Annotated in this window: 44 protein-coding genes (1 of these 44 cut by a window edge); 24 read left to right on the plus strand and 20 right to left on the minus strand. The window is 44.7% G+C overall.

The window, feature by feature from the left end; all coding sequences use genetic code 11:
- The 3 genes from norR to IQP38_RS06620 all read left to right on the plus strand — a co-directional run.
- Positions 1-974 carry the 3' portion of a nitric oxide reductase transcriptional regulator NorR gene (gene norR / locus IQP38_RS06610; RefSeq protein ID WP_193837445.1) on the plus strand. It extends 556 nt beyond the left edge of the window, so 974 of the gene's 1,530 nt are visible here — the last part of the coding sequence; the start codon falls outside the window, past its left edge; the stop codon is at positions 972-974.
- A 174-nt stretch (positions 975-1,148) separates the two neighbouring features.
- Positions 1,149-2,810: a hydroxylamine reductase gene (gene hcp / locus IQP38_RS06615; protein ID WP_042522020.1), complete on the plus strand. Its 1,662-nt coding sequence runs from the start codon at positions 1,149-1,151 to the stop codon at positions 2,808-2,810.
- An 80-nt stretch (positions 2,811-2,890) separates the two neighbouring features.
- Positions 2,891-3,946, plus strand: a complete 1,056-nt coding sequence (locus IQP38_RS06620; RefSeq protein ID WP_042522022.1) for a hybrid-cluster NAD(P)-dependent oxidoreductase — start codon at positions 2,891-2,893, stop codon at positions 3,944-3,946.
- Positions 3,947-4,159: 213 nt separating this feature from the next.
- Here IQP38_RS06620 and IQP38_RS06625 read toward each other — a convergent pair whose 3' ends face one another.
- The 3 genes from IQP38_RS06625 to IQP38_RS06635 form a co-directional block, all read right to left on the minus strand.
- Positions 4,160-5,101, minus strand: a complete 942-nt coding sequence (locus tag IQP38_RS06625) for a class I SAM-dependent methyltransferase (RefSeq protein WP_042522024.1) — start codon at positions 5,099-5,101, stop codon at positions 4,160-4,162.
- Between the two features lie 31 nt (positions 5,102-5,132).
- Complete coding sequence (locus IQP38_RS06630) at positions 5,133-5,825, minus strand: TIGR01621 family pseudouridine synthase (protein ID WP_025551686.1); 693 nt, start codon at positions 5,823-5,825, stop codon at positions 5,133-5,135.
- Between the two features lie 82 nt (positions 5,826-5,907).
- Complete coding sequence (locus IQP38_RS06635) at positions 5,908-7,278, minus strand: sodium-dependent transporter (protein ID WP_042522154.1); 1,371 nt, start codon at positions 7,276-7,278, stop codon at positions 5,908-5,910.
- 430 nt (positions 7,279-7,708) lie between these two features.
- Between IQP38_RS06635 and cls the strand changes: the two genes are divergently transcribed.
- The 4 genes from cls (at position 7,709) to IQP38_RS06655 (ending at position 12,607) form a co-directional block, all read left to right on the plus strand.
- The gene (gene cls, locus IQP38_RS06640; protein WP_005378105.1) at positions 7,709-9,163 is read left to right on the plus strand and encodes a cardiolipin synthase; all 1,455 of its coding nucleotides are present in this window, start codon (positions 7,709-7,711) and stop codon (positions 9,161-9,163) included.
- 211 nt (positions 9,164-9,374) lie between these two features.
- Positions 9,375-10,580 (plus strand): cystathionine beta-lyase, encoded by a 1,206-nt coding sequence (locus IQP38_RS06645; protein ID WP_042522027.1) that lies wholly within the window; start codon positions 9,375-9,377, stop codon positions 10,578-10,580.
- A 248-nt stretch (positions 10,581-10,828) separates the two neighbouring features.
- A complete protein-coding gene (locus IQP38_RS06650; RefSeq protein ID WP_005378107.1) occupies positions 10,829-11,734 on the plus strand; it encodes an esterase/lipase family protein in 906 nt (301 codons plus the stop codon).
- 12 nt (positions 11,735-11,746) lie between these two features.
- The gene (locus tag IQP38_RS06655) at positions 11,747-12,607 is read left to right on the plus strand and encodes a lipase secretion chaperone (protein ID WP_042522029.1); all 861 of its coding nucleotides are present in this window, start codon (positions 11,747-11,749) and stop codon (positions 12,605-12,607) included.
- A 24-nt stretch (positions 12,608-12,631) separates the two neighbouring features.
- Here IQP38_RS06655 and IQP38_RS06660 read toward each other — a convergent pair whose 3' ends face one another.
- From IQP38_RS06660 to pspA, 7 genes are all read right to left on the minus strand, one after another.
- On the minus strand, positions 12,632-13,198 hold the full coding sequence (locus tag IQP38_RS06660; protein ID WP_017634671.1) for a DNA-3-methyladenine glycosylase I: 567 nt from the start codon (positions 13,196-13,198) through the stop codon (positions 12,632-12,634).
- A gap of 72 nt (positions 13,199-13,270) precedes the next feature.
- Positions 13,271-16,381: an efflux RND transporter permease subunit VmeI gene (vmeI, locus tag IQP38_RS06665; protein ID WP_085569587.1), complete on the minus strand. Its 3,111-nt coding sequence runs from the start codon at positions 16,379-16,381 to the stop codon at positions 13,271-13,273.
- Positions 16,378-17,475 carry an efflux RND transporter periplasmic adaptor subunit gene (locus IQP38_RS06670; protein ID WP_005378112.1) on the minus strand — a complete coding sequence of 366 codons (1,098 nt, stop codon included), beginning with the start codon at positions 17,473-17,475 and terminating at the stop codon, positions 16,378-16,380. Before IQP38_RS06670 ends, vmeI begins: the two co-directional genes overlap by 4 nt.
- 1 nt (position 17,476) lies before the next feature.
- Positions 17,477-18,508: an efflux RND transporter periplasmic adaptor subunit gene (locus IQP38_RS06675; RefSeq protein ID WP_005378114.1), complete on the minus strand. Its 1,032-nt coding sequence runs from the start codon at positions 18,506-18,508 to the stop codon at positions 17,477-17,479.
- Positions 18,509-18,669: 161 nt separating this feature from the next.
- Positions 18,670-19,059: an envelope stress response membrane protein PspC gene (gene pspC / locus IQP38_RS06680; RefSeq protein WP_025766867.1), complete on the minus strand. Its 390-nt coding sequence runs from the start codon at positions 19,057-19,059 to the stop codon at positions 18,670-18,672.
- Positions 19,052-19,285, minus strand: a complete 234-nt coding sequence (gene pspB / locus IQP38_RS06685; protein ID WP_005378117.1) for an envelope stress response membrane protein PspB — start codon at positions 19,283-19,285, stop codon at positions 19,052-19,054. Before pspB ends, pspC begins: the two co-directional genes overlap by 8 nt.
- 14 nt (positions 19,286-19,299) lie before the next feature.
- Entirely contained in the window at positions 19,300-19,971 is a 672-nt protein-coding gene (pspA, locus tag IQP38_RS06690; RefSeq protein WP_005378119.1) for a phage shock protein PspA, read from the minus strand.
- A 232-nt stretch (positions 19,972-20,203) separates the two neighbouring features.
- On the opposite strand from pspA, the gene pspF reads away from it, so the two are divergent.
- From pspF to IQP38_RS06720, 6 genes are all read left to right on the plus strand, one after another.
- Positions 20,204-21,199: a phage shock protein operon transcriptional activator gene (pspF, locus tag IQP38_RS06695; protein WP_170890558.1), complete on the plus strand. Its 996-nt coding sequence runs from the start codon at positions 20,204-20,206 to the stop codon at positions 21,197-21,199.
- Positions 21,200-21,404: 205 nt separating this feature from the next.
- Positions 21,405-23,024, plus strand: coding sequence for an ABC transporter substrate-binding protein SapA (sapA, locus tag IQP38_RS06700; protein ID WP_170890557.1), 1,620 nt, complete (start codon positions 21,405-21,407; stop codon positions 23,022-23,024).
- The gene (locus IQP38_RS06705) at positions 23,024-23,986 is read left to right on the plus strand and encodes an ABC transporter permease (RefSeq protein ID WP_005378122.1); all 963 of its coding nucleotides are present in this window, start codon (positions 23,024-23,026) and stop codon (positions 23,984-23,986) included. The genes sapA and IQP38_RS06705 overlap by 1 nt, the downstream gene beginning before the upstream one ends.
- Positions 23,973-24,860: an ABC transporter permease subunit gene (locus tag IQP38_RS06710; RefSeq protein ID WP_005378123.1), complete on the plus strand. Its 888-nt coding sequence runs from the start codon at positions 23,973-23,975 to the stop codon at positions 24,858-24,860. The genes IQP38_RS06705 and IQP38_RS06710 overlap by 14 nt, the downstream gene beginning before the upstream one ends.
- Complete coding sequence (locus IQP38_RS06715) at positions 24,860-25,855, plus strand: oligopeptide/dipeptide ABC transporter ATP-binding protein (protein WP_005378126.1); 996 nt, start codon at positions 24,860-24,862, stop codon at positions 25,853-25,855. Before IQP38_RS06710 ends, IQP38_RS06715 begins: the two co-directional genes overlap by 1 nt.
- The gene (locus IQP38_RS06720) at positions 25,852-26,643 is read left to right on the plus strand and encodes an ATP-binding cassette domain-containing protein (protein WP_005393308.1); all 792 of its coding nucleotides are present in this window, start codon (positions 25,852-25,854) and stop codon (positions 26,641-26,643) included. Before IQP38_RS06715 ends, IQP38_RS06720 begins: the two co-directional genes overlap by 4 nt.
- 79 nt (positions 26,644-26,722) lie before the next feature.
- Here the strand turns inward: IQP38_RS06720 and IQP38_RS06725 are convergent, their stop codons facing one another.
- Together IQP38_RS06725 and IQP38_RS06730 are read right to left on the minus strand one after the other, a co-directional pair.
- On the minus strand, positions 26,723-27,112 hold the full coding sequence (locus IQP38_RS06725) for a DUF2750 domain-containing protein (protein ID WP_005378129.1): 390 nt from the start codon (positions 27,110-27,112) through the stop codon (positions 26,723-26,725).
- Between the two features lie 68 nt (positions 27,113-27,180).
- On the minus strand, positions 27,181-28,086 hold the full coding sequence (locus IQP38_RS06730) for a manganese-dependent inorganic pyrophosphatase (RefSeq protein ID WP_017634678.1): 906 nt from the start codon (positions 28,084-28,086) through the stop codon (positions 27,181-27,183).
- A 186-nt stretch (positions 28,087-28,272) separates the two neighbouring features.
- Between IQP38_RS06730 and IQP38_RS06735 the strand changes: the two genes are divergently transcribed.
- A complete protein-coding gene (locus IQP38_RS06735) occupies positions 28,273-29,487 on the plus strand; it encodes a putative manganese transporter (protein ID WP_193837446.1) in 1,215 nt (404 codons plus the stop codon).
- A 77-nt stretch (positions 29,488-29,564) separates the two neighbouring features.
- On the opposite strand, the gene IQP38_RS06740 is transcribed toward IQP38_RS06735, so the two are convergent.
- The 4 genes from IQP38_RS06740 to torE all read right to left on the minus strand — a co-directional run bounded on the left by IQP38_RS06740 (position 29,565) and on the right by torE (position 35,406).
- Positions 29,565-31,304, minus strand: coding sequence for a glycoside hydrolase family 36 protein (locus IQP38_RS06740; RefSeq protein WP_193837447.1), 1,740 nt, complete (start codon positions 31,302-31,304; stop codon positions 29,565-29,567).
- A gap of 198 nt (positions 31,305-31,502) precedes the next feature.
- On the minus strand, positions 31,503-33,965 hold the full coding sequence (gene torA, locus IQP38_RS06745) for a trimethylamine-N-oxide reductase TorA (protein ID WP_193837448.1): 2,463 nt from the start codon (positions 33,963-33,965) through the stop codon (positions 31,503-31,505).
- 26 nt (positions 33,966-33,991) lie between these two features.
- Positions 33,992-35,176 carry a pentaheme c-type cytochrome TorC gene (torC, locus tag IQP38_RS06750; protein WP_005378139.1) on the minus strand — a complete coding sequence of 395 codons (1,185 nt, stop codon included), beginning with the start codon at positions 35,174-35,176 and terminating at the stop codon, positions 33,992-33,994.
- Positions 35,177-35,226: 50 nt separating this feature from the next.
- A complete protein-coding gene (torE, locus tag IQP38_RS06755; RefSeq protein ID WP_005378141.1) occupies positions 35,227-35,406 on the minus strand; it encodes a trimethylamine N-oxide reductase system protein TorE in 180 nt (59 codons plus the stop codon).
- A gap of 462 nt (positions 35,407-35,868) precedes the next feature.
- Here torE and IQP38_RS06760 point away from each other — a divergent pair, with 462 nt between their 5' ends.
- Together IQP38_RS06760 and IQP38_RS26895 are read left to right on the plus strand one after the other, a co-directional pair.
- Positions 35,869-36,681, plus strand: coding sequence for an ABC transporter permease (locus IQP38_RS06760; RefSeq protein WP_047100766.1), 813 nt, complete (start codon positions 35,869-35,871; stop codon positions 36,679-36,681).
- A 366-nt stretch (positions 36,682-37,047) separates the two neighbouring features.
- Positions 37,048-37,173: a hypothetical protein gene (locus IQP38_RS26895; RefSeq protein WP_254903806.1), complete on the plus strand. Its 126-nt coding sequence runs from the start codon at positions 37,048-37,050 to the stop codon at positions 37,171-37,173.
- A gap of 85 nt (positions 37,174-37,258) precedes the next feature.
- On the opposite strand, the gene focA is transcribed toward IQP38_RS26895, so the two are convergent.
- Complete coding sequence (gene focA, locus IQP38_RS06765) at positions 37,259-38,119, minus strand: formate transporter FocA (RefSeq protein ID WP_054577945.1); 861 nt, start codon at positions 38,117-38,119, stop codon at positions 37,259-37,261.
- A 299-nt stretch (positions 38,120-38,418) separates the two neighbouring features.
- Here focA and IQP38_RS06770 point away from each other — a divergent pair, with 299 nt between their 5' ends.
- Positions 38,419-38,652, plus strand: a complete 234-nt coding sequence (locus IQP38_RS06770) for a TIGR02647 family protein (protein ID WP_005378148.1) — start codon at positions 38,419-38,421, stop codon at positions 38,650-38,652.
- Between the two features lie 43 nt (positions 38,653-38,695).
- Here IQP38_RS06770 and IQP38_RS06775 read toward each other — a convergent pair whose 3' ends face one another.
- A complete protein-coding gene (locus tag IQP38_RS06775) occupies positions 38,696-39,142 on the minus strand; it encodes a PACE efflux transporter (protein ID WP_005378150.1) in 447 nt (148 codons plus the stop codon).
- 89 nt (positions 39,143-39,231) lie between these two features.
- Between IQP38_RS06775 and IQP38_RS06780 the strand changes: the two genes are divergently transcribed.
- Genes IQP38_RS06780 through IQP38_RS06790 form a run of 3 tightly spaced genes read left to right on the plus strand, consistent with a single transcriptional unit; the run spans position 39,232 to position 41,591 of the window.
- The gene (locus IQP38_RS06780) at positions 39,232-40,110 is read left to right on the plus strand and encodes a LysR family transcriptional regulator (RefSeq protein ID WP_005378151.1); all 879 of its coding nucleotides are present in this window, start codon (positions 39,232-39,234) and stop codon (positions 40,108-40,110) included.
- Positions 40,111-40,128: 18 nt separating this feature from the next.
- Complete coding sequence (locus IQP38_RS06785) at positions 40,129-40,956, plus strand: NAD-dependent epimerase/dehydratase family protein (protein ID WP_025766873.1); 828 nt, start codon at positions 40,129-40,131, stop codon at positions 40,954-40,956.
- A complete protein-coding gene (locus IQP38_RS06790) occupies positions 40,953-41,591 on the plus strand; it encodes a YdcF family protein (protein ID WP_104978978.1) in 639 nt (212 codons plus the stop codon). Before IQP38_RS06785 ends, IQP38_RS06790 begins: the two co-directional genes overlap by 4 nt.
- A 60-nt stretch (positions 41,592-41,651) precedes the next feature.
- On the opposite strand, the gene IQP38_RS06795 is transcribed toward IQP38_RS06790, so the two are convergent.
- Together IQP38_RS06795 and cysS are read right to left on the minus strand one after the other, a co-directional pair.
- On the minus strand, positions 41,652-42,230 hold the full coding sequence (locus tag IQP38_RS06795; RefSeq protein ID WP_005378154.1) for a thymidine kinase: 579 nt from the start codon (positions 42,228-42,230) through the stop codon (positions 41,652-41,654).
- Between the two features lie 87 nt (positions 42,231-42,317).
- Positions 42,318-43,700, minus strand: a complete 1,383-nt coding sequence (gene cysS / locus IQP38_RS06800; RefSeq protein WP_017634684.1) for a cysteine--tRNA ligase — start codon at positions 43,698-43,700, stop codon at positions 42,318-42,320.
- A gap of 202 nt (positions 43,701-43,902) precedes the next feature.
- Between cysS and IQP38_RS06805 the strand changes: the two genes are divergently transcribed.
- The 4 genes from IQP38_RS06805 (at position 43,903) to IQP38_RS06820 (ending at position 47,104) form a co-directional block, all read left to right on the plus strand.
- A complete protein-coding gene (locus IQP38_RS06805; RefSeq protein WP_005378156.1) occupies positions 43,903-44,397 on the plus strand; it encodes a peptidylprolyl isomerase in 495 nt (164 codons plus the stop codon).
- A gap of 60 nt (positions 44,398-44,457) precedes the next feature.
- On the plus strand, positions 44,458-45,195 hold the full coding sequence (gene lpxH / locus IQP38_RS06810) for a UDP-2,3-diacylglucosamine diphosphatase (protein ID WP_005389817.1): 738 nt from the start codon (positions 44,458-44,460) through the stop codon (positions 45,193-45,195).
- A gap of 98 nt (positions 45,196-45,293) precedes the next feature.
- Entirely contained in the window at positions 45,294-46,508 is a 1,215-nt protein-coding gene (locus tag IQP38_RS06815) for an EAL and HDOD domain-containing protein (protein WP_017821720.1), read from the plus strand.
- 80 nt (positions 46,509-46,588) lie between these two features.
- Positions 46,589-47,104, plus strand: a complete 516-nt coding sequence (locus IQP38_RS06820; RefSeq protein WP_031812834.1) for a YchJ family protein — start codon at positions 46,589-46,591, stop codon at positions 47,102-47,104.
- Positions 47,105-47,162: the final 58 nt, after the last annotated feature.

Raw genomic sequence — 47,162 nt, forward strand, 5'->3', positions numbered from 1 at the left:
AAGCCCGTTCTCAACATGGCGAAATGGTGGGTTTGAGTCCGCAGATCAACCAGTTACGAAACAACATTGCGACTGTTGCTCAATCAGATTACGCGGTACTTATCACAGGAGAAACCGGAACTGGTAAAGAACTGGTCGCGCACTCGGTACACGCGCAATCTCATCGTAGCGATAAGCCGATGATTTACGTCAACTGTGCGGCTTTACCAGAAGGTCTGGCTGAGAGTGAACTGTTTGGCCATGTCAAAGGCGCATTTACAGGTGCTAATAGCCACCGTGCCGGTAAGTTTGAACTGGCAGACGGTGGAACGATTTTCCTTGATGAAGTGGGCGAACTGCCTTTGATTTTGCAAGCAAAATTGCTGCGCGTAATTCAGCAAGGCGAGCTGCAACGTGTAGGTAGCGATCAGCATTTGATGGTCAATGTGCGCATCATCGCCGCGACCAATCGACAATTAGAAAAAGAGGTCGAATCTGGCACGTTTCGAGCAGACCTTTTCCACCGTTTGAACGTGTTCCCAATCCAAGTCCCCCCACTGCGTGCCCGTGACGGGGATATTCCCGTTTTAGCAGGATATTTGTTGGAAAAAGTACGCCAACAATTCAATGCACCCAATCTGCACGTTCATCCTAAAGTGTTGACTCAATTGGAATCTTCACCTTGGTACGGAAACGTGCGCGAGCTCGAACATACTTTAACTCGCGCGGCTTTGCACGCCATTCAACAAGGCGCAAGCACGATCATGCTTAACCATTTCGACACCTCATTGGCTCTCGGTGATGTAAAAAACACATCGCATTATTTACCCAAAGAAAGCCAACCAATGCGAGAGCTAATAGAAAGCTATCAACGTGATTTAATTGAACATGCTTTGAGCCAAACTGGTGGCGTTTGGGCAAAAGCAGCGGAGTTTTTACAAATGGATCGCGGGAACTTATATCGGATGGGTAAAAAGCTGGGGATCAATAAATAACCGACCACAAGAAGTCGATGTGATTAAGACATCAACTGCGTTGTCTTAATTACATCAACCACTCTCCTAAATCTGATAAAATTCAATACAAATCAACGAGATAATAATTGGCACACATTCTGCTCTCTAGTGGTCAACATCACGACTATTAAAACAATCACTGGAGAACCCAATATGTTCTGTATTCAATGTGAACAGACAATTCAAACCCCTGCTGTTAAAGGTTGTTCTTTTGCACAAGGTATGTGTGGTAAAACTTCTGAAGTATCTGACCTTCAAGACGTGTTGGTTTACACACTGCAAGGGGTTTCTTTTTGGGCATCAAAAGCACTTGAATTCAACATCATTAACGATGAAATCAACCAATGGGCACCAAAGGCATTTTTCTCTACATTGACGAACGTAAACTTTGACCCTGAACGTGTCCTAGAGCTAACTTCTCAAGCGGCAACGTACAAAGCATTGCTAAAAGAGCAAGTAATGTCTGCTGCAACACTCGCCGATACCGAAGTTGCTGACATCCCTGTTGTTGCTCACTTTGAGCTACCAAATAGCGCAGAAGCAATCTTAGCTTTTGCTCCTCAAGTCGCGGTTAACCGTGGTAAGGACCAAGTACATGAAGATGTTATTGGCCTACGCTTACTTTGCCTATACGGCCTTAAGGGTGCCGCAGCATACATGGAGCACGCACGTGTTCTTGAGCAAACCAACAACGATATCTATGCCGAATACCATGAAATCATGGCGTGGTTGGGTACAGACCCTGAAGATCTTGGTGAACTACTTGATTGCTCAATGCGCATTGGCCTGATGAACTACAAAGTGATGGAAATGCTCGACCAAGGTGAAACAATGACCTTCGGCCATCCAGAACCAACCTCGGTGAACGTCAAGCCAGTAAAAGGCAAATGTATTCTTGTTTCTGGCCATGATTTGCATGACCTAGAAAAAATCCTGCAACAGACTGAAGGCAAAGGCATTAACGTTTATACCAACGGTGAAATGCTGCCTGCACACGGCTACCCTGAGCTGAAGAAATATCCTCATCTTGTCGGCAACTACGGCAGCGCATGGCAAAACCAACAGAAAGAATTCGCAAACTTCCCTGGCGCAATCGTAATGACGTCAAACTGCTTGTTGAATCCAAATGTGGGTCAATACGCAGACCGTTTATTCACTCGTAGTATTGTTGGCTGGCCTGGTGTGGCTCACATCGAAGGCGATGATTTTAGCCAAGTGATTGAATGTGCTCTAGCGCAAGACGGTTTCCAACACGATGAAATCGAACACCACATCACGGTTGGTTTTGGTCGCAATGCACTGATGAACGCCGCCCCTGCGGTTATCGACCAAGTGAAACAAGGCAACATCAAACACTTCTTCCTAGTCGGCGGTTGTGATGGCGATAAAGCGGAACGTAGCTACTACACCGATTTCACGGCTGAAGCGCCAGAAGACACGCTAATCCTGACCTTAGCGTGTGGTAAGTTCCGCTTCAACAAGAATACGTTTGGCGATATCAACGGCATCCCTCGCCTATTGGATGTCGGCCAATGTAACGATGCTTACTCTGCAATCCAGCTTGCACTTGCACTGGCGAAAGAGTTTGACTGTGACATCAATGAACTGCCACTCACGCTTGTGCTTTCTTGGTTCGAGCAAAAAGCGATCGTTATCTTGCTAACGCTATTTGCATTGGGCGTGAAAGGCATTTACACAGGCCCTACTGCACCAGCATTCCTAACGCCAAACCTAATCGCCATCATCCAAGAGAAGTTCGATATGCGCAGTATTGGCAATGTTCAGGATGATCTAAAAGCCATCCTAGCAGCTTAATAAACTTGCTTGTTACGCGCCTCCTTACGCGGAGGCGCTATCTATTTCGAACCAAAATAGCCACAACCAAAGAGATTGTTATGTTTTTTGAATGGCAAGGTAACCAACCCGTCACACTCCGTTGCATCGACAAATACTTCGAAACACACGACACCGTCAGCATCAAATTGTCTGAACTAACCGAGTCACTTCTGTTTCAGTTTAAGCCTGGCCAGTTTATTAACTTAGGCGTGGAAATTGATGGAAAAATGGAGTTTCGCGCCTATTCAATCAGCTCGATCAATGAAGACGATCACCTTCAACTCACCATCAAACGAGTATCTGGCGGTAAAGTATCGAACTACATCGTTGACTCGCTGCTGCTAGGTGATACCGTTCAAGCATTACCACCAGCAGGCGAATTTAACTGCATCGACCATCCACCCGTGTTACGTGATGGCGAAACAAAAGCCTTGCTTATCAGTGCAGGTTGCGGCGTCACGCCCGTATTTTCGATGGCAAAACACTGGCTGAGTAATCAAGATGAAAACGACAACGATGTGGACATCGCATTTCTTCATATCGCACGCAGCCCAGAAGAGACGATTTACTACGACCAGCTAGAAACGTTCGACGCTGTGTATCCCAACTTCCATTTAAAGCTGTTGCTGAAAAACCGAGAAGGAACATCGCACCCACAAGGTCGTTTGAATGCCGACTGGCTTAAAGAGCTTGTTCCTGATTTCAAGCAACGCACCGTTTACCTGTGTGGTCCAAGCCAGTTTATGCAAGATGTTCACGGCTATTTGAATGACCTTGGTTTTGACATGATGAACTTCTACCAAGAGAGTTTTACGCCAGCGACTGGCGCAGAATCATCGGTCTCCGATGAGACGGTTAACGTTTCTGTTCCTGATTTTGCTCAAAGCATCGATGCGCAAAAAGGTCAGGTACTGGCCGATGTGCTCGAAGGCGCAGGTTTACCATTAATCGTCGCTTGTCGAAGCGGGATTTGTGGCTCGTGTAAATGCAAGGTTCGTAAAGGCAACGTCTCTTCCACCAGCCTAGAAACATTGACACCAGAAGAAATTGAACAAGGCTATGTGCTCGCCTGCTCATCAACCATCGAAGCGGATCTTGAAGTGCAGATCGGTTAATGCTGCTGGTATCGATCTTTTATTGTTTCCCGTCATTCCGACGAGCCTAGGCGAGATCAGGAATCTAATATCAGCGTGTTAGGAATAACTCACTCTGATAATAGACTCTGAATCACACTCGCGTCTCGCTATTCAGATTAACGGGGTATCGTGGAAATGCCAGCCGTACTCAAACGGCTGGTATTATAGATAGGTACAACTTTCGTTTCGTCGTCATTGCTTCTCGCTAAACAGCAACACTTTCAATGCTGCTTCGCTGTCTACGTCCATAAACTCTGGTGGGTTATCCAGACGCTCACGGTATGTCAACTCTGGCGCTTCGTCTTTCATGCTTTCAATCAAGAAGTCGCTTGTCACAGATGGCGAGTTCACACATGCCATCACTTGACCGCCGTCTGCCAACAAATCCGGCAATCGACGTAGAATCTTTTTGTAGTCTTTCGTAAGCGCAAAGCTGCCTTTCTGGAATGAAGGCGGATCGATAATGATCAAATCATACTGACCAGATTTTTTAATCTTACCCCACGATTTAAAGATATCGTGCCCCATAAAGCTTACCTGGTTGATGTTATGACCATTTAGCTTGTGGTTCTCACGACCTTTAGACAGCGATGCTTTCGCCATATCGACGTTAACCACTTTATCTGCGCCCCCCGCAATGGCAGCGACAGAAAAGCCACACGTGTAAGCAAACAAGTTAAGCACGTTTTTATGCTTCGCATTTTCGCGTATCCAATCACGACCGTAGCGCATGTCCAAAAACAGACCGAAGTTTTGGTTGCGGCCAATATCCAATTGGTATTTCAAGCCGCTTTCTTCAACGACAGGGCGAGCGTCTAATTCACCGACAAGCACTTCTGAAGGCGCACCATCGGCATAACGGTGCTGAAGAACCATAGTACGACCTTGCTTGTCTGCCCACAGTGGTGATAGTGCCAACGCATTGAGGCCGCTTTTCAGCTCAGCGAGAAACACGTCATCGACTTCTTTAAACAAGTTGATGATCAACTGACCTTGTAACCAATCACAGGTGATTTGCTCTAAGCCCTCAAAACGACGGCCACGACCATGAAACAGTCGACGAATTTCGTTCGGAGCTTGCGCGAGCTCGGTTTCTAGATGCTGAAAAAACAGCGGAAGTTGTGATGCTTGCATCGAGTTCTCTTATTAGTTTTCTTTGTGACGGTTATTTGATCGTAGGCCAGTTCAGTTCCCAAGGGGAAAGCCAAGTATCCAAACCCTGAGAGACGATTTCACTGTGCCATTTGTTACCCAGCACTTGGTATTCTCGTGGGTCGCAAACAAAGCGATATTGCTCATCTCGGTATTGGAAGCAAAGTGAAAGTGCATGCAGGTAACCGCGATCAGCCTCATTGCCTGCATTGTAAATCGGGTCGCCAACAATACCTGAGCCAACCGATTTTAATGCCACGCGGATTTGATGCGTTTTACCAGTGTGTGGCTTACATAAAAATAGGCGCTCTCCGGGCTCTGCCGCAAGAGAGAAAAACTGGGTGACGGCTGGGTTATTTTTGCTGTTGACCAGCTTCCATGATGAACGGCGCGAACGCTCCATATCACCAACGACCAAACCTTGTTTCTTTTTCGGCTTTTTAGAGCCAATCGCTAGGTAGAACTTTTCTACTTGGCGGTCAGCGAAGGCTTGCGATAACGCACTGGCCGCTTTGGCGTTGCGTCCGAGGAGCAGAATACCCGATGTCATTTTATCCAAGCGATGGATAAGATAAAGCTGCTCATCACCACTCTGCTTAGCCACTTCTTGCAGCAGCATTGTGTCGCCATCGTCTTTATGAACAGAGACGTTAGGATGCTTATTGATGATCAGAAAATCGGGATGGGTATGTAGAATATCGAACATAAAAAACTGGCTCCACGTTTGGAGCCAGCAGTATACATAAGTTACCGGACAAAGCTATCGAGGCTTGCCCCCAAGGTCTTTGCTAAAGCTTCTTCGAGAAAATGCCAGCAAGACCAATGATTGCGATACCCAGCAGCATGATTTCACCTTTGCCACTATCAAAGCCAGACTTAATCCCCATGAAGGCAACAATAGCAATCGCAACAGGAATCAGGTATTTAACTAGGTTGTACCACAATCCAAATAGCGGGAAGGATACTTCGCCGTCATTAGTGATCTCTTTTTCTAACTCAGCACGGCTTAGGCGCCATCCTGCAAAGATACAAACCAACATACCACCAACCGCTAAGAAGATTTTGTCCGTTAGTAAGTCGAAGATATCAAAGGCACCGGTACCAAACAGCGTTGGTCCCATTCCACCTAACGATAGTGACGCAAAAATACATAATGCCGCCATAACTGCACTTGCAGACAGAACTGCGTTAGAGCGCTTCATGCCTTTCTCGTCAATTAGGTAAGACACGACAACTTCCAATAGTGATACTGAAGAAGTTAATGCCGCCACCGTCAAACCGATGAAAAATAGCAACGCGAATAGCAACCCAATCACACCGCCCATTTCAGCAAATAGCTGAGGAACGACAACGAATACAAGACCAGGGCCTGCTGCAGGCTCCATGCCAAAGGCAAACATTGCTGGGAACATAGCAACACCAGCAAGAATCGCGACACCTGTATCCATCGCAGTAACCATACCGGTTGTTTGAACTAGGTTCTCTTTCTTCTTCAGGTAAGAACCGTACGTCATCATACAACCCATACCTAAGCTAAGTGAGAAGAACGCCTGCCCTAGTGCAGCAAGAACTACGTTGCTGTCGACTTTAGAAAAGTCCGGCATGAATAAGAACTCAAGGCCAGCCATTGCACCTGGCAGCATCAAGCCTTTAACAGAAACAACGATTAGGATTAAGAACAGAAGCGGCATCAGAACCTTACCAGCTTTCTCAATACCACCCGAGATCCCTTTCATCACAATCATGACGTTAAGGAACAGGTAAACACCCATCCACATTAAAGGTTGAATCGGATCTGAGATGAAACCGCCAAAGCTGTCGCCAATTGCTTCTGGCGCGCTGAGTAGACCACCACCCACTTTAAAGATGTAGGCCAATGCCCAACCACCAACCACAGGGTAGAAGCCCATGATCAAAAGACCACTGAAGACTCCCATAACGCCAGTGAACGTCCAGCGTCGGTCAGTTGTTTTGAATGCACCTACGGCAGAAAGACCTGTCTTACGACCAATAGCGAACTCTGTCAGCATCACGCTAAAGCCGATAAAAATTACAAAGATAAGATAGATAGCAACGAATGCACCGCCGCCACTCTCACCTGCTGTGTAAGGGAATTTCCATATATTGCCTAAACCGACAGCGGAACCCGCTGCTGCCATTACGAAGCCTAGTTTAGACCCCCACGTATCACGTGGTGCTGCTGTATTAGTTGTAGCCACGCTTTTTCTCCAAAATTAGTTTGTTGTGTATGCATAGAGATAGGCGTCTAAAAAGTTTATGTAAAAATTATTGTACACTTATAAAATAAGCGTTCGACGCACTATGTCTAGAAAGTAAAGCAGCTCCCCTTTAAAATTGGAACCCCAAAAAAGTACATTTATCGCACAAGTGTCGAGTTACGCAGGTTAAATGCTGCTTTTTTGTTCAAAAGTTAAAGAATGACCTTATTTTTCACATTAAAATAACAGAATCAGCTGTTATGAAATTCGTTCCTCATATAAGGTCAATCCCACGTCTAAATGGGAAATCTATTTCCCCAACCCACTTTTATGCTTAATATCCTAGAAGGGCATATTACTCTGAGCGTATATGGACAAGTTTTATCACTTTCTTACTTTAGCTGGCATCGGGCTATATTGGTTACTGGTCGCAGGTGTGACCATTCGTGTCGTTTTAAAGCGCCGTGCAGTGAGCGTGTCTTTAGCTTGGCTAATGATCATTTATATCCTTCCCGTTCTGGGTGTCGCATGTTATTTCCTCTTCGGTGAACTGAACTTAGGCAGAAAACGAGCCGAACGTGCGAAAGAGATGTTTACACCATTCGAGAAGTGGTTCAGTCAACTTAACGACTGTAACGCGCACAACCCAGAAACGATGGGAAGGCACATCTACCGAATTGATGAACTTTGTAACAACCGCCTTGGTCTTCCCGCATTGAGCGGTAATACATTGTCGCTGCAACAGTCACCTAACGAGATTTTGCATTCCATTATTGAAGACATCGAAAACGCGCAGAGCAGTATTCGAATGGTATTCTACATTTGGCATCCAGGTGGTTTGGCTGACTCTGTCGCTTCTGCACTTATCCAAGCGGCTAAACGCGGCGTAGATGTCAAACTATTGCTCGATTCAGCAGGTAGCCCGCGTTTTTTCAGAAGTCCTTGGTATCGAATGATGCAGGATGCTGGAATTGAAGTTATTCAAGCGTTAGAAGTGAAGATGTGGCGTATTTTCTTACGTCGTCTTGATCTTCGCCAGCATCGCAAGATCATCGTAATTGATGATGAAATTGCTTATACCGGTTCAATGAACTTGGTTGACCCGGCTTACTTCAAGCAAAATAGTGGCGTTGGGCATTGGGTGGACATCATGGTTCGCATTACGGGACCAACGGTAAACGTATTGAGTGCCATCCACTGTTGGGATTGGGAAGTCGAAACTGGCGAACGCCATTTACCGAGACTACCTGAATGTAAAATCGATGAGAGTGAATTCCAACACCCTATTCAGGTTGTGCCTTCTGGCCCAGGTATGCCGGAATATCTGATCTATCAAGTATTAACATTGGCAATAAACCAAGCCAATCGCTCGGTACGAATCACAACACCATATTTCGTGCCCAATGCTGATTTACTCGAAACGTTAAAGATGACAGCACAACGAGGCATTGACGTTGAACTCATTATTCCCCATAAAAATGACTCTATGATGGTGCAATGGGCGTCACGCGCTTTTTATAGTGAGCTCTTGAGTGCAGGGGTCAAGATTTATGAGTTTTATGGTGGTTTGCTGCATACAAAATCTGTCGTAATTGACGACCAATTCTGTTTAGTTGGCACCGTAAACATGGATATGCGCAGCTTGTGGCTGAACTTCGAAGTGACCCTCGCCGTTGATGACGAAGAGTTCACCAAGCAAATGTCTTGGTTACAAGATAGCTATATTAAGCAATCTCACACTGTTGTATTGGAAGAGTGGGAGAAAAGGAGCCTATTTTCTCGGTTCTTAGAGCGAGTGTTCTATCTCTTCAACCCACTCCTCTAATACCTCAAATACACCGACTAAAAAACCTCCAGCGCTACATGCACCCTGCTGGAGGTTTGTTCTTTTAGCTCCCTATCTACACGATACCTCTCGACATCATTACCTGTTCATCTTGGCTGTTATTGGCTTATAGTCGACTTTTCCCTTGCATAACCTACGTCGTCCATGTTTTAAATATTCAAAACCGCAATATTTAAGACAGGGAACTTTTATGTCAGAGGGAAAAAAAACCAAACTCATTACCGCTGGCCGCGATAAAAAGTGGACAAATGGTGTTGTAAACCCACCCGTTCAACGCGCTTCAACTGTGGTATTCAATACCGTTGCAGAAAAGAACCAAGCCACCATTAATCGTGCAAACAAAACGTTGTTTTATGGTCGCCGAGGCACCAACACGCACTTTGCTTTCCAAGACGCAATGGTTGAGATTGAAGGTGGAGCTGGTTGCGCGCTTTACCCTTGTGGAACGGCAGCAATTTCAAACGCCATCCTCTCTTTCGTTGAAACTGGCGATCACATTCTAATGGTGGACACTTGTTACGAACCAACTCGTGACTTTTGTAACACCATAATGAAGAAAATGGGCATCGAAACCACCTATTATGACCCAATGATCGGTGAAGGTATCCGAGACTTGATTCAGCCGAATACCAAAGTCCTTTTCTTGGAGTCTCCTGGTTCAATAACCATGGAAGTCCAAGATGTACCTACATTAGCGCGCATTGCCCACGAGCAAGATATCATCGTGATGCTTGACAACACATGGGGAGCAGGCGTGAACTTCTCTCCTTTCGAGCATGGCGTAGACATTTCCATTCAAGCGGCAACTAAGTATATTGTTGGACATTCAGATGTCATGCTAGGTACTGCTGTGGCTTCTGAAAAGTATTGGGATCAGCTTCGTGAACAAAGCTACCTGATGGGTCAGTGCGTTTCTCCTGACGACGCATACCTAGGTCTTCGAGGTATTCGCACGTTGGATGTTCGCCTAAGACAGCACGCAGAAAGCAGTTTAAAAGTCGCTCAGTGGCTCGCTTCTCGCCCAGAAGTTGATCATGTCCGCCATCCAGCTTTAGAAACAAGCCCTGGCCATGAGTTTTTCAAACGAGACTTCACAGGTGGAAACGGCTTGTTTTCATTTGTTCTCAAAACGTCTTATCCAAAAGCGACGACGGCTCTGCTTGATGGTATGAAACACTTCAGTATGGGTTACTCTTGGGGCGGTTATGAAAGCCTCATTCTAGCTAACGAACCTAAGAGCTTTAACAGCCTGAGAACCGTAGCTCACCCACACTTTGAAGGTACTTTGGTTCGTATTCATATTGGCTTAGAAGACGTAAATGACTTGATCGCTGATTTAGAGGCTGGTTTTGCGCGTTATAATGCCTTAATGCTTGAAAAAGAAGCCTCCCTATAACAATGATTGAATCGCCCTGCATTGCGGGGCGTTTTTATAACCCTCTGACTTAATTAGAATTAACTAACATTCGCCCGAACCATTAATTAATGTTAATCATTTGTGTTGTTTTTCAATTGAGCAGTCACAGAATGAAATAATGTGCCATAAATAGGCTTTTCAAATTTAGAGTTTCTCTCCTACTTTTTATCATTCATAAGAGGTCATACCACAAGGAGATAGTTTTGAAACTCAAATTTATAGCGCTAATGCTTTTTACCTTAGTTACCGTCCCAATAACCTCCGTATACGCTGCGACAGGTTATACCCAAACCAAGTATCCGATTGTCTTGGTTCACGGTTTGTTTGGTTTTGATACCCTGGCAGGCGTTGATTACTTTTTCGGAATACCACATTCCTTAACAAAAGATGGTGCTAAAGTTTATGTTGCACAGGTATCCGCGACCAATAGCAGCGAAGTTCGAGGGGAGCAACTGCTTGCTCAAGTAGAAACCTTACTTGCAGCTACAGGCGCAGAGAAAGTCAATCTCATTGGTCACAGTCATGGTGGTCCAACAACGCGCTATGTTGCCTCTGTCCGTCCTGACCTAGTCGCATCAGTTACGAGTATAGGAGGCGTTAATAAAGGGTCTAAAGTAGCCGATTTAGTTCGTGGCACCGTATCTGAGGGTTCGGGGAGTGAGCAGCTCGCGGTAAAACTGGCGCAAGGTTTAACCACTCTTATTAATCTTCTATCAGGTGGTTCTGATCTCGACCAAGACCCTTTAGCCTCATTAGCAGCCTTGACCACGGAAGGATCATTGGCGTTTAACCAGCACTACCCAGAGGGAGTCCCTACCAGTGAATGTGGTAATGGCGACTTGCTAGCTTCAAATGGCGTTTATTACTACTCATGGACCGGATCATCCACTTTTACAAACGTTTTCGATCCGACTGACGCTGCCATGATGGTACTTGGCTTAGCCTTTGATGGGCCGAATGATGGCTTAGTTGGTGCGTGCAGCACACATTTAGGCAAAGTCATACGTGATGATTATCAAATGAACCATTTGGATGAAATTAACGGTCTACTCGGTATTCATCATCTTTTTGAAACCGATCCAGTCACGCTTTATCGCCAACATGCAAATCGTCTCAAACTTCAAGGTTTATAAGAGGTCATCACAATGAAGAAAGTCGCTCTCACCACTTTTATCCTGCTCTCGATATTTGGCGTGGGAGCGCTTTCTCTGTTGCAAAGCGACAAACAACAAGAGATAACCTCTAACCATTCGCCATCTCAGCAAGATATAGCCGCCGATGTCTCTTCCCCAAAAGATTTCTTCGAATATTCTCTTAGCCGGCTGGGCGAAGAAGATCTCGATACGATCAAAGCGGAAGTCAATGATGACACTTTAGCAAAGCAAACTCTGAATATTGATGCCAAACTTTTTCAAACCTACCTTTCCTACAAGCAAGCACTCTCTGCATTAGAGCCTTTTGAGCACAATCACCTAACGCTTGAACAGTTAACCATGCTGAATGAAGCAATACTGAACTTACAGCTTCAATACTTTAGCGAGGCGCAGATAACCCAATTGTTTGACGAAGAAAACCGACTTCGCCAACTTGCTTTAGAAAAGCTGACGATTAAAACACAGGCATCGGATATCGAGAGTCAAGAACACCTTCTCAATCAAGCGTTATCAGAACAACCGGATTACATACGAGAAAGTGAACGCAATAACGCATTAGCAAAGCAGCTCGAGCAAGCTTCTCAGCTTGATTCACAAGACAAGTACATCGCCCGTGTTGCTCTGGTAGGAGATGCCGGAGCGCAGAGGCTGCAAAAACTTGATGAGCAAAGAGCATCATTTGAGACTCAACTCGCCACTTACTTAAAGCAGCGTCAAAATATTCTGAATAGAGATTTTCTAGGGCAAGACGAAAAACAGGCAGAAATCATTGCTTTAAGAAAACAAAGCTTCGATGCCACTCAATGGCGTCGAATCGAAGCTTTGGAACGTATTCATGATAGCCAGAACTAACAACATTAGCTTAATAGCCAAACGTTACTTATTCTGCTTTTTAGGACATCCAACGATATGGTCATCCACCATGCCGACGGCTTGCATGAAAGCATAACAGATGGTTTCACCGACAAACTTGAAGCCTTTCTTTTTTAGGAATTTACTCATGGCTTTGGATTGCTCTGTCGAAACTGGCACGTCACTCATATGTTGCCATTGATTAATGATTGGTTCGCCGTCCACGAACTGCCACAACGCGTCTGATAAACTTCCGTATTCAGCAATTAACGCTTTGGCCGCTTTGGCATTACTGAAAACCGAGTTAATCTTTCCGCGATGCCTTACAACATCGAAGTTTTCCACGATGTATTCAGCGCGTTCTTCATTTCTTTGTTCCAACGCATCTAGATCGTAATTCTCGAACGCTTCTCTGTAACCTTCGCGCTTTTTAAGGATGGTGATCCAACTAAGACCAGCTTGCGCACCTTCCAAAGTAATAAATTCAAACAGGACTTGGTCGTCATATACTGGCACGCCCCATTCGGAATCATGATATTCGCGCTCTAATGGGTGATTCATCGCCCACGCACACGTTTTTTGTTCTGTCATTATTCTTCCTTAAAAAGCGCCTCTAACTGATGAGCTAGAGGCGCGATATTTTTCATCGTTATATCAGTAGCACTAAGCCTGTTTCGGTACTGCCACTTTATGGAACAAACGATACAACACTGGCACGACAATCAGTGTCAGGACTGTCGCAAAACCCAAACCAAACATAATCGTAACCGCCATTGGTTTGAAGAAAATATCTGGCAACAGTGGGATCATACCAAGGATCGTCGTGATAGCAGCCATACAAACGGGACGGACGCGACTTACCGCAGCATCAACGACCGCGTCATAAGCCTCTTTACCGGACTTCATTTCAATTTCAATTTGGTCCAGTAATACGATGCCATTTTTGAGCACCATTCCCGATAAGCTTAAGAAGCCGAGCAATGCCATAAAACCAAACGGCGTGTTGAGTGCCAACAAACCGGTGGTGACACCAATTAACGCCAGTGGCACGGTAAGCCAAACAATGAGTGGCTCTTTGATAGAGTTAAATAGGAATACAGTGATCAAGAACATGAACAAGTACCCCATTGGCATAGTAGTAAACAGTGACTCTTGAGCATCACCTGAAGATTCGTATTCACCACCCCACTCTAGTGAATAGCCAGGAGGCATTTGAATCGCTTCGATTTGGGGCTGTAAACGTTTTTGCAACGTCGATGCGGTTTCTTCACCTAGAATATCAGGGTCTGCCATCACAGTGAGCATACGCTTACGGTTCTTACGTACGATGATAGGATCCTCCCAACGCATGTCGTAACCCATTGTGACTTGTTGAAGTGGGATAAACTCACTCTGTGCTGGACTCCATATTTTCATGCCTTCGATGTTACGAATATCAATGCGCTCATCTTCTGGTAAACGAGCCACGATAGGCATGAGCGTCGTGCCGTCTCGGTATAAGCCTATCGTCATTCCAGAGAATGACATGGACAAGAAATCATCGACGTCCGATTTGGTAATGCCATAGCGACGTGCCTGACTCTCGTTAAACTGAGGTTCAAGAACTTGGGTTCGTTCACGCCAATCATGCCTGATATTTGTTGCCTGAGGGTCGGCGTACATGATGTCCTTGACCTGAGCGGCTATCGTACGAAGGACGGTTGGATCTGAGCCAATAATACGCGCTTCAATTTTTGCACCACCACCAGGGCCTAACTCAATCTGTTTGAGCTTGTAATTGATTTCTGGGTAGTTGGCTTTTAAATACTCTCGAAACTTCGCCATTAATGGTTTTAACGCTTCGTAATTTTCCATACGAGTGGTTATCTCACCATAAGCCGCATAACTTTTCTCTGGCGCGTACGTTAACATGAAGCGCTGTAAACCTTTACCCGCGGTCGTCGTGATATGGTCAACATGCTCTTGCTTAGCTAACCAACTTTCTAACTCTTTAAGCGTTGTGTTAGTTGCTCGAATATCAGTTCCTTCTGGCATCCATACATCTAACTGAAAAATCGGCGTTGTCGACGATGGGAAAAACGCTTGCTTCACAAAGGTGAACCCGTAAACACTTGCCGCTAATCCCGCAATCAGCACCACAACGGTAAACCAAGCACGACGCATACAAAACTGAAGAAACTTTTTATAAATAACGAAAATAACCCCGTTATATGGATCATTTTCTTCCCCTTCACCTTGTTTAATCTTCTGGCCTTTAAAGAAGATGTCAGCAAAGAATGGTGTCAACGAGATAGCGGTAAACCAGCTCAACATTAAAGAGATCAGCAGAACCGTAAACAAAGTGCCACAGTATTCACCCGTAGAGTCTTCAGACAGTCCAATTGGCGCAAATGCAGTTACCGCAATCACAGTTGCCCCAAGTAATGGCCACTTTGTTTGGGTAACAATGTCGGTCGCTGCTTGGAGTCGAGTTCGCCCTTTTTGAGTACCAATCAAAATCCCCTCAACCACAACGATTGCATTGTCCACCAACATACCTAACGCGATAACCAAGGCACCTAATGAAATCCGCTGCAAATCTATCGCGAGATACTTCATGAAAATGAACGTACCCAACACCGTCAGCAGTAAAATTAAACCGATAAGCAGACCTGAACGTAGCCCCATAAAGAACAGAAGTACGATAATGACGATACCGACAGCTTGAGCCAAGCTCACAACAAAACCGCTAACCGATTTATCCACTTCTTTCGGCTGACTATAGATTTCCGAAATTTCGATACCGACAGGTTGTTGGTACTTTAGCTCTGCAAGGCGATGATCAAACGCTTTTCCGACTTCAACGACGTTGACGCCTTCAGCAAAAGAAACACCCACGTTTAGTGCGAGGCTGCCGTTAAAATTAATAATATTATTCGGGACTTCTACGTAACCACGTTTTATTTCCGCCACATCTTTCAAGAAGATGAGCCCCTGAGCACCCGACTCAGTAATCAACAAATCGCCTAGCTCATCCACACTCTGGAACTCGCCAGTCGGCTGAATTCTGATGTACTCGTCACCAATTCTGATCGCTCCTGCGTCAGAAACTACGTTTTGCGTCGAAAGAAGATTAAACACGGTATCCGGAGCAAGACCTATACTGCTCAATTTTTTCATCGATACTTCGATGAACACTTGCTCTTGCTGTTGCCCAGATACCGAAACTTTACTCACGCCATCAACCAGTTCGAGCTCTCGGCGTAAGTAATCGACGTAATCCAGTAGCTCTTTATAGCTATAACCGTCGCCAGTCACCGCTAACAAAATCCCGTAAACATCACCAAAATCATCGATCACTTGAGGTTCATTCACACCTGGAGGCAACGTCCCTTTAAGGTCGTTCACTTTACGGCGCAACTCATCCCAAATTTGTGGTAGATCATCAGGGCCATAATTGTTCTTCATCGTGACCGTGATTTGAGATAAGCCTCGGCTAGAAATCGAATTTACTTCATCAACATAAGTAAGCTGCTGAATCGCTTTTTCGATTGGATACGTCACTTCTTCTTCGACTTGTTGCGGTGTCGCACCAGGGTAAGAGGTCACTACCATCGCATCTTTAATAGTAAAAGCAGGGTCCTCAAGACGCCCTAAACCAAAGAATGCGGCGATACCACCAATCAAAAATATCAGTGCGACCATCCAACTGATGACGCGATTTCGGATGAAGTACGCAGCAATACCGGTCACATCATCATCACTTTGAGGCACTGATTTATTAAGATCGCTCATAGACCGGCCTCCTGCGTAGCCATTTCCTGTATCACTTCCACTTTCATGCCATCCCTTAATCGAGAAACACCGGCAATCACAACTTTGTCTTTGAGCATGAGACCATCAAGGATTTGAATGGACGTTTTAGATGCCTTACCTGCTCGCACCTGTTTGCGCGATACCGTATTGTCGTCATTCAGTACCCAAACAAATTTGTTTTCGCGCCCCAGCTCGTCACCATCCGCATTAAAAATGGCTTCGATAGGGACATTAATTCCTAGGTTGAGATCAAGCCCAACATTCTCGTCTTTAGACGTTACTTCAACAGCCATCCCATCTAGGATGTACTCTTCTTCCGGCATAGGAAGCGACAGTGTGACAGTAAACGTACCTGTTGTTGGATCGGGCTCAGTCGTAAATTCTTTTACCGTCGCGTTATATTCGTTACCGCTGGGCACGCGCACTAATGCTTTGATCGCGGTAAGCCTTTCTTCCGTTGGCGGTTGGTTCACATAGAGGCGGTCTGGAAGCTGAATCAACACTTCGACTCGCTCCAAGCTGTGAATATTAACGATATGCTGTCCGACTTGAACATTTTCGAATTGGTCGATATTAACTCGCGAAATAATCCCATCCACGGGCGCTTTTAAGGCAGTAAATGATAGACGAAGTTTGGCTAACTGAAGCTCAGCTAAGGCGATTTGTCGTTGTGCTGCAATTTCATCAAACTGAGACTTAGCTAATAGGCCTTTATCAACCAAAGGGCGTGAGCGGCGATACTGACTGTCGACAACAGAAAAACGCGCACTCGCATTATCTACATCCAACTCATAGTCCGTGGGATCTAGCGTTGCAATAACATCACCCTTCGTGACTTTGTCGCCCTCTTTTACCATGATGCGGCTGACTTCTCCTGCCACTCTGAAGCTCAAATGAGAGCGATCCGCTGCATTCGCAACCGCAGGGAAGTACAAGTTGTCGTCCACCTTGTTTCCCGCTAATGACGTAACCCTAACTCGTGGCGTTTCGAGCTCTTTTTCTGGCGCCTTATCCCCACAGCCAACGAGAAAAAGCGTTGAAAGTAAAGTCGCTAGAGAGATGATTCCTTTCATATTACAACCCTCTTTCCTTAATCCACGCTCTTACCTTAATTCCGGGTTCAATTACACTGACACCCGAGATAATGATTTGGTCGCCATCGTTAAGCCCGGCTAACACTTGATTTTTGTCATTCATCTCAATTGCGGCTTTGGATACAATGCCTTGCTCATCGACACGCCAAACGTATGTTTTGCCGTTCTCTTCTAGCAACGCGGAGTTAGGAATCTTTGTCGCTCCTGCACTTTTGGACAGGAGGTAAGCATTGCCAGACATTCCCGGCAAAAGGCCAATTTCTGCTGGTCGCTCCATGACCATCGTGACTTTGTAACTGCCCGTTTTAGGATCGGCTTCTGTATCGATTTCCTGAAAGGTTAAATCAAAGGCTCGCTCGGGGAACGCATCAAATATCATTCTGGCAGAGACATCGCTCCCCTGCGTGTAACGATTTAGAAGATAGTCTGGGATTTGGAATATCACTTTGAGGAGTTGGTTGGACTGAATATTCATCACCCCTTCTTTCGCGGCAACATATTCATGGTTTTCTGCTGGAATGTACGAAATAGTGCCATCATATGGCGCGACAAGTTTGGTATATCTTAAGTTTGCCTTTGCTTGATTCCATTGAGCTTTTGCTGAGTTGTGATTCGCTTTTGCCTCATCAAAATCTTGCTCAGATACTACTTGGTCTTTACGTAGCTTTTGGTATCGCTTGTATTGCACATCTGCGAGCAAAAAATTTGCCCGAGCTTGCTGTTCGAGCAGAGAATATTCATCTGGGTTTAATGACGCCAAAACATCACCTTTACTGACGACTTGACCTTCATTCACTTCTATCGTTTGAAGAAGCCCAGGAACTCGAAATGTCAGTACTGCTCTATCGCCAGCTTCCGTCGTGGCAGGAAAATGTCGCTCAAACTGGGCATTGCCAACAGATACTGTAAATAGCTTCGCAGGGCGCGATTCAGGTTCAGGAACAGGAGGAAGTTCTTTACCGCACCCCGACAAGACAGCCGAGATGGCAATAGGAATGAGCAATTTTCTCATTACATTCATCCATAAAAATTGGGGGATTATTTTTAAAGTAGATGAATTTTGAACGAACTTCCAGAGCAGAAAAGATTAATAGTGCTTTAAAATTAGTAATTTGTGATAAAAAAGCAGGCTTTATGCCTGCTTCAGTTAAATCTTCTTTGGATACAAAATGCCTAGAGCTTACTGAATTCTCTGTTCACCCTATATGTATCAGACGTAACATAAGCTTCCATGTTACGAATTTTGCCATCAAGACGGTCAAAATCCCTTTCCAACACACTGAGCAGTTGATCAGGGCTTTGCCCTTTCTGCCAAGGCTTACTTTTGAGCGTATGCTCTTGCTGCGCTCTGATATTTTCAGAATACGTTACTGGTTGCTTTTCTAACATAAACGCCATCGCGATGTACGCTAACAATACCAAAAACGTACCACCTAACAGCGCTGCAGAAATCACTACAATACGAATCAACCAAACTTCTGCACCAAAGTAGTTGGCAATTCCGGCGCAAACACCGGAGATTTTGCCATTTACTGGATCACGATACAGTTCTCGATTATTCATACTTTCGTCTCCATGTTGGTGACTCAGCATCCAAGATGCGCTCCAATGTATCAACTCGGGACTGCATCGCTTCCGCTTTTTCAGATAGTACCTGAAGGCGCTCTAAATCTTGGCTCGACAGTGCACTATCTGTTTTGCGTTTGCTGCGATAGTGTAAGAAGAGCCATAGTGGAGCGACAAAGATTAAAAAGACAATCACTGGTCCTGCTATAAAAAATGCCGACATAAATGGCTCCTTTCTTATTTATCTTTCGATGACATCTGTTCTTTCAGTTTTGCCAACTCTTTTTCAATTTCGTCTTGTGCCTGCAACTCTGCAAACTCTTGTTCTAGCGATTTAGCATTACCAGTTTGAGCATATAGGTCTGCTTCCGCTTCCATTTCATCCACTTTACGTGAGTACTGCTCAAATTTCGCCATCGCTTCATTAGTACGGCTAGTGTGCAGGTGTTTTTGCACATCACGACGGTTAGATGCAGTTTGGTTACGAATTGCTAGTGCTTGCTGTTTTGCGCGCGTTTCAGCAATTTTGCTTTCCAACTTACCAATCTCGCCAGTAAGCTTATCGATCGTTTCTTCCACTAAGGTTTGCTCAGTGTGGAGGCCTTTAATTACTTGCTCTAGCTTTTGCTTTTCAATTAATGCTGCACGAGCTAGATCTTCGCGCTCTTTAACTAATGCTAAGCTCGCTTTTTGACCCCATTCGCCAATTTGCTCTTCTAACGTTTCAACCTTACGAGCCAACTCTTTCTTGTCTGCAATCGCTTTAGCCGAGTTAGTACGCACTTCAACAAGTGTGTCTTCCATTTCTTGAATGATAAGACGGATCATTTTTTCAGGATCTTCCGCCTTGTCCAGTAATGCACTGATGTTTGAGTTAACGATATCTGCAAATCGAGAAAAAATACCCATAACGGAACTCCTCTTTTTTCCTATTAAAACTCGACAAGGTGGTGATTAACCTTGTGTCTCCCTGAATATATAACAAGTAACGTGCCAACTTATAATTTTCTTTTAAATCAGAGCGTTATTCATTTTGTTGTCGTTACACACTATTGTGCTATGATGTTTTTCACCAACTGTTGGTGAAATTTACCAACTCTATCTCTAAATCATGGCTCGGCTGTTAAATAAGAAGGACTTTATGAAGCAAAACCTGATTGGTGAATCACCTGCTTTTCTCGCTGTACTAGATAAAGTATCACAACTTGCACCCATTGAGCGCCCTGTCCTCATCATTGGTGAACGAGGTACGGGTAAAGAACTTATCGCTCAACGTTTGCATTATTTATCAAGACGTTGGGATAAACCACTACTATCACTCAACTGTGCGACATTAAGCGAAGGGCTAATAGATTCCGAATTGTTTGGACATGAATCCGGCTCCTTCACGGGCTCTAAAGGTAAGCATAAAGGGCGTTTCGAGCGTGCCGAGGGCGGTACTTTGTTTCTTGACGAACTGGCAACCGCACCACTTTTGGTTCAAGAAAAGCTATTACGTGTCATTGAATATGGTGAATATGAGCGAGTTGGCGGTCATACCGCTCTCAATGCGGATGTTCGACTTGTTTGTGCAACCAATGCCGACCTACCAAAATTGGCAGAGCAAGGTGATTTTCGTGCGGATCTGCTCGACAGGCTAGCCTTCGATGTCATTATGTTACCGCCTCTTCGCGAGCGCAAAGAAGACATTCTCTCTTTAGCAGAGCACTACGCGATGAAAATGTGTCGTGAACTGCAACTGGAATACTTTGTCGGTTTTACCCCAAAAGCGCAGCAGTCGCTTATTGAATATGAATGGCCCGGTAACGTCCGCGAACTAAAAAACGTGATTGAACGTGCGATTTACCAACATGGTCTGAATGCTCACCCAATTGATGAACTGGTTTTCAATCCTTTTGAAACGGTTTGGCACAGCGCGCTTGGCCATAGTGCAAAACAAGCAGAGGAAGCATCAAGCAACACCATCCAATTCCCTCTAGACTATAAACAATGGCAAGAGGAACAAGATATCCATTTACTCAATCGTGCATTGGAAGAAGCCAAGTTTAATCAACGACAAGCAGCCGAGCTACTTGGCTTGAGCTATCACCAATTACGAGGGATGGTTAGAAAATATGGTTTGGTCGGACAAAGCTAACTTGACCGAGAGAACTCAATCAATACACGAGCTCGTGACTGCGCTCTAATTCGCATGCATTTATGGCATAACACCTTACAGTGTATGGATTTTATGTTTGGAGCGAGTTCACAAAGGTGATAAATTAGCGAGATCATTTTCGCTTGTTAGCTTTGAAAGAGTAAGATCAAACGAAACGAGCAAGATCCAATGAACATTTCATATTATGAATGCTTTTATAAGATTATCGCTGAGCCTTATTGGGATTAGCCTACTTACCGCTTGTGGCGATGAAATTGACCACAATGATATTCGCAAAGCTGGCTTTGTGTTTTGCGGACAGGGTAAGCCGACCACGTTTAACCCTCAGCTTATTGATAGCGGTATTACCGCAGAGGCTCTGAGCCCACAGCTGTACGATACGCTGCTCACGCTCGATCCTAAATCACATCAGCCCGTGGCAAGCATCGCCGAGAGTTGGTCAGTAAATGAATCAGGGACGGAATACACGTTTAAGCTTAAACGTGGTGTTCAATTCCAAACCACGCCTTGGTTCGCACCCACTCGCCCATTGAATGCAAAAGATGTGGTATTTAGCTTCAAGCGAATCATCGATGTAGACCATCCTTTTCACCAAGTAGGTGGTGGTTTTTATCCATGGTTTGCAGGGTTAGATTTTCAAAACCTACTCCAAGACGTGGTTGCAATAGATGAGCATACGGTAAGGTTTACGTTATCTCAGCCAAACTTTTCTTTCTTGGCCAATATTGCCACCAGCCATGCGGTTATCTTGTCTGCGGAGTACGGACAGCAATTGGCAGCAAAAGATCATAAAGAAGAAATCGACCAACTTCCTATCGGTACCGGCCCTTATCAATTAAAAGAGTACCAAGTGAACGATTTGATTCGATTAGAGCGTCATTCTAATTACTGGAAGTCACCAGCAAAAATGGAACAAGTGGTGTTCGATATCTCTCACAGAGGCACGGGTACATTAGCTAAACTTTTAAGAAACGAGTGTGACGTACTCTCTTCACCTATTTCGAGCCAAATACCTGTCATTCAAGAAAATGACAACCTTGAGCTGACGGCTACACCAGCTAACAACGTTTCCTTTATTGCGATAAACACAGAAACCACCGCGCTGAGTGATGCTCGAGTTCGCCAAGCTCTTAACTTAGCGATCAACCGTCAAAATATTTTAGATTCGGTTTACTACGGAACTGGCTCCCAAGCTTATACCTTGCTACCACCTAATTCATGGGCTTATCAAAAAGACAGTGTAAAAATTCGTTATGACCGGAATTATGCATTGGCACTACTTCGAGATGCAGGCTACGAAGACGGCCTAGAATTGACCATGTGGATACCACTTGAACCACGTGCTTTTAACCCAAGCCCTCGCAAGACCGCGGAGCTAATCCAAGCGAATTTTGCCGATATTGGGGTTAAATTAACGCTACTTACCGATGATAGGTTTGAACGTGTGGATTTGGAGAACATCAACGATATCGATTTACTTTTAACAGGTTGGATTGGTGATACCGGGGATCCTGACAACTTTTTCCGCCCTTTATTATCTTGCGAGTCTGACCGCGTTGGCCTTAACGTGTCCATGTGGTGTAACGATGACTTCGATTTCTTGCTCGATTTGGCGTTAGAAACTCAAGAACCGCGTTACCGTTTGAACCTATATCGCCAAGCACAGAACATTTTGAATCAAGAGTTCCCGGTTATTCCTCTGGCGCATGGCGTGCAGTTCCGTGTGCACGACAAATCGCTGACAGGCTTCAAATCAAGCCCTTTCAATGCCCAACCGTTTGATAGAGTTGAGAGAATTCACTGATGTTTTGGTATACCGTTCGACGCTTTAACCTATTTATCATCACTTTGATGATCCTTACATTAGTGGGTTTTTCTCTGCTTCGCCTTGACCCTCTCTCGCACTGGGCAAACGTTGATTTTTGGTCTGGCTGGCAAACTTACTTGATCAACCTTTCTCAACTCGATTTTGGCATAAGTAAAAACGGCAATGCGATTTACGACGAGCTCGCCGTTGTATTCCCAGCCACTTTGGAATTGTGTTTCTTTGCCTTTTTGGTGTCCCTTTTGATCGGCATTCCACTTGGAACCGTGGCTGGGATGAAGCAAGGTAAATGGCTCGATACCAGCATTTCATTCATGTCAATGTCTGGTTATTCCGCCCCAATCTTTTGGGTAGCTCTGTTACTTATCATGGTCTTTTCATTGGAATACCAACTCTTTCCCGTTGCGGGACGGTATGATTTACTTTACGAAATTGATCATGTAACCGGGTTTGCCATTATCGACGCATTCATGGCGAAAGGCGAATACCGCGCTCACGCACTGCAAAGCGTTATTGAGCATATGGTACTGCCATGTTTGGTGCTCGCTTTGGCTCCAACCACCCAGGTTGTCGGACTAATGCGCTCCTCGGTAGCGGAAGTGATGAGCCAAAACTACATCCGTGCAGCGAGAATCAAAGGTCTTTCTAACCGCGAAATCGTAACTCAACATGTATTGCGGAATGCGATACCGCCTATCATTCCCAAAGTTGGTGTTCAACTTTCGAGTATGATTACCTTAGCTATCATCACGGAGTCTATTTTTAACTGGCCAGGTATTGGTCGTTGGCTTTTAGATGCGCTAGCAAGCCAAGACTATGCATCTATCCAAGCTGGCGTGATGGTACTTGCGACTTTGGTTCTTACCGCTAACATTCTCTCGGATTTGATTGGCGCGATGATTAACCCTTTAGTTCGAAAGGAATGGTATGCTAACAAATAACGTTTATCAGGAAGAACGCATTCCAACTCAGTTTGAGCGATTTTGGCGAAGCTACCGTGCCAACGGACTAGCCATGTTTGGCTTGTGGTGCTTGGTGTTTATCGTCCTTATTACCATTTTTGCCCCCCTACTTGCACCATTTGACGCCCAAGCACAGTCAGGTGAGTTGCTTGTGCCGCCATCATGGGCCCCAGCAGGAACGGTTGATTACTTTTTGGGGACCGATGACTTAGGTAGAGATATTCTTTCGCGCCTGATTATGGGCTCTCAGCTAACATTTGGCGCTGCTGTCGCCATCACCGCAATTGCTGCCGTTGTAGGCTGTTTAATTGGCGTATTGGCAGGTATGACGAAAGGCTTACTTTCGAGTACTCTCAACCACTTGCTCGATACCGTCATGTCGATCCCGTCGCTCTTATTAGCAATCATTTTTGTGGCATTTCTAGGCTTTGGTGGGTTCAATATTTTACTCGCAATCTGCTTGGCTTTGATTCCGCGTTTTATTCGCTCCGTTTATATCGCAGTCCACACCGAAGTTGAAAAAGACTACATAATGGCAGCACGCCTTGATGGCGCTAATGATTTCTACTTACTGTGGAGTTCAATTCTTCCTAACATTCTGACGGTCATTGCCGCTGAAATCACACTCGCGCTCTCTGCTGCGATTTTAGATATTACGGCACTGGGTTTTCTTGGCCTAGGCGCACAGGCACCAAGCACCGAGTGGGGAGCAATATTAGGTGACTCTGTCGAGCTTATTTATATTGCACCTTGGACAGTGACCCTACCCGGCCTGACCATCATGTTTACTGTTATTACCCTAAACTTAGTAGGTGAAGGTGTACGTCAAGCGCTTAATGCGGGGATCGAATAATGCCGTTGTTAGATATTCGACATTTGACCATTGAGATCGAAACACCTCAAGGGTTGGTCAAAGCCGTTGACCGAATGAGCCTAACTTTGAACGAAGGCGAAATTCGTGGTCTTGTAGGTGAGTCTGGTTCAGGGAAAAGCTTAGTTGCAAAAGCGATTGTCGGGGTAAGTAAAGATAACTGGCGCATCACCGCAGACCGTATGCGCCTTGGCAATATTGACTTGCTTCAGCTTACACCAAAAGAGCGTCGGCGCGTCATTGCTCGTGATATTGCGATGATTTTCCAAGAGCCTTCAACTTGTCTTGACCCTTCAGAGGAAGTCGGGCGTCAATTGATTGAATCCATTCCATCTCGCGCATTTGAAGGGAAATGGTGGGAGCGATTTAAATGGCGTAAAAAACAGGCCATCGCGCTTTTGCATAAAGTGGGTATTAAAGATCACAAGCGTTTAATGGGTAGCTACCCTTATGAACTGACTGATGGTGAGTGTCAAAAAGTCATGATTGCCATGGCGATAGCGACCAAACCAAAGTTGCTGATCGCAGATGAGCCAACCAACGACTTAGACCCGATTACTCAATCGCAAATTTTGCGTCTGTTGAGCCGCATGAACCAACTTAATAACACAACCATTTTGCTTATCGGCCACGACTTAGCGACCATAACACAGTGGGCAGGGCGTATTACGGTAATGTATTGTGGTCAGTCGGTGGAGTCTGCCGATACCAGTAAAATCATTGCGGCACCCAAGCACCCGTACACCGATGCCTTGCTTAAAGCGATGCCTGACTTTAATGATTGGGTACCACACAAGCAAAAACTCCAATCCCTACCGGGCTCGATTCCGCCATTGCAGCATCTGCCTATCGGTTGTCGCCTCGGACCACGTTGCCCGTATGCGCAGAAACAATGTGTAGAAATTCCACACACCAGACGAATTAAGAATCATAAATTTAACTGTCACTTTCCATTGAACACGGAGAAAAAGTCATGAGTGCGTTACTTGAAGTCGATAATTTATCGAAGCAATTTGTTACGCGCTCCCGTCTGTTCAAACGTCAGGTTAATGAGGCAGTTAAACCGGTAAGCTTTACTTTAGAGCCAGGACAAACTATTGGTTTTATTGGTCAAAACGGGTCAGGAAAATCCACACTAGCTCGTATGCTTGCTGGCGTTGTTGAACCAAGCTCCGGAGAGATCCGTGTGAATGGCGAACGATTGGAGCACAAAGATTACGCGACACGCTGCAAGCTCATCCGCATGATTTTCCAAGATCCAAACACATCGTTAAACCCACGAATCCAGATTGGTCGTATTTTAGAAGGTCCGCTAAAGCGAAATACCAACATGCCGCCAGATGCACGCATGCAGCGTGTAAAGAACACCCTGCTCCGCGTAGGATTGCTGCCTGAGCACGCCTATTTTTATCCACAAATGCTAGCTGCCGGTCAAAAACAGCGCGTGTGTTTGGCTCGTGCACTTATTCTTCAACCTTCCATCATTGTCGCTGATGAGGCGTTAAACGGTTTGGATATGGCAATGCGCTCGCAGATCATTAACTTATTCCTCGAGTTGCAAGAAGAGATGGGATTGTCATTTGTGTACGTGTCTCAGCATATTGGCATTGTTAAGCATATTACTGATAAAGTGATGGTGATGCATGAAGGTGAAGTGGTCGAGTTTGGCGAGACCAACCAAGTATTGACTCATCCCGAGCATCCTATTACTCAACGACTAGTCGAAAGCCACTTTTATAAAGCGCCAAGCCATCAAACAAAATAGCTTATCAAAGATGTAATCGTGCAATAAAGAAGCCTGCTTTAACGCAGGCTTCTTTATTGCATGGGTACTAATCAAAAAACTAACGGCGGCTCGCTTGTTTGCGCAGTTCAAAATCAAACTCGTCAGGAAACAATACGACCCCTTCTTCATTTTGATTTGGGAATACAACAATCGATAGCTCGTCATCCTCTAGACCAGAGGTCCAACGGCTGTGCCACTTGTTTAAAGAGATCGCCTCAGGCTCGCAATCTTCCCAATCACCATTCGCCCATTGCAAAGCAAATTCTTCGTTTGGCCATACTGGTACACAATCATCATCTTCTGTATTTAACATGACACAGCCATGTTCGTCTTTCAGAATCCAAACCTTACGATTCGCCACAATCTCTTTTACGCAGTACTTTAAACGTTGCTCTTCGTTGTAGCGATTAATGGTATCCATCTGCTCTTGGGTCAGTTGCTCAGACATATTCGTCTCCTATTTCCCATAGAAAAATGCCCGCAGCTAGGCGGGCATTTAAAGTATATGCTAGAAAATTAAGCTAGCTCAGTTTGAAGCCAAGGCCAACCTTGCTTCTTACGGCTTAGCGTGTTTTCCATCATTAGCATGCCGTCTTTTTCGTGCTTAACAAGCTTCTCAGCCCACTCACCTTTGTATAGAAGACGAGTTTGAGCAGTCGTGATGTCTGTTAGCATTACAGCAGCGAACGCTAGGTTATCTTTCTCACAACGAGATTCTAGGTCTGCTTCTAGTGCTTCGATCATACCGTCAACTTGCTCAAGAGTTGCAAGTTCAACCTGACCAACCACTACGTCACGACCGTTGAATGGGTAACCTTTAAGGTCTTTCTCAACAAGCTCAGCCGCTGATAGACCTTCGATGTTTGTTTTAGCAATTAGAAGATCTTTAGTGAACGCGTCAACATCTTGTACGTCTGCGATTGCCGCTAGTTCAGCAACGGCATCTTTGTCTTTTTGTGTACAAGTTGGAGAAGCAAAACCTACTGTGTCAGATAGAATTGCTGACATCATTAGCTTAGCAATTTGTGGAGTAATCGCGTGACCTTCAATCTTGAACATGTTGAATAGAACAGTGTTGGTACAACCAACAGGCCAGATCCATGCTTCCATTGGGTTTACTGTCATCACGTCACCTAGACGGTGGTGGTCAACAATACCCGCAATTTCAGCTTCTGCGATATCGTCTGGTGCTTGTGCTAGATCTGAGTAATCTACTAGCCAAACGGTCTCACCCGCAACTGATGTGCGAAGCTCAGGAACTTCAGCGCCAGCAACTTCTAGGATGTGCTGAGTTTCACGGTTGATTTCGCCTTGGCGAATTGGCATAGCTTCAACGCCACGCGCTTTTAGAAGTTCAGTTGCAACGAGTGCACTACAAATACTGTCACTGTCTGGGTTCTTATGACCTACAACTAGAATCATGTTTCTTCCTATTCAAGTCAATTTTATACGCCGCCTAATACAGTTAATTAGGGCGTGTTTGCTCACAAAGGCCGATACTTTACCTGATTTCAGAGAGTTTGACACGAAGAAAAGTTCACAATGCTATTGCGAATAAATCTCATTTACATATAATGATAATTATTCCTATTTGCATTTGAGTAAACGATGAACGCGACCCAATTATTACACTCTGCACAACAGTTGTTTCAGCCTACTCAGTTTCGTTTAGCTTATAAGCGATTGCTGATCCCTATCGTCATGCTCATTTTGCTAGGCAATGAAAATACACGTGACGTTGCTGTACAGACGCTATCCGACTCATTCTGGGCGGTGTCATGCTATGTTGCTGCCACATTGGCTATTTATCATTATCTTTCAAACTTTATGTCGAAAACCAATCGAATTACCGAGCTATACCATCGCTCGCGTAATCATCAGGTTTTCTTTGCTTCTTTATTGGGCGCATTGCCTGGCTGTGGTGGCGCTATTGTTGTGACAACGCAATTTATTAGTGGCCGAGTGGGATTTGGTGCGATTGTCGCGGTACTTACTTCAACAATGGGTGACGCTGCCTTTTTACTTCTTGCCGCCAAGCCAAGTGTAGGATTAGGCGTGGTTGGATTAGGCATTATCGTGGGTACTCTTTCAGGGCTGGTCGTTAATGCTTTTCATGCTGATAACTTTCTGCGACCAGAACCAAAAGAAGCACCTCAGACACATGCTTACTGCCAACACCAGACAGACCGACACACACCCCTTGAACAACGTGCAATCAATCTACAAGGCGCATTTTGGAAATGGCTTATTGTGCCTGCTAGTGTCGTTGCTGTGTTAATGTCTTTCCAAATAGATATTAATCAGTTGCTATCTTTAAAAGCCAACACCATTGAATGGCTGGGCGCTATCTTTGCAGTGATCACAATGTCATTATGGGCGATGACAAAAGAACTTGGCGATTATCAGTCAACGGTCTCTGAAGATGAAAAAATAGTGGACTCACACCCGATTCAAAAAGCAGCACAAGATACGAATTTCGTCAGTGCTTGGGTGATCGTTGCTTTTCTGGCGTTTGAGCTGACGACCTATTTTTCTGGACTCGACCTTGTAGAAACCTTTTCTCATTGGGGAATTTGGATGCCATTAGCTGGCCTAGCCATTGGTATGTTGCCTGGTTGTGGTCCGCAAATTTTAGTCACTAGCCTATACATTTCTGGTGCAGCGCCACTTTCTGCGCAACTGGCCAATGCGATTTCTAACGATGGTGACGCCCTATTCCCCGCCATTGCAATGGCACCGAAAGCTGCTTTGGTCGCGACTATTTACTCGTCCATTCCTGCGTTTATTGTTGGATACGGGTATTACTTTTTATTCGAGTTCTAACGCCCAGAGCATCAAAACGAGAAAGGAGCCGCAATAGGCTCCTTTCTTGATCTTGGTATTAGGCGATTTACTTCACGTTATGCTGTAACGATCGCTTTCGCATTGAGCCCTTTATCCACGCTCACCATTAACAACTGGCAAGGTTCTTGGTTTAGCTTTTCCCCTGTCCAGTAATCATACCAGTCCACCGGTTGATCAGACGTCAGCGTAAATTCCATCGCTCCGTAACTCGCATAATTAAACAAACAATGGAGGTCATTCTTCGTCGTTAGTTTTAAAAACGCGTGATTTAAACTCAAAGCGGTAAACTTTGCAGATTGCTGGTTACGTTGTTGACGTAACATGAGCTTAGCCAGTGTCTTCTTAGCAAACGGCGTAATCTCAGGGAGTGGGTCGCCAGACAGCAGCAAACCGCCACTCGCTAATAACACCGTGCGATGAAATTCATACTCTTCTCTGGATGCAGATTGATTAGCTAATGAAGTGAACGTGGCGCAATCCGGGTCAATTTGCCACAATTTTCGATGCTGCCAACTACGGTAAAAGGTTTCTTTGGCTATCTGTTCGAATCGACGACTATGACGCTCTACATCGTCAGAAACACGCATTGCATCCACAAGCCCCAGAGATGGCCACATTGGCGCGTTGCAACCTAAAAGCCAAGCATCACCAGCGCCTTTGGCAATCGCTTCCATTCCTAAGCGATACGCCTCAACGCCTGTAATACCAGATTGTTTACGAACACCTTTTAAGGTGCCCCAATAGTTCGCGTCTAGCTTGAACAACTCAACGCACCACTCTTGTCTCATGACAGAGACTACATTCGTCAGATGGTCTTGTACTTCTGGGTTTGAGGTATCGAGTATGTACCAAGGCGTGCATCGCCAACCACCGTATGTGACATCTTCTGCTTTAAGTAAACCACCATCCTTGTGGCGAACAAACCAATCTGGATGCTGTTTGAAGATCTCCGACTCAGGCTGAGCAATAAAGGGCGCCATCCAAATCGCCGGCTTTTTGCCTTTTGCACGGATACTATGAATGAGCTCTTTTACGCCACCAGAAAACTTATCTGATGGGGTTAACCAATCGCCCATAAAGGCTTGATAGCCATCATCCAGAAGTACCCACTCTAGGTCTTCGAGCTTATCTTGCATGCAATCAACGTTCTGCATGATGTTTTGCTCTGTCACGTCTGCGTAGTACGCGTACCACGAACACCAACCAACAGGCGCATCTTGTGTCACACCTTGGCGAACAGGATGATGCTTTGCAATCATCTCGCCATAGGTTTGATAAAGCTCGGACAGTGATTGACCACAGAGTACCGCCACGGATTCAAGTTGATTACTTTCCCAATCCGCCACTTGAGTCAACTCACCATCAATTGCGGCTGATAAAACCCAATGCCCATCACGCAGTACAACATCAAAATAGCCAGCAAAGCGATGACATGATGTGAAGCCAAATAATGTGTAGCCCGCTGAACCTTCCACCACTAAATAGTTGTAATAACGCTTAGGGGCATCTTTAGGGTAGATTCGATAAGAAGGATTATTGTCTGGGCAGCGACCAATATCAACGGGGTGATTGATCGTTCCCGCCGTTTGCGCCAACATTTGAAAACCATCCCCAATTACGTTGGCCTCGTGCTCGTACAAAAACGGCATTTCGAATAACACTTCACGGTCCGTAAAGGTTTTATTGTGAAGGCCAGCAAAAGAAAAATGTAATTGATTACCTTCGACTTCAACTTGGAAGTCATTGTTACTCACAGTGATCTCAGTGTGATTTGCTAATTGAATGCTCTGAGCCATAAAGAGTCTACTCACTTAATTATTATTGTTTAGCTTGGCGCATTATCTCCTGCTTGTCTCACCCAATTCGTTACCATCATCACGAATACCAGTCTCGTTTAACGTTATGAAGTTACTATTGAGACAACGCTCACTGAAATTTTGATAAAAAAATACCAGCCCTGAGGCTGGTATTTGGATTTATGCAAACTGCACTAATTAAGCAACTTCGATCGGACCACCAAATGAAGTGACTGGCGGCACTTTACCTGTGAACTTCTCGAAGTCTACGATACATGTGTTCGCAGAAGTCGCCTGTGCAAGCTCAGAAGAACCGATGTCTTGCGTTAGCGTGTTAGGATCACCGTAGGTACAGATTGCGCCTTCTTTCTCGTTTAGAGGACCGTACCACGCACCTTCTTCGATACGAATAACGCCACGTGGGTAGCTGTCAGTCAAAACAGCACCAGCTAATAGCTGACCACGACCGTTGAATACACGTACCAAATCACCATCTTTGATGCCTTTTGCTTTGGCATCCGCTGGGTTGATGTAAACCGGCTCACGACCTTGTACCGCGTAAGTCGCGCGGAACTCTTCAGACTCACACATTTGAGAGTGCAGACGCTTATCAGGGTGGCAAGACTGCAACCAGAATGGGTATTTATCTGAACCAGGACCACCGTGTGAACGCTCTGATTTTTCGAACCACATTGGGTGCTCTTGACAGTGTTCGTAACCGTAACGGCCGATCTTACGAGACGTGATCTCGATGAAGCCAGACGGCGTACCTAGTGGATTCAGCTCAGGGTCTTTACGGAAGTCCGCATGACGAACCCAAGGTTTACCTTCACCGAAGTCTAGTACGCTCTTCTCCCAGAACTCGTTGAATTCTGGCATTTCAAACTTACCTTCGTTCGCTTTTTTACAATCGTTGTAAAGGCTTTCGATCCATTCCATCTCACTCATACCACGAGTGTATTCTTCGCGGCGACCAAAACGCTGAGTGAGTTCACTCATGATTTGGAAATCAGGCTTAGATTGGAACAATGGATCAACGAGGCGATGCATCGCAATCAGACCTTTGTTCGAGTATGAACCGTATACGTCGATGTCGTTACGTTCCCATTGCGTACACGCCGGTAGAACGATATCTGAGAAACGACATGTTGCAGTCCAAGCAAACTCGATCGTTACAACCGTTTGAAGTTTGCGGAACGCTTTCTTCATGCGGTTACGATCTTGATGGTGGTGCCATGGGTTACAACCCGAGATAACCATCATCTTGAAGTCTGGCAGTTTCACTTTACCGCCGTTGTAGTTGATCTCTTTGCCAGGTTCTAGCAGACAGTCGATCCAACGTGCAACTGGGATAGTACGACTGTAACCGTTAAAGTCGTTGTTGTCCCACTTCGGTTTCATACCTTGGTCAAGGTTACGAGGGAAACCACCAGGGCCCGCGAAACCAGTAGAAGGCACACCGATACTTGAGTAATGGTGACCGTAAGAGATACCACCGCCAGGTAGACCGATTTGACCAACCATTGCAGCAACCACAGCCGCTGCCCAGTATGGCTGCTCACCGTGCTCTTGACGCTGGATACACCAACCCATTAGGATCTGTGTACGACCGCTGACTAGCATGCGTGCGAATTCACGGATCTTGTCCGCTTTCACGCCACAAATCGCTGCTGCCCATTCAGGCGTCTTCTCTACTTTGTCTTTTGTCTTACCTTGAACGTATTGAATGAACTCTTCAAAGCCTAGACAGTAAGTATCAATGAACTTCTTATCGTACAGGTTTTCGTTGTACAACACGTGTGCCACAGCGAGCATGAACGCTACGTCTGTCAGCGGGTTGATGTACAAGTGATCGTTCTCTAAGTAGCGCTGAGTTTTGTTCTTCACTGGGTCTACAGATAGAACGTTGATCTCACCTTTCGCCACTTTTTCTTTTAGTTGTGCAAGGTACTTAAACGACTCATGCGTTTCACAGTTCCAACCTACTTGAAGGTTTTTCACTGGGTCGTTAGCCCAAAGAACGATGTTGTCAGAGTTTTCTAGGATCTCAGACCAAGACGTACCTTGTGCGTAAACTTCGGTTGAACCTAGCACGTAAGGCATAATGGTTTGGCCTGCACCCGTCGAGTAGTCACCTACTTTCGTGATGAAGTTGCCGTGCATACCCACTGCACGTTGCATGTGCGCGGTACAGTTGTTAAATGAACCCGTTTGGTTCCAACCTGTTTGACCTGCATGCAGCGCCCATGGGCCGTAGTCTTTTTGAATACGTTCTAGCTCACGGTAGAACAAGTCTAGCGCTTCATCCCAAGTTACTCGGATGAAACGGTTGTTACCGCGAGTATCCGCGCTGTATTTGTGTTTCTTCAACCAATCTAGACGAACCATTGGGTAACGAACACGTGAAGGGCTGTAGATAATACCCTTAATGCCGTTCAACATTTCTGTTGGGTTTTTGTCTAGCTCTAGCGGCTTGATCTCTTGAACTTTACCCGCGTAGATGTGGGCGCGGAACGCGCCCCAGTGAGAACCGGTTACTTTCCAAGTACCTGTCGTCTCAATGGCATTTGCAGAGGCGGACGCCAATAAGCTAGGACCAATTACTGACGCTGCACTTGTGGTTGCTACACCTTTAAGAAAACTTCTTCGTGTAATAGCCATTTAAAATTACTCCAATCCGACGCTTATTAGTGGTGACCTTCAGCATAATCTGAAGAGTGTTTCTGTAGATACTTCAAGATCAGTGCTTCACTGTCTGTATCTAGGTTAACGAACGCCAACATACCGTCGAACATACCTGGCCAGGTGTTCGCGTCGAAGTGCGCTTCCGCAGGTTGAGTGTGACATACAGAACAATTGGTCTTGTAGGCTTCACGAGATTTTTCCCAAACAGGATTGATGTCGTTCAGCATAGACTCTTTCTTAATCCATACTTTCGCCGCTACTTTTTCCCAAGGAAGGCCTGTTAGCTCATCCACTTTTTTCTCACCAGTCGTCACAATGTTGCTGTCTGTTGCTGCTTCTTTCATCAGAGACGCAGTCGCAATGTTCTTACCGAAGTCTTCTTGAATTACACGACCAAAACCTTTTGCTTTGCGCCAACCGTCAATTTCGATCTCAACAAACTCGCCTTTGTCTTCAAGAACTTTAACGGTCGATGCAGGATTAAGAAGACCAGCTTCTTTACTGCCTTGCGCATCAAAGTAAATTGGTAGGTGACGAACGCTCACGAGTTGCTGACCAACGCCGTAATCCGTGTTAGAAGTCATACCCTCTAGATCACCCACGATACCGCCAATGCTGTCCATGCCTGCTGGTAGGTTGTGCGCAATACCCTTGTGACAGTCAACACAGCTTTGATCTTTCTCAGCGGCTTGCTTCATTTGGATACGAGCGGTTGGAGACATTTGCTCGAAATCCATCGATTCGTAGTTGTGACAGTTTTTACACTCCAGAGATTTGTTTGCCGAGAAACGATCCCATTCGTGTTTAGCAAGTTCGATACGACGCTCTTCGAACACACCCGGTTCGTCGTAGTTGCCAAATACTTGTGCAAATACTTCTTTGGAAGCTTGCATCTTACGAGCGATCTTATCTGTCCAGTTATGTGGAACGTGACAATCAGGGCAGGTAGCACGAACACCAGAGTGGTTTTTCCAGTGCACCGTTTCTTGTAGCTCAACGTACACGTTGTCACGCATTGTGTGACAACTAATACAGAATTCTTCTGTGTTGGTTGCTTCTAGAGCGGTGTTAAAGCCACCCCAAAAGATAACACCAGCAATAAAGCCGCCCATAGTCAGCACACCTAGGCTGATATGTACAGCTGGGCGCGTCATGGTACGCCACAGTTTAATGATTAATGATTTCATTATTTGCTCTCTTAAAATCTTTTCAAAAGTGTGGTTATGAGCTCACTGGCTTACATGCCGTGCGCGCCTGGAGGTCCAAAGAAGAAGACTTGCAACATCCAAACGATGAACCCGTAGCCGCCAACAAAGGCCACACTCAGAATTGGGAAGAGAACAACTGCAATGAAGAGGAACGACTTCCACTCCAGGGAGCGTTTTTCACCACTCTCAATTTTATTAACATCACTCATACATTTGCCTATTTTGTATCTAGTGTTATTGAAAAGCCCGCGTAACCAAGCTTAAGTTTTTTACAATCTCTAATGGAAAATGTTAGACCATACTAATAGTAGGGTTCAATCAAATAAGCGACCTCAGACCTTGTAATTCAACACTTTTTTGAGCTCATCCAGAGATATGATGGATTGATGTTATTTATTAAAAAACATGAACAGATGTGACAAAATAAGTCTTTTAAGGAGTTGTTAAATAACCAACATTTAAGAAACATCGATCACATTTAAATCGTAATTACCATGCCATAAATCGACTTAAAAACTCCGAAAAAGATAACCACTTGTAAACAGAATGCTGCGTATTAATGTCTAAAATAGCACTCAAGGTTTACTTTAAGAACAGCAAAAAGTGCACATAGTGGTTCATATAAAGGGGAGGCTTAGATACAATTATTCGCGTATTTTCAAGGAGCGATTATGGATAACGTGGTGGATATAAGCTGGGTCAAACTGGCACTGTTTGGTTTGATTTTATTGGTCCCCTTCTTTATCAATGCCCGCTACAAATTAGGGATAGCAAAAGACACCATAATCAGTGTTATCCGAATGACACTTCAGCTCATATTGATTGGCGTGTATTTAGAATATCTTTTTCAATTAAACAGCTTACTTGTCAATATACTTTGGCTTGCCATCATGCTACTGATTGGTGCCAGCTCAATTGCGGGAAAAGCTCGCTTACCTAAAAAACCACTTATGCTTCCGCTACTAACGGGCCTTACCTGTGGTCTAATACCACTTCTGATAGCAATTACAGCAGGCTTAGTGCAACCATCCCCTATTTACAATGCGCAGTACATGATCCCACTTGCTGGTATGTTATTGGGTAACAGCTTGAGTAGTAATATCATCGCTCTTCAGAATTTGTTTACGGCTTTTGAGCAGAGACAAGCAGAATATGAGGCTGCAATCTCACTTGGAGCCTCTCCTCGCTACGCATCCTTCCCCTTCATTCAGGAGGCTCTTAGAAAGTCCCTTGCCCCGACTTTAGCTTCTATGGCCACTACAGGGCTGGTTACCTTACCGGGTATGATGACCGGTCAAATTCTAGGTGGCGCGAGCCCGATGGTTGCGATTAAATACCAGTTAGTAATTATGCTGGCTATTTTCGTTATGTTGAGTGCCTCCGTAACCATAACGTTAGAAATGACACTGCGCTGGGTACAAACCAAAGAAGGCCGAATCAAGATAAAAATCGAGCAACCCGAATCGACCAAAACTCACGGTTAGTTGGCGCTTGTGGGTAAAGCCCGTTAAACAACTTATGTTGCCAAGTCGAACGTACTTATAACTGAATAACTCAACTATTCTTCGAGCACTCATCAAGACGCTTTCAGATGAAAAGTCAGGTAGAATTCTTTTTGATATAAGCCTCTAATTTTATGAAATTTTCTTTGTAAGTTTAGATACGCACGACCTTTGATACAGGTTATCCACAGAAAATGTGGATAAGCCCCCAAAACCTATACGCAACCAGAAACATAGCAACATAAGTGATCAATCGAATCGTCATGCATTGATCACGTGACTGACATGTTCTAATTTTAAAGTAAAGGCAGTGACCACAAACTTGGAGAGACGTACATGGATGTCTTAATGATCAAAGAAAATTACGATGAACTCCTGTCCGATGCACCTCTGGATTGGCTAGTTCAAGAACCAAAGGAAGTAACTTCTCATTGGCTCCCAACCGATTTTGGCATCAACGAAGAGTTGATTTAGCATGACTCGACTTATTTGGCATTTGCAGAGACAAATAAAAAGAAAGGCGAACCATCTGGTTCGCCTTTCTTGTGATCTTCTAAACTTATCGCAAATGGTTATCTTCATCGCGTAGATAAATCATCCAATACCACATGCCAACAAATACGCCACCACCAATAATGTTTCCTATCGTAACAGGAATTAGGTTGTTTACGATGAACCCCATCATGTTTAAGTCCGCGTAGTTTGCAATATCTACCCCTGTCATTTGCCAAAACGCTTCTGGCGCAAAGTACTTAATACCAATCGCCATAGGAACTTGGAACATATTCGCAATACAGTGCTCAAAACCTGCCGACACGAACATAGCCACAGGCAAAATCATGACCGCTATTTTATCTGTCAATGTTCGCCCACTAAACGTCATCCAAACTGCAATACAAACTAATACGTTACACATAATGCCAAGCGCAACAGCAGCAAAGAAACCATGATGTAATTTGTGTTGGGAGATCGCCATCGCGTTAAGACCAACTTGGCCATGATCAAACATATATTGCTTGGTAACTAGCATACAGGCCACGAGCAAAATGGCCCCAACCATATTGCCAAAGTAAACCACCAACCAGTTTTTGATAAGTGCTTGCCAAGAGATTTTTCCACTCGCACGCGCAACTAGTGTTAGCACAGAGCTAGTGAAAAGCTCGCCGCCAGTAACCACCACCAAAATCAAACCAAGGCTAAATGCCAGACCACCAATGAGTCGTGTAATGCCCCAAGGCAGCTCGCCTGCGCCTGTCGTTACTGTGGTATAGAAGATGAAAGCAATACCAATATGAAGCCCCGCAGAAATGGCGAGCAGAAAAGATTTGATTGGAGCTTTCGTTGCTTTGCCTACCCCCACTTCAGCCGCGCGTTCCGCAGCTTGTGGCGGTAATAGTGAGTCAAACTGATTAAAGTTCATTCTGGTGTAACATTTAGAAACATTTAAAGAGGCGCGGATAATCGCTCTATTTCCCTATTTTTTCAAGTGCTATTTGGCGTGTTTACTAAAATCGTTGTTATTGGGAGATCAAGCAATAAATAGCGCCTATCATTCGCTACCGTAAGTATCATTGATACTTAACAAGTATTCGGCCTTTCGAACAAAGATCCTGCGTTATATCAGCCTGATAGCGCCATACTTAACACTTCTTGTCGTTGAATGTTGCCCAACGCTACTTTTCAGACTAGCTTGGTAAAAAAAGCGCAAAGGAATCATTTATGAAATATTCAGCTGAACATATCGCCGAATTGAATCTACTTCTTCAGTTCGACCTAAGTAGTGCTGCAACTGGTATTAAAGTTCATACAGACGCGTCAGAAGAAATGCAGGCAGCCGTTGCTCGTCTATATGAGAAGCAACTTTGTACACAGCCTGACGGTGGTTATCTAACAGACGAAGGCATTGAAGTTGCAGAACATGCAGATAAGATTTTAAGAGTTTTGTCTGTGTAATTTGAACAAAAAACGCCACCGAACTCGGTGGCGTTTTTTAGTCCTATATTTTTCCTGTCGATGCCTGCGGCAATAATCGCTTTTTCATTTTGCTAAATGGTTGAACCTTGTCATACAACCAGTTAAAACCAGTAGCATAAAATAGGAAGAAAACGAGGAAGCCGGCTTCCAGCATCAGAGCTTGAAGAAGCGTAATTTCTAAGAACCAGGCAATCACAGGTAGAGAGATAAAGATCAATCCTCCCTCGAAACCAACAGTGTGTCCAAGCCGCATCGCTAAACTTCGCTCAGCTCGATTGCCACCAAACCACTTATCAAAGTACAAGTTGTAGATGTAGTTCCATATCACGGTATACATGCTCAACCCGACCCCAACCAACGCAAGATCACTAGAGCCCTTTCCAGTGATCAATGAAGCCGCTGGTACAATAATCGCGAGTGCGATTAACTCAAAAAGTACTGCATGAAAAATTCGTTCGTTACGAGTCATATTTCTCTGTCCAAATAGTTCTACTCAATGCTTAGAATTTTATCTATTATTTAGATAACCAAAAGTTAGATACCATCGGTTTAAGCGATATGTTTACCATCGAACAACTGCAAGCTTTTATTGCTACATCAGAAGCAGGATCATTTTCAGGAGCAGCTAGAAAACTGGGGCGAGCTCAATCTGTAGTGAGCCAGCACATCATGAATATGGAGATCGACTGTGGCGTTGAGCTTTTTGATCGATCAGGCAGGTACCCTAAATTAACTGAGAATGGCCTCGCGCTCGTACCTTATGCACAAGCAACAATCAGCCAACTCGACCGCCTAAACAATAGGGCATCGCAGCTCTTTTCCACGCCAACGAACAAATTAGTCTTAGCTATTGATGAAGGGATTCCTCTGACTCGCTTGCCGGATGTGCTAAAGAAGTTAGAGCAACGCTTTCCACACTTACAAGTTGAATGCTTAACGGCATCAAGCCCTGATATCATTGAATTGGTTAAGTCGGAACGCGCCACGACTGGGATTATTTTGAGTGATTTACAAATGCCAAGGCACATCGATTTCACCAATCTTGGCAATATTGCATTTGATGTCTATGTCTCTTCAACGCATCCTTTAGCAAAGCAGCAAATCACTCACATTGATCAACTAAAACAACATCGTCAATTGGTCATACGATCCAAAAGTGCAGAGCCATGTGGTCTCAATCAAGCATTTAGCCCAGATATCTGGTACGCTGATAACTACTATATTTTGTTGGAATTGGCGAATAAAGGGTTTGGTTGGTGCTTTCTACCACAGCATTTAGTCGCGTATTCACCTAATACATTAAAAAAAGTTGGGGATGATTTCACAAAACTGGCTTGGCAAGTCAATGTTGACCTTATTCAGCACCAGAAATGGCATTCAGATCCCCTCCATCAACAAGCCAAAGCAGAACTGCTCAACCTATTCGGGCAGACATAAGTAAGTAGGAAGACCCAAATGGCAAATACATTGATCGTAGGTGCAGGCTGGCTCGGAACTCCGCTAGCAGAAACATTGATGAAAGATGGACACTATGTTGTCGTCACTCGTCGTAGCCAAACTCGATTAAAAGAGTTACCCACCTCATTAACTCACTCCGCATTGTTCGATTTCAATCAATTGAACGCCACAGCACGGCTAGATGAGCTGCTCAAACAGCATCAAATTACGCACGTTATCGGTGCTTTTCCTCCAGGATTTCGTAAAGGACGCGGTCAAGAATATGCACAGCAATGGCAAATACTTGCCAACGCAGCTAAGCAAAACAACGTTGAAAAACTTCTCATGATCAGCTCTACCACGGTTTACCCTAACCTTGCTTCCGATATGGAAGAAGCTGACGCGTCACTCTCTTTAGCAGCCGAAAGCCCTTATTTCTCTGACAATGCACGTATTATGCTTCAAGCAGAGCAGCATGTTATCGACTCGAATATTAACTTTGTTATTCTACGTTGTAGCGGATTAATCGGGCCAGATAGACACCCATCTCGCTTTGCAGCAAGGCTTCAACAAGTTAGTCGTAAAGCACCAGCTAATATGCTTCATCAAGATGATGCTGTCTCGGCTGCGAAATTTGCCTTAGGCAATTTAAGCAACCAAGTCATTAACGTTACGACACCTCATACTGTCAGCAAGGCTGAGTTCTACCAAGCTGCCATAAACAAAATCGGAAGTGAGATACCTCTTCCACCCGTCACAGAGCAAGCTGACAAGCGTATTCTTGCTGACAAACTACTCTCACTTGGTTATCGATTTCACTTCAATTCAACTTTGGATGCGCTATGAGACTCTATAGACATATAGAAACGCTTTGGGATTACATGCAACTCAAACATAAACTGAAGCCTGCGGACTGTTTGTTTGTGATGTGCAGTAATGATGTGCGTGTAGCGGAGCACGCTGCCAAGCTCTACCACCAAAAGTTGGCACCTTTGATTGTATTTTCAGGGGGTGAAGGTCGCTTCACAGATGGACTGTTTGAAAAAAGCGAAGCAGAAACCTTTGCCGAGATTGCAAAGATGTCGGGCGTTCCAAGTGAAGCAATTTTGCTCGAAACTGAATCCACAAACAGTGGAGAAAATGTTCGCTTTACTGAGCAACGATTAAAAGAGGAAGGAAAACAGTGTTCCTCGTTTATTCTGGTACAAAAACCGTTTATGGAGCGTAGAGCAATCGCGACATTTGAAAAACAGTGGCAGTCACCCTACACTCAGCTCCAAGTAAGCTCTGCGGCTCTTCCATTTTTTGAATACATTAATGAAGACATGCCATTAATGATGGTGCTAGAAGCACTAATGGAAGATTTCTCTCGCGTAAAAAGCTATCCAGAGAAAGGATTTCAAACCGAGCAGAACATCCCTCAGCAAGTCGAATCTTCTTACCAGGTTTTACTCGAGCGGTTTGGTTTTGACTTAGTCTAACTTTTTCTAACCGACAACAAAAAGCCACCAAGTTCGGTGGCTTTTCTGTATCAATACGGCTTATTTACCGAGTGCTTCTTTGTAATGTTGGCGGCATACGGAGACATACTTATCGTTACCGCCGATCGCAACTTGATCGCCTTCTTTAATTGCCACGCCGTGTTCATCGGTACGAATAACCATATTCGCTTTGCGGCCGCAATGGCAGATTGTTTTGAGCTCAACCAGCTTGTCTGCCCAAGATAATAGATACTTACTGCCTTCAAAAAGTTCGCCTAGAAAATCGGTGCGAAGGCCGTAACACAATACTGGAATATGCAACTTATCAACGACTTCAGTAAGTTGATAAACTTGTTCTTTCGACAAGAACTGACACTCATCAACAAGAATACAGTGACGTTTTTCAACCTCATTCAGAGCTGCGATCTCCTGATACAAATTGGTATCCTGACGAAATAAATGTGCGTCAGATTGAAGACCAATACGAGAGCTCACTTTACCGACACCAAAACGATCATCTAGCGCAGCCGTAAAAATAACTGGCGTCATGCCGCGTTCTTGATAGTTGAAAGAGGATTGAAGAAGCGTTGTTGATTTACCCGCATTCATTGCTGAGTAATAGAAATACATCTGAGCCACAGAGCATTACCTAAAGTTAAAGTTTTAATTTATGGAAATGGAAAATAAAAGGGCTGAATTATCAGCCCTTTAAAAATGAAAATTCAATTACTTACGACGCCACGTTGTGCCTTCTGGACCATCTTCCAGAACAATGCCCATTTCGGTCAGCTTGTCACGAGCCATATCTGCATTCGCCCAATCTTTCGAAGCACGAGAGTCGTTACGCAGCTTGATCAGAGCTTCGATTTCAGCCACTTCATCATCGTTACCCGCATCACCTTTTAGGAAGGCTTCAGGATCTTGGTGAAGAATACCGATCACGTCAGCTAGTTCACGCATTAGCGCACCGAGTTCGCTCGCTTTCTCTAGGTTTTCTGTTTTCAGACGGTTAACTTCGCGCGCCATGTCGAACAGAACTGAGTACGCTTCTGGTGTGTTGAAGTCATCGTTCATCGCTGCAGTGAAGCGAGATACGTATTCTTCACCACCAGCAGGCGCAGCATTTAGATCCAAACCACGTAGAGATGTGTACAGGCGCTCAAGCGAAGCACGTGCTTGGTTTAGGTTATCTTCGCTGTAGTTTAACTGGCTACGGTAATGACCAGACATTAGGAAGTAACGCACTGTTTCAGCATCGTAGTGACCAAGAACGTCACGGATAGTAAAGAAGTTACCTAGAGATTTAGACATCTTCTCACGGTCTACCATTACCATGCCGCTGTGCATCCATGTGTTCACGTATTGTGTATCGTGCGCACAGCATGATTGTGCGATTTCATTTTCGTGGTGTGGGAACTGAAGGTCAGAACCGCCGCCGTGAATGTCGAAGTGGTTACCTAGGATTGAAGAGTTCATTGCTGAACACTCTATGTGCCAACCTGGACGACCTGGACCCCATGGTGACTCCCACGTTGGTTCACCCGGCTTAGACATCTTCCAAAGTACAAAGTCTAGAGGGCTGCGTTTTGCTGTTTCGATATCAACGCGCGCGCCAGCTTGAAGCTGATCAAGGTCTTGCTTAGAAAGCTTGCCGTATTCGTTGAACTTACCCACTTCAAACATTACGTCACCGTTATCTGCAACGTATGCAAAACCGCGCTCGATTAGCTTCTCAACCAATTCGATGATTTCAGCAATAAACTGTGTCGCACGAGGTTCAACGTCCGGACGTTTCATGTTCAGCGCATCAAAATCAGCGTGCATTTCACTAATCAAACGCTCAGTCAATGAATCGCAAGACTCACCGTTTTCTGCGGCACGTTTGATGATCTTATCGTCGATATCTGTGATGTTACGTACAAACGTCAGATCATAGCCCAAGTAGCGAAGGTAACGTGATACAACGTCAAAAGAGACAAAAGTGCGACCGTGACCAATGTGACAGAGATCGTAGATGGTAACTCCACAGACATACATACCGACTTTGCCAGCTGTAATTGGTTTGAATTCCTCTTTCTGTCTTGTGAGTGTGTTATATATCTTTAACATGATCTCTATCTATGATTGTGAATGAATAAAGGAAGATGAGTATATCAACTCCAACCTAGTTAGGTAATAGCAATTAACCGATAAAACGATAATCGGCTAAACTTCAAGCACAAAACGAAGAATTTCCTCTTCCTGAGTTTTTAAAGCACTAGAACTTAGGCTAGAATCTCGGGCTCAACACAACACAGTAAAGGAAAGTAGCATGATCACCCTTCACACTAATTTTGGTGACATCAAGATTCAACTAAACGAAGAGAAAGCGCCAGAGACAAGCGCAAACTTCCTTCAGTACTGCCGCGACGGTTTCTACGACAACACGCTTTTCCACCGTGTTATTGACGGCTTCATGATCCAAGGTGGTGGTATGGAGTCTGGTCTACGTGAAAAAGCGACTCGTGCACCTATCAAGAACGAAGCAAACAACGGCCTTAGCAACAAAGTGGGTACACTTGCTATGGCACGTACTATGGAGCCGCATTCAGCAAGCTCTCAGTTCTTCATCAACGTAAACAACAACACGTTCCTAGACTTCCGTAGCGAAAGCCTAGACGGTTGGGGTTACTGTGTGTTCGGTGAAGTAATCGAAGGCATGGACATCGTAAATAAGATCAAAGGCGTTAGCACTGGTTCTTACGGCATGCACCAAGACGTACCTCTAGAAGACGTAGTAATCACTGGTACAACAATTGAAGAGTAATTCTTAGGAATTATTTTTAAAAGATAAGTTAATGGGGAGGCATAGCTTCCCCTTATTTCTATGACGACATTATTTATTTCCGATCTTCACCTTACCCCATCACGTCCTGATATCACGGAATGTTTTGTGACGTTCATGCGAACAGAAGCAACAAAAGCTGATGCACTTTATGTACTCGGCGATCTGTTTGAGTTCTGGATTGGTGACGATGACAACACCCCTTTTGCAGACCAAATCCGTGCAGAGTTTAAAGCACTGACGGATGCGGGTGTGCCAACTTTTTTCATCCAAGGCAATCGAGATTTTTTACTCGGCAAACGCTTTTGCAAAGAAACCGGTATGACATTACTCGACGATGTCTGCACGATTGATCTTTATGGTCAAAAAGCCGTAATCCTACATGGCGATACGCTCTGCATTGACGATGTGAAATACCAAGAGTTTAGAAAAACCGTTCACAAGCCATGGCTACAATGGTTGTTTAACCGTATTCCTTGGTTCATTAAGAAGAAAATTGTCTCAAAAGTTCAATCCGATATTCGTGATGATAAAATGAGCAAGTCATTAGATATCATGGACGTCAACCAAAACGAGGTCGAGAAAGTAATGTCTCAGAACTGCGTCAACTTAATGATTCATGGTCACACACATCGCCCGAACACACATTTTTTTGACGTCGATGGCGTTAAAAAGACCCGAATTGTTTTAGGGGATTGGTATACGCAAGGCTCAGTTTTAAAAGTAAATTCTGATAGTTTTGACCTGCAAACGAGACCGTTCATACAGAATTTGCGTTAAGCATGTAGAGCGTGTAGAAGATTCACGCTCAAGTCGTAGATATTTTGTAAAAAATCGCTATTATCATAATACTAAGTTAAACAGAACGAAGTACCTAATTGAAGTATTCTTACGTAGCTCGCCAACCGATTCTGGATAGAGAAAAACGAACCATAGGTTACGAACTCCTCTTTCGAGACGGCCCTAAAAATACCTTCCCTGAAGTAGAACCAGAGCTGGCTACTAGTCGACTGCTATCCGATCATTTTTTGTCGACGCATTACAACACATTAGGAAACAAACTTGGCTTTGTTAACTTTCCGCATCAAAGCTTGGTGAACTTGGTCCCAACTTTGTTTCCTAAAGAATCTCTCGTCATTGAAGTCCTTGAAGACTGCCAACCGACAGAAGAACTGTTAGAAGCCATCAAGCACCTTCATGAGTGCGGGTACAAAATTGCTCTGGATGATTTTGTTCCGACGAAAGCTTGGAAGCGTTTTCTTCCATACGTTTCCATGATCAAGTTTGATATTAGACTTGTGCCGATCAAGAAAGCTGCCATTTTTATTCAGGCGTTGAGCCCATTTAAAATCGACTTTCTTGCGGAAAAGGTAGAGACCTATGAAGAGTTCGAGCAAGCTCTAGAAGCCGGTTTTAACTATTTTCAAGGGTATTTTTTTAGCAAACCTGAGATGATCCAGAAAAAACGGTTGAACCCCGCGTTTCTTACCGTCATCCAGCTTTGTAAAGAGATTGCAGATAAGCCCATCGACTTCAATGAGGTTGAACGTCTGTTTTCGATTGATGTGACGCTGTCATACAAGCTGCTTACTTACGTAAATTCAGGCTATACATTAACGACTAAGATCAAATCGTTCAGACAGGCGCTTATTTATCTGGGTGAAGAGCGACTACGACGCTTTATTTCCTTAGTTGCAATTGCCTCCGTTCAAGAAGATAAACCTGACTCTCTTTACTCTTTAGCGATTCAGCGTGCACGAATGTGTGAACTGCTACTTAGTCAAATGAACACTAGGTATGACCCTGGGCAGGCTTTTTTGACAGGCATGTTTTCTTTACTCGGATCTTTGCTCGATCAACCGCTCTCGGATGTCATTGAAGATATCCCCGTTGACGAAGATATAAAACTCGCATTAACCAGTCGAAAAGGCGTACTTGGTCACTTACTTTCGATGACGATCGCCTATGAACAAGCGGACTGGGAGTTAGCCGAGCGATATTGCACCGTTCTTAAATTAACCGAACCTCAATTAGCGGACGCTTTTAATCAATCGACGGAATGGGCTCAAGAACTGCTGTCTCAAACGCCCTAAATCGCTATAATGCCTCACCTCCAGCCTCGCAATTGTGAGGTTGTTTGTTTTTACCGCTTAATTAATCGAGATTTCATTTTATGGCTTCTTCTTGCCCTTGCGGATCTAACCGCACCTACCAACAGTGTTGTGAAATTGCCCACAACAACCATGCTGACGTCACCACTCCAGAGCAGTTAATGCGCTCTCGTTACAGTGCGCATGTGTTAGGTCTAGTCGATTACGTGGTGAACACGTACCACCCAAGCTGTAATGCAGAAGAGCAACGTGAAGGCATTGCCCAATCTATCGACAGCGATTGGTGCAAACTTGAAGTTGTAAAAACAGAAGCTGGCAGTAATGACAATGAAGGCTTTGTCGAATTTAGCGCTTATTTTGATGAAGACGGCAAGCGCTACTGTATGACAGAGCGTTCTCGCTTTGTAAAAGAAAATGGGCTTTGGTACTACATTGACGGCACGTTTCCAGAAGAAGAGCTAGAAGAAGAACCAGAACAAGATCCTCGCCTAAACCAACCAGTGAGTAGCCTAAAAGTAGGTCGTAACGACCCGTGTATCTGTGGAAGCGGTAAGAAATTTAAGAAGTGTTGTGGGTAAGATCATCCACTCCTAGCTTATTGAGCTCTCTTTAATGAAATTCCTGATCTCGCCTAGG

It is taken from the genome of Vibrio sp. OPT41 (assembly GCF_015163595.1).
Classification (GTDB): Bacteria; Pseudomonadota; Gammaproteobacteria; order Enterobacterales; family Vibrionaceae; genus Vibrio; species Vibrio alginolyticus.

Bases quoted from the DNA above. Each gene is read 5' to 3' on its own strand.
- IQP38_RS06635 (WP_042522154.1), bottom strand. From the start codon at position 7,278: ATGGCAGCAGCGGGTTCCGCTGTCGGTTTAGGCAATATATGGAAATTC.
- IQP38_RS06650 (WP_005378107.1), top strand. From the start codon at position 10,829: ATGCTTTTTACCTTAGTTACCGTCCCAATAACCTCCGTATACGCTGCG.
- IQP38_RS06720 (WP_005393308.1), top strand. From the start codon at position 25,852: ATGAGTGCGTTACTTGAAGTCGATAATTTATCGAAGCAATTTGTTACG.
- IQP38_RS06660 (WP_017634671.1), bottom strand. From the start codon at position 13,198: ATGACAGAACAAAAAACGTGTGCGTGGGCGATGAATCACCCATTAGAG.
- IQP38_RS06620 (WP_042522022.1), top strand. From the start codon at position 2,891: ATGTTTTTTGAATGGCAAGGTAACCAACCCGTCACACTCCGTTGCATC.
- IQP38_RS06740 (WP_193837447.1), bottom strand. From the start codon at position 31,304: ATGGCTCAGAGCATTCAATTAGCAAATCACACTGAGATCACTGTGAGT.
- IQP38_RS06775 (WP_005378150.1), bottom strand. From the start codon at position 39,142: ATGACTCGTAACGAACGAATTTTTCATGCAGTACTTTTTGAGTTAATC.
- pspB (WP_005378117.1), bottom strand. From the start codon at position 19,285: ATGTCGGCATTTTTTATAGCAGGACCAGTGATTGTCTTTTTAATCTTT.
- sapA (WP_170890557.1), top strand. From the start codon at position 21,405: ATGAATGCTTTTATAAGATTATCGCTGAGCCTTATTGGGATTAGCCTA.
- IQP38_RS06735 (WP_193837446.1), top strand. From the start codon at position 28,273: ATGAACGCGACCCAATTATTACACTCTGCACAACAGTTGTTTCAGCCT.
- IQP38_RS06710 (WP_005378123.1), top strand. From the start codon at position 23,973: ATGCTAACAAATAACGTTTATCAGGAAGAACGCATTCCAACTCAGTTT.
- IQP38_RS06730 (WP_017634678.1), bottom strand. From the start codon at position 28,086: ATGATTCTAGTTGTAGGTCATAAGAACCCAGACAGTGACAGTATTTGT.
- torA (WP_193837448.1), bottom strand. From the start codon at position 33,965: ATGGCTATTACACGAAGAAGTTTTCTTAAAGGTGTAGCAACCACAAGT.
- IQP38_RS06705 (WP_005378122.1), top strand. From the start codon at position 23,024: ATGTTTTGGTATACCGTTCGACGCTTTAACCTATTTATCATCACTTTG.
- vmeI (WP_085569587.1), bottom strand. From the start codon at position 16,381: ATGAGCGATCTTAATAAATCAGTGCCTCAAAGTGATGATGATGTGACC.
- focA (WP_054577945.1), bottom strand. From the start codon at position 38,119: ATGAACTTTAATCAGTTTGACTCACTATTACCGCCACAAGCTGCGGAA.
- IQP38_RS06760 (WP_047100766.1), top strand. From the start codon at position 35,869: ATGGATAACGTGGTGGATATAAGCTGGGTCAAACTGGCACTGTTTGGT.
- IQP38_RS26895 (WP_254903806.1), top strand. From the start codon at position 37,048: ATGATCAAAGAAAATTACGATGAACTCCTGTCCGATGCACCTCTGGAT.
- IQP38_RS06625 (WP_042522024.1), bottom strand. From the start codon at position 5,101: ATGCAAGCATCACAACTTCCGCTGTTTTTTCAGCATCTAGAAACCGAG.
- torC (WP_005378139.1), bottom strand. From the start codon at position 35,176: ATGAAATCATTAATCATTAAACTGTGGCGTACCATGACGCGCCCAGCT.
- IQP38_RS06675 (WP_005378114.1), bottom strand. From the start codon at position 18,508: ATGAGAAAATTGCTCATTCCTATTGCCATCTCGGCTGTCTTGTCGGGG.
- IQP38_RS06790 (WP_104978978.1), top strand. From the start codon at position 40,953: ATGAGACTCTATAGACATATAGAAACGCTTTGGGATTACATGCAACTC.
- torE (WP_005378141.1), bottom strand. From the start codon at position 35,406: ATGAGTGATGTTAATAAAATTGAGAGTGGTGAAAAACGCTCCCTGGAG.
- cysS (WP_017634684.1), bottom strand. From the start codon at position 43,700: ATGTTAAAGATATATAACACACTCACAAGACAGAAAGAGGAATTCAAA.
- IQP38_RS06785 (WP_025766873.1), top strand. From the start codon at position 40,129: ATGGCAAATACATTGATCGTAGGTGCAGGCTGGCTCGGAACTCCGCTA.
- cls (WP_005378105.1), top strand. From the start codon at position 7,709: ATGGACAAGTTTTATCACTTTCTTACTTTAGCTGGCATCGGGCTATAT.
- IQP38_RS06715 (WP_005378126.1), top strand. From the start codon at position 24,860: ATGCCGTTGTTAGATATTCGACATTTGACCATTGAGATCGAAACACCT.
- hcp (WP_042522020.1), top strand. From the start codon at position 1,149: ATGTTCTGTATTCAATGTGAACAGACAATTCAAACCCCTGCTGTTAAA.
- pspC (WP_025766867.1), bottom strand. From the start codon at position 19,059: ATGAATAATCGAGAACTGTATCGTGATCCAGTAAATGGCAAAATCTCC.
- IQP38_RS06670 (WP_005378112.1), bottom strand. From the start codon at position 17,475: ATGAAAGGAATCATCTCTCTAGCGACTTTACTTTCAACGCTTTTTCTC.
- IQP38_RS06725 (WP_005378129.1), bottom strand. From the start codon at position 27,112: ATGTCTGAGCAACTGACCCAAGAGCAGATGGATACCATTAATCGCTAC.
- pspF (WP_170890558.1), top strand. From the start codon at position 20,204: ATGAAGCAAAACCTGATTGGTGAATCACCTGCTTTTCTCGCTGTACTA.
- IQP38_RS06645 (WP_042522027.1), top strand. From the start codon at position 9,375: ATGTCAGAGGGAAAAAAAACCAAACTCATTACCGCTGGCCGCGATAAA.
- pspA (WP_005378119.1), bottom strand. From the start codon at position 19,971: ATGGGTATTTTTTCTCGATTTGCAGATATCGTTAACTCAAACATCAGT.
- IQP38_RS06630 (WP_025551686.1), bottom strand. From the start codon at position 5,825: ATGTTCGATATTCTACATACCCATCCCGATTTTCTGATCATCAATAAG.
- IQP38_RS06805 (WP_005378156.1), top strand. From the start codon at position 43,903: ATGATCACCCTTCACACTAATTTTGGTGACATCAAGATTCAACTAAAC.
- IQP38_RS06820 (WP_031812834.1), top strand. From the start codon at position 46,589: ATGGCTTCTTCTTGCCCTTGCGGATCTAACCGCACCTACCAACAGTGT.
- IQP38_RS06770 (WP_005378148.1), top strand. From the start codon at position 38,419: ATGAAATATTCAGCTGAACATATCGCCGAATTGAATCTACTTCTTCAG.
- lpxH (WP_005389817.1), top strand. From the start codon at position 44,458: ATGACGACATTATTTATTTCCGATCTTCACCTTACCCCATCACGTCCT.
- IQP38_RS06780 (WP_005378151.1), top strand. From the start codon at position 39,232: ATGTTTACCATCGAACAACTGCAAGCTTTTATTGCTACATCAGAAGCA.
- IQP38_RS06655 (WP_042522029.1), top strand. From the start codon at position 11,747: ATGAAGAAAGTCGCTCTCACCACTTTTATCCTGCTCTCGATATTTGGC.